Source organism: Microcoleus sp. FACHB-68 (assembly GCF_014695715.1).
In the GTDB taxonomy this organism is placed as follows: domain Bacteria; phylum Cyanobacteriota; class Cyanobacteriia; order Cyanobacteriales; family Oscillatoriaceae; genus FACHB-68.
Genome location: NZ_JACJOT010000016.1, coordinates 173,015 through 228,871, shown reverse-complemented (window position 1 = coordinate 228,871; position 55,857 = coordinate 173,015). Strand labels below are relative to the sequence as shown.

The following is a 55,857-nucleotide window of genomic DNA, read 5'->3' as shown; positions in this document are numbered from 1 at the left end:
CGCACAGCCATGTCTTATCGTTTTGTGGAGTGGCTGACCCAAAATCGAGACGTATTCTCCGCTTATAAAGCGGCTAGGGGCTTCATTTGGGCTTGATTTCTGTTTAAGTCCCGTTAATTGCCTTGCTTATAGTGGTGTGTGTGATTAGTTGATTACATTTTCGGCACTGCTGAAGGAGTAATGATTTAATCAGGGAGAGAAACCGTCCGATAGTTCAAATAGTGCAGCAGTAACCGCAGTGAACACTTCAACATCTTAATCGACTTAGAGTAGCACAAGGTTTTGCGATGTAATCGGGCCAGGTAATGCCTCAGCCTGGTATTTTCTCCTTCGATGCGAGTCATATAGGTCTTGCTGACAATGTGGTTTCCATCCTCTATAAACATTGGGTACACCGACCACCCGTCGGTGACATAAAAGAAACACTCAAAGCATTTGACAATTAGCCACAGAGGTTTGAAAGTCTCTGCCCTGCGTGAACGCAGCGTTGCCTTCGGCGAATCACCCACTGTCCAAGCCAGGATACCTGCCTGAAAGTGATTGAGCGCCGTCCAAATCCACAGCTTGTTACGTTTGTCACCCACAAAGGTTTGAAGTTCATCAAGGTCGGTAATCTCAAGAATCTCCTGAGACTGTGGAGCATCAGGTAGTGGCAAACCTGCTGCTCGAACCCAATGCAAGATGGTCGTGTGATGAATGTCTGTGACTCGCAAGGGTCCCTCGCAGTCCTAAGACAAGAAAGGTACATTTTGAGGCACAGTTGCTTGACATCGTTGGAATACTGCCAGGGTTCGGTAATGCTCTAGGAACTGGCGACCACACTGCTTGCATTTGTAACACTGTCTACTTTTACAATGACCGTTCTAAGAAAAATCGGTGGCGTTACATTTTAGACACTTCATTGAGGAAGTTGGGGTGGAGACGTTAATTCTTCCATTTTGCCTGAAATATCATTACTCTTCCAGCAACGCCCCTTTTTTTACCTTATTTTTTAAAGAGCAAGACCCAACTCGCCCTACAGTAAGGATGCCCATTTTCTCTGAAAAAGCGATCTGCTTAAAAGACATTTTGCCAAGGTGGTTAGGGAGTCAACCAAGCGCGATCATGCTTTCGCTAGTAGCAAGAAATCGACGAGGCAAAGTATCGTTCTCTACAGGATAGATTTTTGGGGAATTCACTACGTTCCTCGCTATATTTTTGAGGAAAAATTCTTGCAATTTTGCTGACCTGGCTTCTCTAACACCCGGATAGAGAGACAGTCCGCCGTTGTCTTCTAAAAAGGTAAATTTTACTAGTTGCAAATATTCATAAAGATACTCCCCATTGTTTAAATTTATTCATAACTGTTTCATCAGTAATCCTTAAAAAAAAACCGTCACTCACTGCTTTTTTTCTACCGTAAATGTCTATGCTATCCAAGCACTACACTTCCCACCATTCTTGAAAGTTGGGCAAAGTTCTGGACCTTTGTTCAGTCCCATTGTGCGCTTTCTACAGCTTAAGTTGTTAACAAGCCTCTAATTTTTTCTAGGTTCTCTTTAGCTTCAAGACAACTCGGATTGAACGACAATGCCTGTTCAAATGCAGCAGCCGCCTCAGTCCAACGCTTTAGGTGAAGGTAAGCAAGCCCTAAACCCACAGATGGATCTGTTGTGATGAAACTTTGCTCAAAAGGCTCTCCTTGATAATAGCTACCCTCCCGCCCTATTTGAATACATTTTTCCAGATAAACACAAGCTCCTAATGGAAATCCTAAAGCCATTAGAGTCATCCCGGCTAGATAGTTTAGAGGTGGATACTGCGGACACCATTCAAGCCCTCGCTGAGAAATTAGCCTCGCCGTTTCATAATCATTCTGATTGAGTGATTGTGCCCCTAAAGTATAAAGCAGGGAAGGAACCATTAGAAAATCTTCTGGGGGATTTCCCTCTAATAAATTTGGAAACAGCCGCTCAAATGCTTCCGCGCAACATTCTTGAGCTTTTTCTGGTTGCTGCATATCGTTATACATTCCAGAAAGGCAATAGAGGAGCATCAGGCTCAAACCTTCTTCCCGTCGAATGCGCTCTAAAATTGGGATATTACGACTGAAGTTTTTTTGCTCTAGCTCCTCTTCTCCGTAGCCATAATGTAAAATGCTAATACTTTCTAAAACAGAAACTTTATAATTACTAATGTATTGATCATTGTATTTTAGTTGCTCGTGAAATTTGCCTTCAAACCTAATCCCTGGTAAATTTCGGAACAATCTCGGAGTGACCAAGGGAGTCATGCTAAGCCTATAACTTTTTTCAGTCCGTGTTAAAAAATAAGCAATAATTTCTGATGGGGAGGAAATTTGCTCTAAAAATTTTTCTGACTCAACAACTAGCTCTTCATCCGCATCAAAAACTAAAATCCAGTCTCCTGATGCTTGGGCAATCGAATAATTGCGAGCGGCAGCAAAATCATCGCACCATTCAAAATAACTAACTTGTGCCCCGTATTTTTCTGCAATTTCAGGCGTGTTATCTTGAGAGCCAGTATCTACGACAATCATTTCATCAACATAAGGTTTAGCACTCGCTAAGCACCGAGGTAAATTCTTGCTTTCATTCTTCACAATCATGCAAAGAGACAAAACAGGTTTTGCAGGTGATTCAGAGTTTAAATTCATTTGAGAAACCTAGTTTTATTACATATGTTATTATCTAGTTTAACAAGTTTGTATTAATTGAATATACTCACCCCGTTATATAAATGTTTTGGTATACCGGCAGCCTGATTGAATCAGGCACATTGGAACTGGCTATTGACGATCCGGGATTTATTTACGGGGCTACAGTCTTTACCACCCTGCGAGTCTATCACGACTCGCTCGATCATCCCTTGACGAACTGGGCCGGCCACTGTGAACGCCTCCAATTCAGCGTGAAAACGTTTGGCTGGCAACCACCAGACTGGCACCGGCTGCGTCAGGGTGCCGAACTGATGAAGGAAAACTGGCCGGTATTGAGAATGGTTATTTTCCCAGATGGGCGAGAACTGATTACAGGACGTATTTTACCGGCAGACTTGGCGAATCGGCAACAGGACGGAATCCGCGCTTGGCTGGCAGACTCCCCCGACTACGCCAGATCCCTACCGGCTCACAAAACCGGCAACTACCTGCCGGCTTGGCTTGCCCTGCAAACTGCCCTAAAACAGGGTACTCAGGAAGCAATTTTAGTAGACTCAACCGGCAACTGGCTAGAAAGCAGCACCGGCAACCTTTGGGGATGGCGGGATCAGCAATGGTGGACACCGCCGACAAACACAGGAATTCTAGCCGGCCTGATGCGCTCACAGATTGTGAACTGGCTAAAACAACATCAAGTGCCGGTGAGAGAAGAACCTTGGTCAACCCAATTGGTAAAAGAATTTGAAGCACTCGCCTATACCAACAGCGTCATGGAAATCATTCCTATCCACACTGTTTTAGCCGGCACCACTCAACTCACCTACAATCTACACCACCCCGCATTCCAGCAAATTCGCTCACTCTGGCATATCTAAACCGCCCAAAATTCCTGCCTATCTCTAAGCACTTCTAGCACGAGAAAGCCCCACACTCGCTTTAATTAGCGCCGGCACAATTCGCTCACTCCCCATCCTCGCACCGTATAGATTCCTCGCCACCGGACCCACTTGCAAAGCCGCTAAACCACCCATCACAAATAACTCGCAACCGGGCCAGCGCAAATGCTCATCCAACACCGGCAAGCCATTCACCATCGGCGTCGGATAAGCATCCAACACATCTGCCAGTAAAGGCTCCGCTGCCACCTCAAATTTCGTGCCGGTGGATAGCCAGATCCGCTCACACTCATACACCTGGCCACCATCACAGCCAACCCGCCAGCAGTTGCCCAGCCACTCAGCCTTAACGACTTGGCATCGTTCATAAAGGGCAAGTTGGCCTTCTCGGTGGGCGCGTCGCAGCCGCAACATCATTGCCGGCGTCATCGATCCCCCATTCCGAGCTAGCTGGATTAACTCCCATCGGCGCTCCCAATCAGTTTCAGCCCAAAATCCCTTCAAATATTTTGGCCCCAACCAACCGGGTTCAGCATCAAATAATTTTTCTTGCAGCTGGCGTCTTGCCATCAACAATACCTTTGCGCCTCGCCGCATGGCACCGATGGCTAGATGTCCCGCCGTTAAGCCACCTCCCACAATCAGCACTCGCTCAGAGGAATTTTGGATTGCGGGAAAGCAGCGCAAATCGATATTCCGAGAATGGCAGAGCCGGTCTTTGGGATAAGGCGTTTGAATTTTACCCACCCAGCTTGGCATTTGGAGTTTGCTCGTGCCGGTGGCCAAAACGACCCGGCGGGCGCTGAGCAACTGGCCATCTTGCAATTCAACGCGAAACCGCTTGTGATAAGGGCTTTCTGTCTGTGGGGGCGGAATAATCCGAGTCACTTTAGCCTGAACGATTTTGTCTTCTAGCCCAAACCTGCGGATTGCGTCTTGGCAAAAATCTGCAAATAGCTGGGTACTCGGTAAATCATAAGGTGCAAACAACTCATCAGGGCGAGATTCCGCAAACCCCCGCAGCGCGTGGGGGTTGGGATCGGGATGGTGAACTGCCGGCGATCTTAGATGAGGAATTTCCAGCGCCGCAAATCGCTCGCGCCACTGGCTCATCCAAGTGCCGGTGCCTTCAAACACCAAGAACTTGCGGCCTATATCCTTGCGCTTTTGCAGCAGATGTGTGGCGATCGTCAAAGCTTGAGGGCCGCCTCCCACAATTGCTATGTCAATTTGGCTTTGTTGTAAAGCCGGGTTGAGTGCCATGCTGGTAAAAAATATTATAATAATAATCATTATCATATCAATGAGCAGGGCGAACCTGCGATTTTTACAAGAGCCGGTGCAACTGGGCCATGTCCTAGAGGATTAAGCTGCCTCTGGATCTCAACAATCGACTCGATTCTATCTACCCGTAAATTTTTCCGTGATAGATAGGCGTCTAGAATCCGCCAACCCCAGCGTTACTAGCCCATTTCAGGAAAATTGACCCGACCTTTCTTGGAAGCGAACACCCAGCACAGAGCATTCTCTAGCTGCCTGACCACTGAGCCGTTATTATTCATCCCTTGTTTTATACAATTCTTAAAGATTAGAAACAAAAATTATCGGCTTTTGTTCAACAGATCGACAATTAGGGAAGGCTGGCCAATTCCTGGACAAGGTGAAACCCGATCGTAAAAATAAAAACGTACTTTTGAAAGCAGCACAGAGTCATGGCAGATTCTTCCGAGTTTTTCTACCCTCGCAGTCGCTACTACGGCCAAGTCAAGCCTGAGAACTTGATATTTAATGCGAATTTACAGGAATTTGCTCAACGAGTGAGCTATATCAGTAATCTAGAAACCGGCGGGAAACTCCCTCCTGAAGTCGCCTACCAGGAAATTAAAGCGCTTTGGAAGCAGCTCAAGCACACGAAAAAACAGCTGGGGATTGGCAAAAATCCCTTTCAGGATGAAGACAGCAGCACTGCATCCTAGGTGAGCGAAGCATTCGGCTGTAGGAAGCCACAATCAAATCTACCTTGAGGAGGATTTAGCCGAGAAGCCGGGTTCATTACATTAAGCTTATCCGCTCAGGGAAAGTGTCTCTGGGCTAGGAAACAGCTCACAGCCTCTTACTCAATTTCTTCTATCCGGGTTTTAACATCAGGCCGCTTCTCAATCTGGAAGGCTGATAAAAAAAACGACCAGCTTCATCCAAAAGCTGGCCCATTAAATTTTTGAATTTTGTTGTCGTACTAACAGGAGGCTTACCGAGCTGCGCGTTCCCAGGCGTGCGGCGGGTATTTGTCTGTTAATTCTTTACTTAAGAACATTGTAACAGAAGACACTAAACTTTTGTAACAAAAGTTTATTACGAAAATTTATCACCGGCCTGCGTAAGATACCGGCTACCTTCTTGGGGACGTCCCCAGAGGATACGCTCGTGCTTGTAAACCACCATACCCGGTTTGGCTCCCTTGGGCTTGTAGACGTGTTTGGGTTCGGTATAAACAACCGGCACCTGTTCGCTTTGCCGAGCGCGGCTGTAATAGGCGCTTAGATCCGCAGCAAACTGCAAATCCGCCTCCTCGGCGACAGATCCAGGCGGTAAACGCAGCAAGACGTGGCTACCGGCAATCTCTTGAGTATGAAACCATACATCGTAATCACCGGCAAGACGAAAACTCAACTGGTCATTCTGCCGGTTATTGCGCCCAATCAATAATTCAAAACCACTCGGACTTTGGTAGCGGTAAAAATTCGTTGCCGGTGTATCACTTTGAGTGCGGTGTTCTGGATCTTCTAGATACCCCTGGCTAATTAGCTCATCCCGAATTTCTTCCAAAGCTTGAAGATCAGCTGGTTCCCGGTAAGCATCTAGCCCGGAAAGCGCAGATTCCACTTGTTCAAGATAGTCAATTTCAGCCTGCACCTCAGCTAATAATGGCTCAACAGCCGCACGGGCGCGTTTGAGCTTTTGGTTGCGGCGGTAGAGAGACTGAGCATTTTGCACCGCATTTTTTTCCGGTTCCAGGGGAATGGAAGTCGGGTTGCCGGTTTCAAAGTCGGCAAGGATAATTTCCTTCATCCCCGGTTGCCACGCGTGTAGGTTGGCCATCATCAAGTCGGCTTGCTGCCGGTACTTGTCGGCTTCATCTGACTGTTGCAGGCGTTCTGAAAAAGTATTGGCTTTGAGTTGCAACTTGGCCAGCAAGTTACTGAGTTTTTGACTGAGTTGATGGCGTAGCTGCTTGAATTCTTGTTGATTTAGTTCGCCGGTGTAATAGACGTTGAGCAACTCATTGACAGAAGCAGGATGGCTCTCCCTCTGGATATCCCCCCACCCCACAACCGAGTATCCCTCTCGTGTCCAGCACGGTTGAAACCGCTCTTGCTCCAAAGCTTGCAGCCATTCTTGCCACCGGCAGAACAATTGCTGCCAATCTGCTTCACTGAGGCTATCGGTTGGTTGAGCCGGTTCAAGACCGGCAGCCTCTACCATTTCCCGCACGAAGGCCGAACTCAAACCCCGGTAGCTTTTCAGCAACTGACGCCCCAGTTGGCCGGGGATTAGCGTGATTCGTTCCAGCCAACGTTCTTGGGGTTCACTTTGGCTGGGTGCCGGATCAGTAAGAGCCGGCGGCATTTCGTAAGGCTGGCCCGTTTGGATGGGACGCACACTCGATTGGCGATCACTGACTTGATGAGCAGCAGTGACAATCAAGTTTTCCTGATTGGCTAAAATCACATTGCTGCGTTTGCCCATAATTTCGACATACAGATGCCAGAGAATAGGATCACCAGGCCGGCGGGCAAATTGCAAGTCTAAAACACGTTCCCAAGGCGCTACCTCAGTAATCGCCACCAGTGCTAAACCACCCAACTGGTGTCGCAGCTGCTGGCTGAAAGTAAAAGTATCAGGAGTGCGGGGAGGCGAATCGCCGGCACACAGGCGGGCGGCTTGGGGATGCCAAGAGATATCCACCCAGCCTCGCCGGTCAATCGTCCGCAGCGACAGCGCCACCGTGTGCCGGTCACGTTGATAGACCTGTTCCAGACGCGCCGGCAGCCAGCCGTGACGCAGTTCAGAACAAGCAGCAGTTAAAGTCGTAAAGTCAGCCGGTTGCACAGCGAAAAGTCTTTCCAGTTAAAACATCGACAGATACTTCCATGCTGGCAGATTGATGTCAAAAGTTGATAAAAACCTGAAAAAAAGAGAAAAAAATCTAAAAACCCTGATTTTCCTTTGTTTTAGCCTTGTTAGTCAAGATTGTAATGGATACCATTAGAAATAAGGTTTTTGTAGGCTCATACGGCTAAGCCGTTAGTGCGTCATGGACATTCAACTTATCAATATCGGTTTTGGTAACATCGTGTCTGCCAACCGAGTCGTTGCCATTGTCAGTCCTGAGTCTGCCCCTATTAAGCGGATCATTAGTGATGCACGGGATAGGGGACAGTTGATTGACGCTACTTACGGTCGTCGAACGCGGGCCGTTATCATTACCGATTCCAGCCACGTCATCCTTTCGGCAATTCAGCCGGAAACCGTCGCCCATCGCTTTGTCATCAGTAAAGACGGTCAGAGTGTCAGTTAATTTACTTCCACGATTTCTATTCCCGCTTGGAGCTGCCGGTTTATCCGTATTTAACCAGTGCATATTCTCCCGCACTTTAGGGTAACTGTAACAATTCTATACAGAATTGGATTCAGAACCTTTATAATCCAGATGAAGATGTGGATAAGGATGTTTCAAGGGATAGCGGGTGTATGCAAAGCGGGAAACTGATTGTGCTGACTGGGCCAAGTGGCGTGGGAAAAGGAACTTTGTTGCGCTCACTGCTAAAGCGTCATCCTGAACTGTATCTGTCGGTATCTGTGACGACTCGCGCCCCTCGCAAGGGCGAGATTCATGGCAAGCATTATTATTTCATTGACCGGCACCAATTTGAGCAACTGGTCGCGGCGGGCGACTTGCTAGAGTGGGCTGAGTTTGCCGGTAATTATTACGGAACCTTGCGCCGGCAAGTAGAGACTCACCTACAGCAAGGTGAGTGGGTAGTCCTAGAAATTGAGTTAGAAGGGGCAAGACAAATCAGGCAGACATTTCCTCAAGCCCTGCAATTATTTATTCTGCCGCCCTCAGTTGATACCCTAGAGACTCGCATTCGCCAGCGGGGACAAGATTCGGAAGAAGCGATTGCAAGGCGTCTCAACCGTGCAGTTGAAGAAATCGCCGCCGCTGATGAATTTGACATCAAGATTGTCAATGACGAGTTAGAAAAAACCTTAGAGTGTATCGAGGCGGAACTGTTTGTCCCCGCTTAGGTAATCGGGTGAACACTCAGGGCTTTTTGATTCTCTTTTAGTCCCGCCTGGTGGATTTCCAGGCGGGTATGAAGAAGTGTACTAACTATCAGTTAGCTTATTGTTTATTTGTTTGCCTTAACCGATGCCGGCCCTTCCTTCAGCCGAACCGTAGTTCACAAAATGTTCAAACCCACTGCGGTATAAACCCTTCGCTACATCTGCCGCCACGTCCTTGTTATTTGCTAGATAAAAAGCCTCGTCATATTGCTCACTAGGCTGGCGTTTTTCTGCTTGTCCGTAGCGGATAAAGTGTTCGTAACCACTGCGATAAGTTCCCTTACTTACTTCTGCCGCCACATCCGCGTTGCTGTCTAAATAAAACTTTTCATCAAATAGCTTTAGACGTGGCGTACGTCCCTCAAATTGACCAAACTTTAAGTAATGGAAAATCCCACTTGTTACTTCACCTGTTGCCGTTGCTGCCGCTAAACCTTCATCTTGATTAAGATACTGGTTGGCGTTAAACAAATTGCTGGGGTTGCGGTTTTTCTCTAACAAGTTAGGCCGGTTTTCCGAGATTCCATGACGCACAAAGTGATTAAAGGCACTCCCACCTCGGCTCACATCTTCTGCCACATCGGGGTTGGTTGCCAAATAATATTGAGTGTTGAATAGAGCACTGGGGTCACGCTTTTCAAACTGTCCATTACGGATAAAGTGTTCAAAACCGTAGCGGTAAACTCCGGCTTCTACATCCCGCTTGACATCAGGATTATTGGCGAGATAGAACGCTTCATCATAAATTAGCAGCCTCGCGTCGCGTTCTTCATATTGCCCATAGCGGGCGAAGTGATCCCAGGCACTGCTATAAACGCCTTTCTGGACTGCATCCTTTACATCTGGGTTTTGTTCGAGATAGAGTATGGGGTCAAACAGAAGGCTGGGTTGCCGATTTTCTATTTGACCGTATTTTTGATAATGTTCCAAAGCGCCACCGGCATAGTTACCTTTTGCGACATCGGCAGCCACATCTGGGTTATTCGCCAGATAATATTTTTCGTCAAAGTACAGGGTGGCTGGTTCTTTTCCTTGGCTTTCTAGTTCGAGTAATTCGGCAAAGGTGAATAGGGGATTGCCGGTGTAGTATTTGGAAACGACAGGACTGGAAAAATTCGCAGTATCGTACTCGCTACCTACTATATAAACACTGCCCACACTGTCAACAGCGATCTCAGCACTTTGAGCTGCATAGATTTCGGATAAGGTATGCTTAGTGCCCAGAGGATTAATCTTGAAAAGATAGGAAGAATGGCCGTCCCCCGTTATATTACCTGAACCAACCGAAAATCTAAATGTTTCATTGATTGTCGCATAGGCATTGCCTGAAGTATCTATCGCAATAGCCTGACCATTGCGATATCGATCATAGGTTGTGCCAAAACCATTTCCCGAGCTAAAACTTCTGGAAAGGTAAGAGGAGTAAACTAAAGCTGTGCCATCAGGATTGAGTTTACTCACAAAGCCGTCTAAGGGAGTTGTCTTCTCGCCTAGGAAAGCGTTTTTAAGGGGGAAGTTGTCAGAATCAGTACTTCCTACTAGATAGGCATTGCCCGAAATATCTACAGCGATGCCATTAACTATCTCATAGCCGCTTGCGCCGAGGTAAGTCGAGTAAACTAAGGCTGTGCCATTAGGATTGAGTTTGCTCACAAAGCCATCTGCACCATCTGCCTTCTGACCTTGTAGGGGGTTTGTGGTGGGAAAATCCACAGAGCCGGTGCTTCCAGCTAAAAACACATTACCCGCGTTGTCTAGAACCATGTCTGTGAACTGATCACCACCAGTCCCACCGAGGTAAGTCGAGTAAACTAAAGCCGTGCCATCAGGATTAAGTTTGCTTACAAAGCCATCCGAATCTCCCGCTAACTGGCCTTGCAAGGGATTTACTGTGGGGAAGTCGGTAGAACTGGTACTTCCCATCACATAGATATTACCAACACCATCTAGGGCTATGCTTTGGGCAGTAGCACCATCACTGCCACCCAAATAAGTCGAGAAGAGCAAAGCATTGCCACTAGCATTCAGTTTGGTAACAAAGCTGTCTGCCAGCTCAGAACTGCTAGCCTTTGCAGGTTGCAGGGGATTGACTGTGGGGAAGTCGGTGGAATTCGTAGTTCCTGTGATGTAGGCGTTGCCGGCACTATCAATTGCAATGTCGTTGCCATAATCTCTATTGCCATTGCCACCCAAGTAAGTCGAGTAGATTAAAGTTGTGCCGGTGGCGTCAAGTTTGGTAACGAAGGCATTTGAGGGTGCAGGAGCAGTGGTTTGGAAAGCATTAACAGTAGTGGGGAACCTATTGAAACTTGTATAGCCCGTAACGTATACATTGCCGACACTGTCTACCGCAATGCCATCGCCTGTGCCGGGGAGTCCAGTATAGAATGTTCTGTTGTGGTAAATCAGCACCGGATCAATCACTAAGGTATGTGCTGAATCGTAAGCACCTAAACTAAACCCGACTGTGCCATCTCCTAACAGTTTATAAGCCGACTCAACTTCTTTGATTTCTCCGTTTATTTCTTGATAAACATAGGGCGCTGAGTCGATTAATTCTCCGGTTGCTGTCTTGATTATTAGCGCTCCATCTTTGCGCAATTCCAGGTCTTCCATTCCTTTGTATTGAATCTTTATTTGTCCCGCATCTGCGCCGGCTGCTACGATAAATTCCCCTTTTAAATGCCCTTCTGTTCCTTTATAAATCCGGTCAATGCCTTCGTATACGTTTCGGTACACTACGCCTTCATAGGTGGAAACGTCGGTTTTCCATTGATTCGGATCGTCTCCATTCAGGAAGTTAGCGACTCCTGGCAATTTTCCCAGGGTTTCAATGGTGGGGTTGAAATTGCCTCCGATTAAGTTGCTTCGCACTACAGAGGAGGTGTTTTCTGTTTCCCCTTCTCCCTGTGATTGTGCGGTGAAGATGATTTCATTGGGGGTGAAATAGAAGGTGTGACCCCTACCTTTTATTTGGTATTTTACTTCGGCATCCACTTGGCCGGCATTTTCTATAAAACTTAACCCTAATTTTCCCCAGTCTTGCTGTTTTTCAATTCCAACATTTGTCAGCGCATCATTATTTTCCCATTGGGCGACTGTTGGGGTATTTTCTGAGATTTCGTTAATTAAATCGTGTTCGCTGTTCGCTGCCGGCAGTCTTCCTTCTTCTCTGCCATGCAATAGCCAATGTTCCCACCCATTTTCATACACTCCGCTGTTAACGGCTACTGCTACATCGAGATTTTCTCGTAAGTAATAATCACTATCAAATCCGGCTGGGGGAGTGTTGGGATTTGAGCCGGTTGATAATATATCTTTGTTTCCCTGATCTGTAGTGGATAAATTCCCTGACACCGGCTCATTGAATGCTTGCACGCCGAGATTATCCATTGCCATCTCTTCCTTTTTGCCACTGAGTTAGCCCAGGCGGCAAGCTATAATTAATTCCCCCTTTATACTCGACTCGCTGGGGTTTGGCTAGTCCCCAGTCGTGTGGTTTTTTCTCGGTTTTTTGAAATAATTATGGGCTTGTGAAGATATATCAATTTACACGAAAATTTGATACACCAAGTAAGCGAAAATCGCGCCCCCTATTCCACCCACTAGAAAACCTGTTGCAAAATTACTCCAACCTTCTTGTGTGCTGAAAGCTTCTGGAGGATGGGGAGTTGTAATTGTGGAAATCGGCTTGTTTTCATTTAGCACAGCCGCATATAAAGACAAAGCAAACGTTAAAATCACGACAATGCTAGCGGCTTCCATTAAACCCAACAAATTCCCAGCTTGAGTGCCACGAAGTGGATTTGTCCAGGCAAAGGGGCCAAATAAAAAATATCCATGCGCCATCCCAATTTCTAAACCACGACGCTGGGGTAACAAACCCTTCCGATAAGCCGGCAAATTATTAATAAAAGCCTTCGTTAAAGTTGAAGCATTAATCGGCGTTGCCAGATTTCCCACTTGCGGATCGCCGGCAGGGTAGACAACTTCACGATCCCTAGGGTCACTTTTCGATTGCACAGATTGGCTCATATTTAAATAAAAAAAAGTTGCAATGTTTTCCCCCATCAATCAGCTTTTATAAGCATCATCTCTGGGAAAAGAGAAACACAATAATTATACCTAAATCTGTTTTCTGCTGTAATAATAAAACTCGCGCTCTGTGCGGCGCACTTGCCCGACACGACCACGAGTTTTGTTTTCTAGATTTGTGTTTTAAACCGGCTATCAGTCGCCACTAACAGATGTACGGGCGGGTTTGGCTGACAACTTAACGTCGAACCCGATATTAAACGACAAAACCCGCCCCTACAAACTGATCGCGAACCTTCTACGGAAGAGGATGGAACAGCAGATCAGGGAAGTAGTAGTTAAACACAATCAGGCCGGCAGCCTGAAGGGAAATCCAAATTGTGGCGAGAACCGGCGCGGAGGAAAGATATCTGGGTAAACCTTGCATGATGGTTGATTCTCCTTAAAAAGTTAAGCAACTGAGAGGGGACTAGCGGGGTGATACCGGGATTTCATTATCTTTGGCATACAGTTCACCACTGATGGCTTCTTTAATAGCTGCTAGCGGCCAGGTAAAGCCGGTTAGCATATACTTAATTGCCGTGGGAACATCGATGATGATTTCTTTTTCTTCAGGGCTATCGGTTTTGCGAACCGCTTGGAGATAAGCGCGGCCCACCCAACCAATCCAGCCGGCAATGTAGAGAAAGAGAATGCCCGGAATAATAAAGTCTCCAGCATGACTCCAGCGGCCATCCGGAATCAAGTGAGGAAGCCCTTCTGGGCCGCATAACGCTTGAGAGTAACGCTCAAAACGTTTTTGTCCAGACTGGGGGTCGCTGGTCGTGTTGCGTGCATTTTGCGCCCGTTGCTGAAAAGCAGGGGATTCGCTGCATGGCACTAGCCCCGCCACATTTGGTTCACCGGCAAAGGCAGTTGGGGCAACACTGATCCAAAGACCAATCGCCAGAATTAAAGCTAACAATCGTCGCATGGAATTGTTTCCTTTTGTTACAAAACACAAAGTTTTTTGGACAAACCGCCCCGCGACTTAATACAGGCCAGTTTGCCCTCAGTTGGATGCAATTTTACTCTCCTGAGTGAACTCAGGAAAGTCTAAGCTACTAGAAGTAGCCAATCCATTTCAAAACATTACCAGCCAATGGCAACGGTTTTAGCAATTGAAACAAGTTGTGACGAAACAGCCGTGGCGATTGTTAAGAATCGTCAAGTTCGCAGCAGTATTATTGCCTCTCAAATTGCCACGCATCGGCAGTATGGAGGCGTTGTGCCTGAGGTGGCATCGCGTCAACACCTAGAAGCAATCAATCAACTGATCGCCGAAGCTTTTCAAGAAGCCAACCTCAACTGGCAAGAAATTGATGGGGTCGCAGCCACCTGTGCTCCGGGCTTGGTGGGGGCGCTTTTGGTGGGGTTAAGCGCCGCTAAAACCCTGGCAATTGTCCACCAAAAGCCTTTTTTAGGCGTTCATCACCTAGAGGGACACATTTACGCTTCCTATCTCAGTGAACCTTCTTTAGAGCCGCCCTTTCTCTGTCTGCTCGTTTCCGGTGGCCACACGAGCTTGATTCATGTGAAAGATTGTGGCAATTATGAAACCTTGGGACAAACGCGTGATGATGCTGCCGGCGAAGCGTTTGATAAAGTGGCGCGGTTGTTGCAATTAGGCTATCCAGGGGGTCCTGCCATTGACCGGCTAGCCGCACAAGGCAACCCTCAAACGTTTCCGCTACCGGAGGGTAATATTTCTTTACCATCCGGCGGCTATCATCCCTATGATTCAAGTTTTAGTGGCTTGAAAACAGCGGTACTGCGCCTGGTACAAAAGCTGCAACAGGAGAAACCAGACGAGTTGCCGGTGAGTGATATCGCCGCAAGCTTTCAGCAATCTGTCGCTAAGAGCTTGACAAAAAGAGCAATTGCCTGTGCGATTAGCAACGGACTGAACACGATTGCCGTGGGTGGGGGTGTGGCGGCAAACAGTGGACTGCGAAAGCATTTACAAATGGCTGCCGGCGAACACAATTTACGGGTACTGTTTCCTCCCCTCAAGTTTTGCACCGATAACGCTGCCATGATTGGCTGTGCCGCATCTGAGCATCTAAATCGGGGTCACACTTCCCCGTTAAGCCTGGGTGTGCAGTCTCGACTGACGCTTTCAGACGTGATGCAGCTTTATCAAACTTGAGATCCCTCACGCTTAGGAGTCCTTACACATAGAAGCCGAAGTTTGCTTTGAAAATCAACAAAGTTAAACTCGGCTTTTTTTAATTAAGTAAAAAAACTAAACTGCCTACTGCAAAAGATTAATAAAGGACTTTGCTCAGGGCAAGTTTCCGACTGCGTTCCGAGAGCCGATCAAGATTCAGTTGATTGTGATTATCTAGGAGATTTTCTTTTTCTAAAAACTCCAAAATCGTAATACTTAAAAGCATTTCTACCTGAGATGCCCGATTGCTGAGCCAGTTATGCGTTTCGGTATCTTCGGGAAAGCGTTCGATACATTCGCTGGTGTAACGGCGAAATTCTCTAACTTCGTGTAATAGACGAACTAAATAGCTGGGGCACTCGCAGGCTATTACATCGGCGGCCTCACAAAGAGCGAGCAACTGTTCATCAGAAAACTCTAATGAAAGTTGAAGATTTTGGCTGGAATCGCTCATATTTCTTGTCAACATTAGGTTAACCTTAGCCTTGCTTAATTCAGGGGTTTCTTTAAAGACTGAGTGATAAATCGTCTTATGAAATAAAAGATATTGGACTAAAAAAATAAAGTGCTGCAACACTTACAGCTAAGATTGTTATAAATTCTTAAAGAAACTTATACAATCTTAATAAATTATTAAATTTTAAGGCATCTATCTTAAGACAGATGTCTAAATGCTGGAATTTATTAAGCGTGGCGGTCAAGTAGGCTGCGGATGGCACCGGCAACTGCATCTGGCTGCTCAAGCATTGCCAGGTGTCCGCAGTCAGGAATTTCAATTACATTGTCACCATCGACTTGAAACAGTGAGTGAAAGCTGGCCAAATGACGCACATATTTAGGTGCCATAATCGAGTCCCGTGCACCGGCAATGAAGTAAACCGGCTGCTCGATTTGTGACACGACTTGGGGTAATTTGTTGACCTCAGCTTCAGTGGTGGAATCGAGTAAGCTTGCTAAAGCCGCCTCTGGGTGGGCCATGACAAAATCTATTAACCGTTGCCGGCACCAAACGCGAGCGATGGGACGTGCCACCTGCGCCCGTGCAAACAACAAATCAATGAAAGGTAGATAAGAAAGCCAGCGCGGGCGTAGTTTCAACATTTGCTGGCCGGCAGAGCGAAAGCGTTCAAATTCTTCTTTGAGATAAATACCACCGCCGGCATTGATGCAAATCGCACCTTTAACGCACTCAGGCATCTGGGAAGCCGCCCACAAGCCAATGCTGCCGCCAAGGGAATGACCGATTACCCAAGCGTTAGAAATATTCAGATGTTGCAGCAAAATGGCCAAATCTTGAGCGTAGGCGGCTGGGGTATAACGGGAAACTGCGACACTGGCGCTCTCAGAACCGGCTAACGCTAAGGTTTTGCCATCGCTTTGCTGGGAATTTTGGCACAGTTGAGAATCACCGAACCCCCGCAGATCGTAAGCAAGGCACTGATAAGCCGGTGCCAACCTTTCAATTAGGGGTTGCCAGTAGCCTCGACTAAGCAGCCAGCCGTGGATGAAGACGAGCACAGGAGTAGATGGAGTGGGAACGGTTAAATCGTAAGCGTGCCGAACTCCCTGGATATCGATAGTTGCCATATTTTTATCCTATCCCGAAGTTCTGCGGGAAAGATCGGCAATTAGAAGACGAGCTTACAGGAAGGCAGGAATCAGCAATAACAGCTGGCATCAAAATCGCCGGCCAAGCAATCTCTGCCGCACACTTTCAGCAATTTTGTGGCCGAGATAATCTGGAATCAAGCTTTCATTTGGGCCTAAAAGGTAAAGAATCAACCGAGTACGCCCTCGCCAAACCAGCAAGTTCGCATTGACAACCAACAGATCCTCTTGCCAAATCGCGTACATCACCTTGTAAAACAATCCAGGTTGGTTATCAGCCTCAATTAACAAAGCCGGCAGGTGGAAGACAGGGTCAACATAAAATTCAGTCTCTACGTCTTCTAAACCGGCATCCAAGTTGAATTCTACTGCCAGCATCTCTTCAACTTCAAAATGGCCGGCTAGCGCCTCTCGCACGGCTCTACAAACGTTTTCTGAAGTCTTATCCGTGAGTGCTTTGCCTCCCCGCGACACTACCAGCTTGATAAAAACCAACATCGGCGGATAAATTTGGCCATACAAACTCAGGCTGTGGATCGTTAGTCCGTAGGCAGCCAAAACGCCAAAAATATCACTCAGTAAAAATGACTGGTTCCGGTAGGCAAAATGCAGCGCACTTTTGTTACCTTCAGGTCTCAGCTCAATCACAGCTTGCTTGGTTTTGTAGAGCTGGTAGGCGAGCTTGAGGTTTTGCAGTTGGATTTCACTGCTGACAAATTGCTCGTAGAACTGAGGAAACGCCCGGTTAAAGCGCTTCAGAAGTTCTAGTGTGGATGATTTCAAACCCGCAGCCATAATTGGGAAAAACTCGCTTGCCCGATCAAATGCACTAGAGAATACAAATCCCAGTGCATCTACTATAGAACTCTCTGTTCTGGTTAATCGGTCTCAACTTTCCAGAAAAAATGATGCACTGGCTTTCTCATCGTATTCTTGAATTGAGGGGTGTGGGAACTTTTGATCACAAAAGTAGAGTTCGGTGTATTAAGCGCAGTTTTTCCACTCGCCTGTCAGGGTGTGCCTTTAAGCTAACGGCGTGAAGGTTACTCCGAGTTGCCGCACCCAGCAATTATTGGTGAAAACCTTTGAGGGATTGGGTTCTGGAGCGCTCGTCCAATCAACCGCAAACACGTTAAACTTGAAACAGCAAATCCACGACGGTGCGGGCGCTGCAGCGGGGTTATCCCAAAATGTTTCGTCTCACCCATGTGCAGATTTAAGGCCACTGTCTGGCGCACAGCAATCACAGCGGCGAACCGACTCTAGATGAACGAAGATTTGGCCTTGGTCTGACCGAACGCCGGTTCGGATGCAGACCGAGTTCTGGCGTCACTGTCAAAATGCTCGGCTAACGGTTCGTGACACCGCTTTGATGCGTAAAATCCGCATAAGTGGTACACTTCCTCCCTGAGAAACCTTTTCCTTTTATAGGGATTAGGCGCGTTAACTTACTTGTACTACCATTACCAAGCCTGCATGGGTTTTTGGAAAAACTTGTTTAGCGGTTCTGACGGCTCTTCGGCTCCTAACAAAGGCCCAAGTGAAGAATATCCTTTTGGTGCCGGCGATTCTTTTACCCAGACGCTGCGCGATTCTTCTCCGGAGATGCTACGCGAACGTGCCGGTTCTAATGTTCGGATTTATTTCAGTACCGACCGGGATCTTGACCTCTACGAACTTGAAGAACTCTGCGATGCCGTCGGTTGGTCTCGACGTCCGCTCCGCAAGGTCAAAAAAGCCATTCAGCACAGTTTTCTCGTCGTTTCGATGTGGGAGCAGCGAGGAACCCAGCGCCGTCTAATAGGCTTTGCCCGCGCCACCTCAGACCATGCCTTTAACGCCACACTCTGGGATGTGGTAGTTCACCCAGATTACCAAGGCAAGGGAATGGGTAAGGCACTGATGAAGTACCTGATTAAAAAACTTCGCAGTGAAGATATCAGCAACATCACCCTCTTCGCTGACCCCCATGTTGTGGATTTTTACCGAAACCTTGGCTTTATGCCCGATCCTGAGGGCATCAAAGGAATGTTTTGGTATCCAGATTAGAGGCTAGAGGAAGTGGGGATGGGATCGGGTGGCTAGTGCTGTCCCTTCTATCCTCCGTCCCTAGTCCCTAGTTCCTAGCTTCTAGCTGGAGGACGCGGCGAGGGAACCTGACGCTGCTGCTGAGGTGCTGGAACTGCATGGGGCGCTGCGGACTCTTGCTGCAGTTGCTGCCGGCCATTTTGGATGACTCGCATCATTTCACCCAGCTGCTGCTCGATGTTTCTCAGGACGCGATCAGCGTAGTCGTCTGCGCCATTGTGAATTTCTTCGCACTCCGCTATGGCGCGATTCCGCATTTCTTCTATTTCCTGTTGAGCTTGCCGGCGTGCCCGTTCAATTTCAGCAAGCGTTTGTTCTTGAGCTAACTCACACTCCTCCTCTACTTGCAGCCGGATTTGCTCAGCTTCTAATTTGGCCTGCCGCACTAGGCCCATTTCATCGAGAATCTGGGTCGCTTCTTGCTCTGCTGCAGCAAGGATTTCCTGAGCGTACCGTTCCGCTTGGGCCAGAATTTCCTCTTTGCGACGGATAACATCTTCGGCTTCGAGATAAGCCGCAGGAAGATTCAGGCGCACGAGATCGAGCTGATCTAGCACCTGTTCTTCATCAATGAGCGTACGTCTAGTGAGCGGAATGCGCGGACTGTCGAGGATCATCTCCTCAAGCCGGTTGAGTTCGCGCTGGATATCTATCCCTCCTGATCCACCCTGGAGTGATTCATCCTGAGGGCTGAGTTCTGTGCGGTCGGTATTGATCCGGGATGTGTCCTGGCGTAGCATCTGGAAATATCTAGGGCGACGTGTTTAGGAACAAGGTGATCGACAGAGCCACCGAACCTGGCGATCTCTTTCACTACACTACTACTTAAAAAACTGTACTCCTTGGAAGTGGCTAGAAAAACTGTTTCAATTTCATCTGAGAGGGTTTTGTTGGTGAGCGCCATTTGCAGTTCCATCTCGAAGTCTGAGAGGACGCGCAACCCCCGAAGCAAGACTTGGGCTTGTCGCATTTTGGCATAGTGCACCGTTAGTCCCTCAAAGCTATCCACTTCAAGGTTAGACAAATGTCCTGTAGAAGCGCGAATCTGGTTGATGCGCTCGTTTGCAGTAAATAGGGGGGTTTTGTTGGGATTGCGTACCACCGCCACGATCACAAGCTCAAAGAGCCTACAGCCTCGCTCGATGATGTCGAGGTGACCCAGAGTTATCGGATCGAAGCTACCAGGATAGATTGCGATCACGGGCGTTGGCATCTAAGTTTGTAATGCTAATGTTACAGTATTCCGAAACTTTGTCTAGCGCCAACCATAGCTTTGTGGGCTGAGGGTTGTTGTGTCATCGCACACCATTCAGCTAAAAATAGCTGCGTGATTGCGCTGAGGCCCAGGCGGAGTGTGTGTTTCAGCTTAACAGTTAAGCCATTACCCCCACAGGTAAGCAAGCTGGTCAGTTGTAGATAGTGGGCACCCTGATTGATCCATAAGTTTTTCTAGCCGCTTAAGTGCTAGAAAATGCTCTGACCACATCATACTTCCTATTGTTCTGCAAACCTAAAATCCAAAATTTAAAGTATAAAATTTACTGTGTTATAACGGGATTGCCGGCTCTTGCCTCTGCATAAAGGCGGGTTATCGGGAAAAAACACTCTAGTAACATAGTTTATGCAGTTTCTACAGCACTTTTTTAAAATTGAAGGCTGGCAGGCTCAAGTTAAAAACGCGCTTTTACGCTGGATAATTATAGGAACCGTTTTTTCTACGCTGTTTTCTCTGACAGGTTATTTGGGCGGCTTCCACAGATATTTAGAACTCACAAGCCATTTTAAACTGCAATACCTGGTTGTTGGGTGTATTGCCTTCATTTTTTTCTCGGTAACGCGTCGCAAATGGTTGAGTCTTGTTAGCCTCTTCTGCGTCGCGCTAAACCTTGCTGTTATCGTTCCTTGGTATATTCCTCAGCCAACAGATGCCACTGTTTCTGCCGGCACTCCGCTGAAGGTTTTGCTGGCAAATGTCTTAACTTCTAACCGGCAATACTCAAAAATTATCTCCCTCGTTGAGAAAAACTCACCTGATATTGCAGTTTTCTTAGAAGTGAATGAAGTTTGGTCAAAACAGCTAGAAGCGATTCAGGATATTTTGCCTTATTCTTTGGTTTATCCCAGAGAAGATAACTTTGGTATCGCCCTATACAGCAAAACAGCCCTTAACGATCCAGCTTATAAGTTTTTTGCAGATGAAGATGTGGTGAGTTTACTGGCAAATGTCAGTATTTCCGACCAAATCGTTTCCATCGTTTCCACACATCCACTACCTCCCAGTAATCAAGAATATTTTAACGGGCGAAACACACAGCTCGAAGAAATTAGTAAATATGTCCAGCAGCTCAAAAATCCACACTTAGTTGTTGGAGATTTGAATGCAACGATGTGGTCGCCCTATTATAAACAGTTTATCCAAAAATCCGGACTTCATAACACAAGGGCCGGCTTTGGCATTTTACCCACTTGGCCGGCTCAATCGCCTCTACTCTATATTCCTTTGGATCATTGTTTAGTTAGCTCAAAAATTAAGGTTAGAGAGACTAAAACGCTTGAAAATATTGGTTCAGATCATCTACCTTTGATTTGTGATCTGGCACTCCCAAGAAAAACCTGATTTTGTGTATTAGAGAAAAAATCGTCCAGTGTTCTTGCAACTCTCAGCAGATATTAAGAAGTTTTTTATAAAATGTTATTTGATAGAACAGAAAATTGATGAGTGCTGCAACAAAAATACCAGCCGATAAATTTTGTAAGCTAAACATTTTACCTATCATTTTTAGGAACCGGCTAGAAGCCGGCCCCACAAATTGATATTCTTTGCTTACCATGCCACCTGCACTCGCTCTTGAACAACCCGCCGGTAGACATCCTCAGTCTGTAACGCCAGCTTTGGCCAATTAAACCGGCGTTCTAAATCCTCGTAAGCATTATCAACCAGCCACTGGGCATAACCTGGGTTCTTCAAAACCTCTAGAATGCCCCAGGCTAAAGAATTATAATTGTTCACCCAAGTCACGATGCCGGTTTTGGTGTGCTGTACTACCTCTGGTAAACCGCCGGTATCTGAAACGACAACCGGCACCCGCGCCGCAAAACTTTCTAACGCCACAATGCCAAACGGTTCGTACAGACTTGGGAAAACCGCACAATTGGCAATTGCCTGGAATTTATGCAAATCGTCTTCAGGCATAAAGCCGGTGAAATAGCAATGATGCCAAATCCCAATATCCCAAGCGGCTTTCTTCAAATGGTCAGTCGGGCCACCGCCAATAATTACAAATTTAACATGACCCCCCATTTCCCAAATCACTTTGGGCGCGGCACTTAGCAGGACAGACACACCCTTTTCATAGCTCATCCGCCCCACATAGTAGACGATTTTCTCATCATCAGCAGCAAAGCGCCGGCGGAAGTTCCAAGCGTCAAACTGGTGCAAGCGCGGTTTCTTCTCTGGACGGATGCCATTGTAAATTACATCCACCTTGTCCCACGGACTGTTTAAAGCCCATGCCACCTCTCGCCGCATATAGTTGCTACAGACAATGACGCGCCACGAATTATAAACCAAGTCTTTTTCTTTGCCGCTAATATAGCGGTGTTCGTCGTTGTAGATGCCGTTATACCGGCCATATTCTGTGGCGTGGATCGTGGCAATCAGCGGCACCTTAAAATTGTGCTTCAGGGCAATTGCTGCATCTCCCACCAGCCAATCATGGGCATGGATTAAATCAAACGGGCCTTCTTCTAACATCAACTTGCCCCCATGATGGCCCATGCTTATATTCATGTTGCCAATCCACTGGAAAAAGTCGTGATTGTGGCCCACCGGCACCCGATGCACCCGAATTCCATCCACCACCTCATACATGGGTGCGTGACCGAACTCTACGGTGATCAAATGAACCTCATGTCCCAACTTCACCAGTTCCGGATATAACTCCGCTACATGGCGAGCAATTCCCCCCACAAGTCTGGGTGGAAATTCCCAACTCAATACAAGAATTTTCATCGTTTTAAATCTCAATCAAGGATTTGTAGAACTTTACATAAACTGATGAATGTTTATTACCTTAATATCCCCAGAATGGCATAAAAAAAATCGTTCCGCATAAACTTTTTTGAGGGGATGACAGGTTACAGGCTAGAGGAAGCAGAGATGAACGATGAGAGATGAGGGGGAGTGGTGCGTTTCTCCCACTTTCCCCCATCCCCCTAGGCAGGTTTCTGCAAGATCGGTTCAATTTCTTTGCGAAAAACTTGCCATGCTGCAACAGCAGCCGGCTCTGAAGCAACACCCTTTTGCATAAAAATGACCCCATCTTTAAAGTCAACAATGCCATATTCTCCGCTCCCTGTGACCTGCTCGATCACCGGCACCGTTTCCTGCAATTTTTGTCGGTCACTTTTAAAGGCGGTTTGGTACTGCTGTAACTGCCACAAGTCAGCAATCGCATAGTCTACTTTCTCAACTTCCCTAGCATCATTGCGTAGCTGTAAATCAGGGAAGCGAAGGATTTCTCGCCGGCTAGACAGATGGGGCACAATATAAGTGCTGGCAGAAACGCTGGCATCCGGTGGAATTTGTTTTAAAAATGAGCGAATGTAACCCACATGATGCCACTGCCTAGGCAGCGACACATACACCCAAGGCTGAATCGAATCTGGGATTAGGAAAGAAAACGTTCGATTCGGGTTGGAAGTTAAGCAAAACAGCAGAGAAAGGCCGATACAAATTGCCCAAAACCGACGAAACGAGGGCTTTTTAAACCATTCTGGATGGTGGTGCCACCAGAGAATTGCGCCGTAAAATAGCCCTGGCACAACTGCCATTGCATAGCGAATGTTAATCGCGATGGCAGACTCGCCGCGCTGCATGAAAATTTGCAACAAGGGAAATCCGGCAATTGCCCAAGAAGCCGGTGAAAGTGCCGGCACAAATGCCAAGGGCAACCATTGACCCAACAAGTATTTAATCGTGCCAAAAAATGGTGAGAATAATTCTGCAATCAAGCGCCACGGTTTACTGATAATAGCCCAAAGAATATCTAGCGTCGTGGCTTTGTCATTATCCACATATTGACCAAACCGTTCTATCATAAACCGGCGAGAAATATCCTGGGAAAATAAGGGCATGATTGCATTCGTGAGAATTACCATATAGGCAAAGCTGAGGGTGCATAAAGCTAAGCCAACGCGGGGAAATCGCTTGCTGACAATTGCATAAAAACCGACGCCAAATAAGATAACTCCGCTATCTTCCCTAACGGCTAAAATCAAAATTGCCAAAAGCCAAAATAGCCACCACCAGCGTTTTTCCATCGCCAGTAGTAGCCCAAAGACGAACAGGGGGATCTGGCAAAGGTCGTGGAAGTTTGATAAAGTTGGGCCAATTATGGCATTGGCTGCATAAAAGCTGACGGCGATCCGTGCTGCTAAGGCCGGCTCTAGATACTCTCTAGCGAGTAAATACAGCACCCCGCCGGCACAAGTGACTAATGTTACCTGCAATACAATCAGGGTGACTGGAGAGGGAAACAGGGCGTATAGAGGCAGCCACAGCAACAAAGCTGGGGTAAAATGCTGCCCTAGCCGGTGGTAAAAAACCTCTGGAACTTGGCCATCGTGAACGACGTTGGTCGATAGGGTAGAAGAGAGAGAACTTTGAAAAAAACGACCATGAATGCCGTTCCAAAAGACCTGGTTAAAAATGCCTTGGTCATAGGAGGCGTAGAAACTAAAGTGCCGGTGTAGTGTGAAGATTAGGCTGAGAACAAAAAACACAACCGCAACACTCACCACCAACCGCCAGGGATCTTTATGCAAGCGCAACAACATCACTCACTCACTTTGACATAATGTTAAGGCTCTCATGTTAAACTTACCGGCTCAAGATATCCCTGCTGTTTCACCTCCCCGTGAAGGGTTGCCGATAACTTTGACGCAATGACCATACCCAAGACAGATGCGTAATATGATGATTTATACACCCAAACAGGCTAATTTAGATATATAAAGAAAAAAGAAAGATATTTTCCTGGCCAAGGGTCGATTAGCCAGCCAATGAAAAATGTATAGCCTCTTTACCAGCGTCGCTCGAAAGGGATTGGATGTTAGCATCTTCTGAAAAGCCTACCAACTCTGATGCACCTTTACAGCTACTGCTGTTTGTAGATAAACGTCCGAACTCCCGGCACCATATCCGCCAAATTCGCCATTATCTGCAGGAAGTCAAGACAGATTACCCCTTTGAGCTGCAGATCGTCGATGTGGGAGAACACCCCTATTTAGCCGAACACTTTAAACTCATCGCCACGCCGGCGTTGATTAAAATCCATCCTGAACCCAGGCAGACGCTAGCCGGCACGAATTTGGTCGCCCAATTAGAGAATTGCTGGGCGCGGTGGCAGCGTTCTGTTGCCGATTACATGGTTCACTTAAAGTCTAAAGCCGAGTCAATCGAACCGGCCACTTCAGAAACCTGCATCAGTTCCGTGACTTATTCAGCGGAAATGATGCGGCTGTCGGACGAAATTTTTTGCTTGAAGCAAGAAAAGGAAGAACTGCTCGATCAACTACAGTTCAAAGACCGGCTAATTGCGATGCTAGCGCACGATCTTCGCAATCCCCTCACGGCAGCTTCGATTGCGCTAGAAACTTTAGAATCTAACTATGCGCCACAGAATGGAAGAAATTTTAGCTTAACGCCGGCCTTAACTGCTCAGTTAATTAAACACGCCCGCACTCAAACGCGTTTTATTAACCGAATGATCACCGATCTTTTGCAAGCGGCGAACGGTTCAAACGCTCAATTACACATTCACCCCAAACCGCTCAATCTTGGAACTCTCTGCGAAGATGCAATTGAACAATTTCAAGAGCGCTTAAGCCAAAAATCCCAGATTTTGAAAACAGATATTCCCAGCGATTTACCCAATGTTTATGCGGATCAAGAGCGGGTACGCCAAGTAATCGTTAATCTTTTGGATAATGCGATTAAATATACGCTTGAAGGCGGCATTATTCAAGTCTCTGTGCTTCACCGCACAACTCAAAAAGTTCAGGTGAGTATTTGTGATAATGGGTTGGGAATTCCTAAGGAAAATCAAAAGCACATTTTTGAAGATCATTTTCGCCTGAAACGCGATGAAAATCAAGATGGCTATGGAATTGGTCTTTCTTTATGTCAGCGGATCATTCGGGCGCATCACGGCCAAATTTGGGTAGATTCCGCTCCCGATCAAGGCAGTTGTTTTCATTTCACGCTGCCGGTTTATCGGAAATAAACATCAATTTTAAAGAATTTGAACTGTTTAATAGATTTGAAGTTACAAGTTAAAAATAAGGGAAAAATTCTGAAGACGTGAATTTTGATTTAGATTCCTAAATTCAAATTTACGAATTCAAAATTTTCTTCCCCTTGCTGTAATTTGTTAAAATTTAATCAATCAGTTTCAGCGTTCCCCGACGCACGCAGTAGAGTATCCGGGTAATAATTGCTTGATGGTCTTCACTAAGCGAATTACAGAACATCGCTTCTTGCAGGAGAAAGCAATCTTTACGAGTGATACTGCCTGTACTCAAGCTGCGAGCAAATAATTCTTCGAGCGTAACTGAACTAAAGCTGATTCTATATGTGCTTTCCAGCAAACCCTGAGATTTCATCGTTCTACGCAAACTCGATGCGTTAAATATGCTTGATTGCTTGGGCGTAGTAGGTGATGTATTCCATGAATGTTTGTGAAAAGATTTTGCTGTGCCGGTGACGAAAGTCATTGACAGATATAGAATAATCTAGTATATAAAGTCTCAATTTGCTACCTACACCCATCAAAACCTTCAGGGCAAGCGGACGACTTAAGTTAAGGTTGCCATTAAGCAGAGAAGCCGGCGCTGTAACCCTTAGCCGTGTGTGTGGGTCATTAGATTATTGGTCCTTGGCAACGAAGCGCCGATTTCTGCCCCCCCATGTTGATATATTTTTGTTGGCAAGACTATTCAGTAGTTAATCGCACAAATAATGTTTACCGCACGCTATCGTTCAATCCTGGCCGGCATTCTGGCAATTCTGACTGTGTTTGTGGTCAGCTGTAGCAGTCCGACAGCAACCAAGCCTCCCACCTACACCACGGCTCAAATTGAGCAAATTCACAAATACGTCCCAAAAATCACTGATTTGCGCGACCGTATGGGAGCACTCCCAAGCCTGCTCAAAAACCGCGACTGGGTAAATGTGCAGACGTTTATTCATGGGCCTTTGGGCAGCCTGCGTCAAGACATGGCCTACCTCAGCCAAAATCTCCTTCCCAAAGAACAGTCGGCAGCGCGTCAAGCAGCTAAAGACATTTTTGTTCATCTAGAGGCGCTTGATAAAGCCGCTCAAGAGAGCAACTATGAAGTAGCTGTGGAAAATTTTGGGGAAGCGATGAAGGATTTCAACGCCTTCTTGCAGGCAATTCCCCAAGTGTGATCGAGTTTAAAGTTTAAAGTTTGGAGTTTAGATTGAGCTTTTAAATCTAAACTCTAAACTTCTTTGTGAAATGAACTCACAACTGTAGAGCAAATCTTCCACATTTAAAGTTTGATCGCTTTAGTGCAGATAGATACAAGTAAACCGCCACTCTCCCACTCTCCTCCACTCGCCTGCTAGATTAAATTAATGAGTCATGTTGCAGTTATCGGGTGCGGTGTCGTTGGGGCGATGATCGCCTATGAACTTAGCCGGCTTGAGGGGTTAAAAATTACGGTACTCGACCGGCAACCCCCGGCTGAGGCGGCTACGGGCGCAGCCCTCGGTGTTTTAATGGGCGCGATTTCTCAGAAAGTGAAGGGCAGGGCGTGGCAAATGCGCCTTGCGAGTCTGCAGCGCTATGAAACGTTAATTCCAGAGTTAGAAAGGCTGACGGGTCGCCAAATTCCTTACAACCGGCAGGGCATTCTGATGCTATGTTTTGCGGATGAGGAGATGGCTAAGTGGCAAATATTGGCGGATATTCGCCGATCACAAGGCTTGGCGTTAAAAATTTTAGATAAAGCTGCGGTTAAGTCTAACTTTCCTCAACTTGGTTGCCAGCAGCTAGCCGGCGCAATTTATTCACCCCAAGACCGGCAAGTTGATCCGGTGGCGCTAACGCAAGCTTTGGTTGACGCTGCGAGGCGCAATGGTGTGATATTTAAGTTTGGCGTAGCGGCAGAAGAATTTAATCGGGCCACAAACCCTGATGCTCAGCAGGTTTGCCGGCACATTTACACAACAGCCGGATCGATGCCGGTGGACTGGGTTGTGCTGGCTGCTGGTTTGGGTTCCACCCAGCTAAGTTCAGCATTAAAGCAGCCGGTTGAGATTAAACCTGTGCTGGGGCAAGCCTTGCACCTGCGCTTACGGCATCCTCTAGGGCGTAGGGATTTGCAGCCGGTGATCACCGGCGATGATGTGCATATCGTGCCTTGTGGCGCAGGATCGCAAGCTGCGGGAGATTATTGGGTGGGGGCGACGGTTGAGTTTAGCGAAAATGGAAATGAGCCGGTGGCCGATGCCACACAGCTTGAGGCAGTTTTGCAGCAAGCGATCGCACTTTGCCCAGCTTTAGCCGAGGCTGCTGTGATTAGAAAGTGGTCGGGTTTGCGCCCACGCCCAGAAGGACGCCCCGCGCCGGTGATCGGTCATTTAACCGGCTATTCTAATGTTTTACTCGCCACCGGCCACTATCGCAACGGTATTTTACTCGCGCCGGCAACTGCACAAGCTATCTGTCAACTGATTGCCCCCAACCCTGCCTAGCCGGCCAATACCTCCTTTGCGGGCAAGATTTTTGGCGTATTTTTAAATACATTTGCCCCCACTTTTATTTGTAGCTGAGGGCCAGAACGCGCCAAGCGCAAAAGCATTCCATCCACAACCGGCGCTTGGGTGATAAGATTTTCATCCGAATAAGTTCCATTCCCGCCTAAATTTAGAATCTTCCATTTGCAACCTCTGCGCTGCAATTCAACGTGGTAGCGGGAAACCACAGCGCTATGAATAATCACATGATTATCAGACGATCGCCCGATACGAATCACTGATTCGTCTTCAAAAGTCCAACTTTGAGTCGGTAGATTAGGAATTCGATGCACCAAGATCAGAGTAATCACGATCCACCCCGGATAATTAAGTGAGTATACTCATCAAGTGGCGACGAAATTATCAAATCAAATGTTTCGCAAAATTTGTTAATTTTAGTATCAATAGCTGTTAAATATTTTCGATTTTTTTCCGTAGAAATGCGGATATTTAAATTCCATACTTTCTATATTTTTTGGGGAAATACTGAAAAATTGATGGGAGTCGTAGCTACATCTGCAAACCTTTGTTGTATATTACGAAATGTTAATACCTTCAAGAAATAGTTATTTCCTCATCTTATGAGTATGTCTGCCAAGCCTTTCGGTAAACCGCGTCCCCTATGGCGAGTTGTTTTCCTCTCTGGATTTAGCCTGCTGCTGTACTATGGCTGGTACAAGTGGATTATTCAAGAAGAGTTGCGCCGGTATAACGGTTACGGTTGGTCTGGTACAAAATGTTTATTGCCGTTTGTATTAGGTGTTACAGTTCCTCAATTGCTGCGAATTTTTGATCCTGATGTTCCGGGATGGTTCGGATGGTTTTCTTTACTGGGAATAGTCTGGATTTATATTGTGCAATTTAAGCTTTATAACACAGTGAATCAACTGTATCGGCAAGCAGGAATGAAAGAACCGCTTGTCGTTTGGTGGATGTTTATCCCTGGATTAAATTTAATTGTTGGATTACGACAAATTCACTTTTTAAGTGAGTTTTGGGCAAAAGAACAAGGGCTGACAGTCAAAGATTCAATCGCAGAAACTTTACCTTTTCTGTCAGCCAATGTTTAGCAAGTAAGTTGGAGAATTCCTGCCTTACTAAAGAAAATTAGTTAACAGCGATATCGAGTGTTCGCACTAAAAAAGCCCACTTGTCGGCAAGTTCTTCAATAATTTTAGCAGTGGGTTTACCGGCACCGTGTCCAGCTTTGGTTTCAATGCGAATTAACACCGGCTTTTCGCTTTGATGCGCTTCTTGTAAGGCAGCGGCAAACTTGAAACTGTGTGCCGGTACGACGCGATCATCATGATCTGCTGTAATAATTAGGGTTGCTGGGTAAGCCGTTTCAGGCTTAAGATTGTGGAGCGGTGAATATTGATGCAGCACTTGAAATTCTTCCGGGTTTTCTGGGGAACCATATTCAGAACACCAAGCCCAACCGATGGTAAATTTATGGAAGCGGAGCATATCCATCACCCCGACTGCCGGCAATGCAGCACCAAATAAATCGGGGCGCTGAGTCATGCAAGCACCCACTAATAATCCCCCATTACTGCCGCCACCAATTGCAAGTTTTTCTGGGCGAGTGTACTTGTTATCAATCAGCCATTCTGCTGCCGTAATGAAATCATCGAAAACATTTTGTTTGTTTAATTTCATGCCGGCTTGATGCCAATCTTCGCCATATTCCCCGCCGCCGCGCAGATTAGGAATTGCCAAAACTCCGCCGAGTTCTAACCACACCACTTGTCCGACTGAAAAGCTAGGTGTCAGCGATATATTAAAGCCACCGTAGCCATAGAGATAGGTGGGATTATTCCCGTCTAGTTTTATTCCCTTTCTGTGGGTAATAAACATCGGCACTTGGGTGCCATCTTTGCTGCTATAGAAAACCTGTTTGGTTTCGTAATCATCGGGATTGAAATCAACGTTTGGCTGACGGAAAAGGGTACTTTTCCCGCTGATCATGTCGTAACGGTAAATCGTTGCCGGCGTTGTGAAGCTAGTGAAGCTATAGAAGGTTTCTGTGTCGTAGCGCTTGCCGTCAAAGCCGCCGGCTGAACCAATTCCGGGTAATTCAACTTCGCGCACAAACGCGCCGTCTAAGTTAAAGATTTTAACGACAGTTTGGGCGTCTTTTAAATAATCAGCGACAAACTGATTATTAAGCAAACCAACCCCTTCCAGAACATCATCAGATTGAGGAATAATTTCTTGCCAGTTTTCCTTCGCCGGCTTGTTGATATCAATGGCAATTACTCGTCCACGAGACGCATCTAAATCTGTGCGAAACCAGAAAAGTGAGCCATCGTTATCCATCATGTTATAACTGGCTTCAAACTCGCTGATCAGTTCGATGATTTGAGCATCTGGATTGGTTAAATCTTTGTAGAAAACCAGATTTTTGGGATCTGTTCCCCGCCAAACAGAAATGACTAGATATTTGCCATCTTCGGTAACACCGCCGGCAAACCCCCATTCTTTTTCGTCGGGACGCTCATAAATTAACACGTCTTCAGTTTGAGAAGTGCCGAGCCGGTGATAGAATAGTTTTTGGTAATAATTGACATCTTCTAATTGGGTCTTTTCGTTCGGCTCATCATACCGGCTGTAAAAAAAGCCTTGAGCATCATGAGTCCAAGAAGCGCCAGAGAATTTAATCCATTTCAAATGATCGGAAAGATCGTTGCCGGTTTCAATCTCCCGCACTTTCCACTCTTGCCAATCCGATCCAGAAGAAGATAAACCATACGCTAAAAATTGCCCATCTTCACTGATAGATAAACCCGAAAGCGCAACGGTGCCATCTTCAGAAAGTTTATTCGGATCTAACAATAATCTCGGTTCGCCATCAAGAGATGTTAAAGTGTACAGCACACTTTGGTTTTGCAATCCATCATTTTTAAAATAAAAATATCGATTGTTTTTTTTGAAAGGAATGCTGTATTTTTCGTAATCCCAAAGTTGGGTAAGGCGTTGTTTGATTTTTTCTCGTGCGGGAATTTGCTCAAGGTAGCCAAATGTAACTTGATTTTGTGCATCAACCCAAGTTTTTGTTTCTTCTGAATCGGGATCTTCTAGCCATCTGTAAAAGTCGGCAACCGGCGTTCCGTGATAATCATCAATTTGATCGGCTTTGCGGGTTTTTGGATATTCTAGAGCTTGATTGGAATCTGACATGGTGAGGAATTTTAATCAACACTGTCCAGTTTAGCGTTAGAAAGACATGGCAATTGATGATGACCGGATGGCAGAATAGAAACAACCCCCACAGCCTTTCGCCTCTGCCATGCCTTATTGCCTCAATCCCTCGTGTCAGAAACCACAAAACCCAGATGGCACAAAATTCTGTGTTAATTGCGGCACAAAATTGGTGCCATTGCTCAGAGGGAGATACAGCATAATTTCTGCACTGGGTCAAGGGGGTTTTGGCAAAACTTATTTAGCAGAAGACGAAGACCGGCGCAAAGCGATTTGTGTGGTTAAACAGTTTTCACCCTCGCCGGCAATTCAAACCTCTGCGCCGGCACTGCAAAAGGCAATTGAACTGTTTCATCAAGAAGCCGAACGATTGTTGCACTTAGAAGATCATCCCCAAATTCCGACGTTATTTGCCTATTTTGAGCAGGATACTTATCTATATTTGGTGCAGCAGTTCATCAAAGGGCAAACTTTAATTGAAGAACTGGAACAGCAAGGAACATTCAGCGAAGCAAAAATTAGAGAATTATTAAATGATTTGTTACCGATTCTTCAGTATGTACACAATCGGCCAGTCATTCACCGAGATATTAAACCCGAAAATATCATTCGCCGTCAAAGTGATGGCAAATTAATCTTAATTGACTTTGGAGTGGCTAAACAAATGTCTGGCACTTCATTAAGTCAACAGGGAACACTGTTAGGAACTCCCGGCTATGCGCCAATAGAACAAGCAATGCGAGGGGTGGCGTATCCGGCGAGTGATTTGTACAGTTTAGCGGTAACTTGCATTCGGTTAATGACCGGCATTTTCCCAGATTTAGACGGCTCAGATGAGCTTTACGATCCTTTAGAAGCTTGTTGGTTATGGCGAGAAAAACTCCCACGTGGTACAACTGTTAGCGCTGGATTAGGAGAAGTTTTAGATAAGCTGCTCCAAGATTATGTTAAAGATCGCTATCAATCAGCAACCGAAGTGTTAGAAGCTTTGAATGCTCAGCCGGTTGCTCCCAGAAATCTTACAATTCCACCAACCTCAACCGCCACTACATTTGTCCAAGGTGGTAGAGGGAAAGTCAATTTACAATCTTTTAACTTTGAAGTGGTGACAGTGGATGCGTGGGGAAATCCAATTAACCTACAGCGCCACCATGCCGAATACTTTGCCGAAAGTCTAGGAGGCGGGGTAATTTTGGAAATGGTTTCTATTCCGGGGGGGGCTTTCTGGATGGGTTCACCCACTATTGAAAAAGAGCGTGACTCCAGCGAAAGTCCGCAGCACAAAGTAAATATAGCGCCCTTTTTTATGGGAAAATATGCCGTCACTCAGGCGCAATGGAAAGCGGTTGCGTCTTTACCTAAAGTTAAACAATATTTGAGTCCAGAACCCTCCCATTTTAAAGGAGCAGACGCGCCGGTTGAATACGTCACCTGGCACGATGCTGTAGAGTTTTGTGCGCGACTTACTAAAAAAACAGGGCGATTTTATCGCTTACCCAGCGAAGCTGAATGGGAATATGCCTGTCGCGGGAGAACAATTACACCCTTTCACTTTGGCGAGACAATTACCCCAGATTTAGCCAATTATGACGGGAATCATACCTATGCTTCTGGGCCAGAAGGTAAGTCTCGCCACATAACAACGTTGGTGGAGACTTTTCCACCCAATGCCTTTGGACTTTATGATATGCACGGGAATGTTGGGGAATGGTGCGCCGATCCTGGGCATGAAAACTATGTTGGTGCGCCGGTTGATGGCAGTGTGTGGGATGCCGGTGGAAACAAACAATACCGGATGCTGCGTGGTGGTGCTTTGACTGAGTCCCCTGGGAATTGTCGCAGTGCGAGTCGCGCTAGGGAGGAGCCTAATAGCAGTTGGAAGAATTGCGGTTTTCGCGTAGCTGTTTCTTTGGCGTAGTTTCCCGAATCATTGTGCCGTTTTCTCTAGGTAGAAATGTAGCGCTATGCAAACAAAATTTACTGAAGCCGGCTAATTGTTTCTGAGGCTTTTAAATACTTTATTGGAAATTAGCCGACCTTTTTTGAAGAACTATATATGGCCGCACTTTTTCTATTATGTTTATCTTAGCACAAATTTCAAATTTTCTATATTTTTTTCAAAAATTTTTATGCCAATATCCTCTACAAATAAATTGGGATATCCTGCGTATGTCTGCGGCACCCTGCGCTATCATCTGCGTTCATCTGCGTTTATCTGCGGTTAAAAATTCCTCAAACCTCTTCCATATCTCCATGCAAATCTTCCATATTTTGGTTCTGAAACCGGCGAGAAGACCGACGATATTTCTTACTTTCTAACTTCGGTTCATACTGCTGCTCACCGGCACGCTTACTCTTCATCTTCATATTAGATTCAGCATCCGCCTGCTGCTGCAAACTCTCATGCAGTGTAACCGCCTCTGCCAGAAACTCTAAATAATGCTCGTAACGCTCCCAATTGCCCCGCACCGCACAATTCGGCTCATCTGCGTGTAGGCAATCATTAAACTGACACCTTCCCTCAGCTAACCGCTGCTGCACCTCTGGGAAATACAGGGCTAAATCTTCCGGTTCGCAATCCAAATCGGGTTGATTAAATCCGGGAGTATCTGCTAACAAACCACCCGCCGGCAGCTTAAACAATTCAACGTGTCGCGTCGTATGCCGGCCTCGATTAAGTTTTCCCGAAACTTCTCCCACTCGCAGGTTAATATCGGGAATCAAATAGTTAATTAAACTCGATTTTCCCACCCCAGAAGGGCCAGAAACAATCGTAATCTTCTCATTAAGCTGTGTGTACAATTCATCTAAAGCAATGCCGGCTTCAACGCTGATACACACCGGCTCATATCCCCAGCCGGCTAAGCGTTCTTTCCACTGCTGCAACTGCTCTGGAGAAATTAAATCGCTCTTATTCAAACAAAGACAAATCTTCAAGCCGGTGGTTTCAGCTTTCACTAAAAACCGGCTTAATTGATGGGTATCAAGCGGCGGTTCTTCTAGGGCAAAAACTAGCAAAATTTGATTCGCATTCGCCACCGGAGGCCGATCCAGTTCACTTTCACGGGGTAAAACTTGAGAGATCGCCCCCCGTCCGCCGGCCCAGTCCGGTTCCTCCACCACGACCCGATCTCCCACCATCACCTGCTGGCCAAGTTTCTTCAAGCGGGCGCGGCGGGTGCAGAGGAGATTGGGGGAGGGGGGGATTGTATTCCCGTTTTCTGGTGCCGGCAAATCAAGCTGAACTTGGTAGTAATTTGCCTGAACTGCGACGACGGTGCCGGTGAGCAGAACGTCCGCCCCGTTTGGGCTACTATCTGGTGCCGGTGAACTCATGCAGACGTTACGGGACGGCGCACTTTCACTGCAAAAAAGCCGGTGCGCTCCTCAATTTGCTCAATTTTATAGCCTTCCATCGCTAAGCTGTCGGGAACTTGCTCTATCGGTTCACCGGCATCAAGCCACACTTCTAGCAGTTCACCGGCTGCCATTTTCTCCAAGCGGAGTTTGGTGCGAACAAAATTGAGCGGGCAAGGGGTGCCCCGCAAATCCATCTCAGCATCGGGTTGTGAGCCGGTTGGATGGTTCATCACTTGTTGAACAGCCCTCCCAAGAAGCCCTGGCCCCCTTTACCAACGTTCAGCCCTTTCGTTTTGGCTAAATTCTCCAACACGGTGCGCTCATCGGCACCCAAGCGCGTGGGAATTTCAATCAACACGGTAATCAAATGATCCCCGCGACTGACCGGGTTGCCCAGCCTCGGCACGCCCTTATTTTCTAAGGTTAAGACGGTACTCGGTTGCGTTCCAGGGGGAATCACCAATTCTGCCGGCCCATCAACGGTATTAACCTCTAGCCGGCACCCCAAAATCGCTTGCAAGTAGCTAATCTTAATGTCCGAGAGGATGTTAATGCCTTCACGATGAAATTCGGCATCTTCATTAACAAACAAGTAAACGTACAGATCCCCCGGCGTGCCGTTGCGTTGACCGGCATCTCCTTCGCCGGAAACCCGCAAACGCGTTCCACTGTCAACGCCGGCGGGAACGGTAATTTTCAGCTTCTTCGTTTCTTGTTTTTGACCCTTGCCGGTGCAAGATTCGCATTTATCTTCAATCACCTGGGCCGTGCCGTTACAAGTCGGGCAGACAGAAACTTGCGTGAAGCTGCCAAAGGGAGTGCGAGTGGCACGTCTCACCTGACCGGAACCCGTACAAGTCGGGCAGGTACGGGGGCGAGTTCCTGGCTTCGCGCCGGTGCCGCTGCAAACCTCACAGCTTTCCAGATGGCTGATGCGGATTTCCTTTTCCCCACCAAAGACGGCTTCCCGGAAGTCTAACCGCAGATCCAGGCGCAAATCGTCGCCTCGGACTGGCCCACCCCGCCGACGAGCCTGCTGGCCCGCCCCTGCGCCGGCGAAGCCACTGAAGAAGCTTTCAAAGATATCTGCAAAGCCTTCACTAAAGTCGCTGTAGCCGGCCCCGCCGGCTCCGGAAACTCCCTGCTCACCAAAGCGGTCATAGCGACCCCGCATTTCTGGTTCCGAGAGGACTTCGTAGGCGCGATTGATTTCTTTAAAGCGCTCTTCAGCCCCTTCTTCTTTGTTAACGTCCGGGTGATACTTCCGAGCTAAACGCCGGTAAGCGCGTTTAATTTCCTCTTTGTCCGCATCGCGGGAGACACCAAGAATTTCATAGTAGTCGCCGGCCATAGAGCGCTGTAGGTAGGTATAAAAAACAAAAAGTACGCAAATCTTAGGACTTTGGGTTGGATCGCTTTCCAGCTTGCTAATTAGCCGTCACAGCAACAGTCCCGTCCTACCTGTAGTATAGGAGCAACTGCGATCCAGCGCTGCTATTTAACGATTGTGAGCGGTTTATTTTCCAGGCTTTGGTGCTGCTGCCGCGCTATCGAAATCGCCGGCAGAACTGGCAGATCCTTGATAGACAGCAGTTCCGATAGAGAACAAGGTCTGCTGAAATGCCTCAATTTGCTGCTTCATTTCATCCAAGTCAATGGACTCATCTGCGATGATGGCCCGGAACTCGTCTGCTTTTTGGCTGAGTTCGGCTTTGAGGTCATCATCAAGAATGTTGCCGTGATCTTGGAGCGTCGCTTCATAATTATAGAATAAGCTATCGGCTTGATTTTTCAGTTCAGCCAGCAGCTTGCGTCGCCTGTCTTCTTCGGCATACAGTTCGGCTTCTTGCCGCATCCGCTCCACTTCGCTTTCTGTCAGGCCGCCAGTATTCGTAATTTGAATACTTTGCTCGCGCCCGGTGCCTTTGTCTTGTGCAGAGACTTCGAGAATGCCGTTGGCATCGATATCATAAGACACTTCAATTTGAGGCACACCGCGCGGCGCTGGGGGAATGCCGGTGAGCAAAAACTTGCCCAGGCTTTTGTTATCCTTTGCCATCGCCCGTTCGCCCTGCAGGACGTGAATTTCCACTGAGCGCTGTCCATCAGTTGCCGTCGAGAACATCTGGGACTTACTGGTGGGAATTGTAGTATTGCGATCAATAATTTTGGTGAAAACTTCTCCTAAGGTTTCAATACCCAAAGAGAGGGGGGTTACATCCAGCAGCAGCAAGTCTTGCACTTCCCCGCCCAAGACGCCCCCTTGAATAGCCGCACCAAGGGCAACGGCTTCATCTGGGTTCACTGAGCGATCCGGTGTTTTGCCACCAAAATATTTGCTGATGGCTGTTTGCACTGCCGGTATGCGAGTAGAACCCCCCACCAAAATAATCCGGTCGATGTCGTCCGGTGATAGGGCGCAGTCTTTAAGTGCCTGACTCACCGGCTCGATTGTACTATCTACCAAATGTTTTACCAGCTCTTCAAACTGGGAGCGGCTCAGCTCCATTTCCAGATGTTTTGGGCCGGTTTCATCTGCTGTAATGAACGGCAGGTTTATGGTGGTGGTGGCCATATTGGACAATTCTATCTTGGCCTTTTCCGCTGCTTCCCGGATGCGCTGAAGGGCCATTTTGTCTGCCGAAATGTCCGTGCCTTCTTGGGCTTCAAATTGCTCAACAATCCAGCGAGACAGACAGGTATCAAAGTCATCGCCCCCTAGGTGGTTGTTGCCGGCGGTGGCTTTCACTTCAAACACCCCATCGCCTAGCTGCAAGACGGATACATCAAAGGTGCCACCGCCCAAGTCAAACACTAAGACGGTCTGCTCTTGGTCTTGCTTGTCCAACCCGTAAGATAAAGCGGCTGCTGTCGGTTCATTGATGATCCGCAGCACTTCTAAACCGGCAATCGTGCCGGCGTCTTTAGTAGCTTGCCGTTGGGCGTCTGTAAAGTAGGCCGGCACTGTGATTACTGCTTGATGCACAGGTTCGCCCAGATAAGTTTCCGCATCCTGCTTTAGTTTTTGCAGGATCATTGCCGAAATTTCCTGAGGGGTGTAGTTGCGCTTGCGAATTTGGACATCAACCGTTTCGTCCCTGCCCTTGACGCAATTGTAGGGAACCCGCGACCGTTCTTCTTCCGTGTCTTCCCAGCGCCGGCCAATAAATCGTTTGATGCTGAATACTGTATTTTCAGCATTAGTCACCGCCTGCCGCTTCGCCAGTTGACCGACTAGGCGCTCATCACCCTTGCCAAACCCCACCATACTCGGAGTTGTGCGTCCCCCCTCCGAGTTGGAAATAACGATAGGTTGGCCACCCTCTAAAACAGCGACACAACTGTTGGTTGTGCCTAAGTCAATACCAATGACTTTTCCCATAGAATTTGGACAAAATGTGAGTGTCGGTGAAATCCGTTTTTTGGCAGTATTCCGCAATTTTGCAGAAATCCCATCACCTTGAGGCTAAATCTTTACAAATTTGCAGCCTCTCAGAGTAGCCTCCGTCAGCTTTCTGTCGATTCCTCCGGCCTGGTTTCTTCAGACTGCGCTCCTGGCTCTGGAGCGGCGGCCACCTTGACCATAGCATGACGCAAGACGCGCTCACCTAGGAGATACCCACGCATCAACTCTTCCATCACTGTTCCTTCTGGAAACTGGTCGGTTGACTCGCGCATCACTGCTTCATGGAGATTGGGGTCAAATTCTTGGCCTTCCGGACGCATGGGGGCCACCCCAGTCCGTTTTAAGCAGTCTACCATCTGCTTGTATACGCTTTGGTAGCTTTTGTGTATATTCATTTCCGAGTCGGTTTGCGGCTTAATTTGCGAACGCGCCCGCTCGAAATTATCTACAACCGGCAGCAGTTCCTTGAGTGTGGAACACTTGATTTGAACCTCTAAGTCTTCTTTTTCTTTCTGAGTGCGCTTGCGAAAATTGTCAAAATCTGCTGCAAGCCGTGCGTAAACACTTCTCAATTCTTCCTGCTGGGATTTCAGCGACTCATTTTCTTGCAACAAGCTTTGCAGGAAGGCGGGATCTATACCCCCTGATGCCTCATCTTCTTGGCCTGTCGAATCATCAGCAGGCCCATCCGTTTCTGCATAGGCTTGTGCGTACACTTCCAGGTCTGGCGACCCAGAGGCATCTTCCTGAGAGGAATTTGCACTTCCTTGAGCTGCGGTTGTTTCGCCGGCCATTGACTCTGAACCCTCTACAATGTCATTTGTTGGGCTTTGGGTGTTCTCTAGCTGCTTTTCTTCGTCCATCATTGTCCACTAACCCCACTCAAAAAATTGCCAACTTAGCTACAGACTTTATGCCTATATATAAGCAAAATCTCCTTATTGACTCACTGTAGCCAAAGGTTAAGCTTATCTGGTTCCAGGCATTTTTACGCGATGTGTCCTTCAACATTTTGACATTCTCCTACTGGCAATGGCAAAACCTGACAGAGAGGTTAAGCCATGCCATCGGTGTTCCATGAAGTCAACAGCCGGTTTCAAAAACGCTTTCGGTCAAAACCTTAAGTACAGAAGCCGCTCTTTACCCTACCCAAAGACGGGCGCTCTACTCAAAGGTGTTTAACGCGGTTACACTAAGGTTGAGGTCACTCATTCTCCCTAACCTTCTGTATCAAGACTGGTGACGAGCCGACTCGACGTTAAAATTGCGAGTGAACTTAGACATTGCAGCGTTTGCTGCCTCAATTAACAACTTGCCCGACGAACTGACAGGCAACCCTAGTAATTATGCTGGTGCCAGTGCTGTTTTCACTGCCCTCAATTAACGAGTCGGTGAGCTTCAGGTATCCAGTACAGTCGTGATATCTAAACCAAAAATATATTACAGCCAATCCGCCCAATCGGTTAATAACAGCTATTATTTGGGAACAATAAGTGCATCTTCTATACACCAGCAACGACCCAGCCCATCAGGCTCATGGCCCGCCGGTTCAACTGATCGGCTTCCCAAACAAGAGATGACCTTGACGAGAAGCCTTTCGCCGCACAAAATCGGTAGCCTTGACCCGCATAACCCCAAGGGGAAGCATTAAGCGCCAGGTATTTTCCCGTAAGGGTGCCCCGCTTGCCTCGGACGTTGAAAATGAAAACTTCAACAAAAGTGTTGCGGTCGGCTGACATAGATTCAGACAAAGCGGGTGTCATCTTTATAAATTCTGCTTGCAGACTTTTGCAAATCCAAGGGAAAGGAGTTCTGATTCATCAGCCATGACTAACACTTCATCGCAGCGGCGTGCGCTCATTACTGTCCAGAGTAATTTTTCTCCCTTCGGGAATAAACTGATTCAGGCCGGCTTCGCAGACACAGCACAGTTGCAGCAAGCCATGAAGCAGAGCCGCGAAGAGGGTAAGCCCCTAATCTCGGCACTCGAAGCAATCACCGGCAAGCAACTGCCGCCAGAATTACTGCGCCAGTATAAAAAACTACAGCTATTTGAACTCAAAATTCTCTACGGCGTTGAAGCGTTCGATCCAGAACTTACTCAGATAGCCAGCGAACAAATCGGTTCCCTGATTGAAACCCTGATTTCCAAAGACACCTGCCGTCGCCATCGGTTAATCCCACTACAACAACATGAAACTGAGCCACCCTCAGTCTTGGTGGCAATGGTCGATCCAGACAATTTAAACGCTCTGGACGATCTCAACCGAATTCTGCAACCCCAAAGATTGGGGCTGCAAAAAAGGGTAATTACCGCAGAAGACTACGAGCAGCTCATCTCTCAGTATTTAGATGAGCAGATGAAGCAGCAAGCGGCTCAGCAAGCAAAAGCCCAAGTGCTCGATCTGAACTTCCAACCAGATGCCTTCGAGGGCGATGGAGAGATAGAAGATGCAGCCGTTGACGAGGATATGAACCTCGACGCGGCTTTAGGAGACGCAGAATCCGGGCCGGTGATTGCCATCGTTAATAAAATTTTGGCCAAGGCACTCACCGATGGGGCGTCTGACATCCACGTTGAACCCCAAGAAGAGTATCTTCAGGTTCGGATGCGGAAGGATGGGGTGCTGCATGAGCCGTTTCCGCGCTTACCAAAAAAGGTGATTCCTGCGATTACCTCTCGTTTCAAAATCATCGCCCAAATGGATATCGCCGAAAGACGGGTGGCTCAGGATGGCCGTATCCGCCGGGTGTTTCAGGGACGCACAGTGGACTTTCGGGTGAATTGTTTGCCCAGCCGGTATGGCGAAAAGATCGTGTTGCGGATCTTGGATAACTCGTCCACCCAGCTGGGTTTGGATAAATTAATCAGCGATCCAGAAACGCTTGCTCAAGTTAGAGAAGTGGCTGCTCGGCCTTTCGGGCTGATTTTGGTGACAGGGCCAACCGGCTCTGGTAAATCAACTTCTCTGTACTCAGTCCTCTCAGAACGGAACGATCCGGGGATTAATATCAGTACCGCAGAAGATCCGATTGAATATGCCTTGCCTGGAATCACCCAGGTGCAGGTCATTCGAGCCAAGGGTCTGGACTTTTCTAATATCCTGCGGGCGTTTTTACGGCAAGACCCCGACGTGATTCTGGTGGGGGAAACGCGGGACAAAGAAACGGCTAAAACGGCCATTGAAGCGGCGTTAACCGGCCACTTAGTGCTGACAACGCTGCACACTAACGACGCGGCTGGGGCAATTGCGCGTTTAGACGAAATGGGCGTTGAGCCATTCATGGTGTCCGGTGCCTTGCTAGGTGTGCTGGCCCAACGTTTGATGCGACGGGTTTGCAGCCAGTGCCGGCTTGAATATAAACCGACCCCAGAAGAACTGGGTCGGTATGCTTTATCGGCTTCTCAGGAAGTCAACGTTACCTTCTTTAAAGCCAATACCATCGCGCCGGCAGAACGGAAAGCCGCAAGCGATCGCGGAGAACTGTGCCCCAAATGCGCCGGCGTTGGTTACAAGGGACGGGTGGGTGTTTATGAGTTCCTGAAGACAACTGAACGGCTAGCCGGTTTAATCTCTCAAGGCGCTCCAACTGAGCGAATCAAAGAAGCGGCAATAGAAGAGGGAATGAAGACTTTGCTAGCTTACAGCTTACAGCTCGTGCGCGAGGGCCATACAACCTTTGAAGAGGTGGAGCGGGTAACATTCACGGACACCGGCCTAGAAGCAGAACTGAAAGCCAAACGCAAACAGGGACTCACCTGTAAAACCTGCATTGCTGAATTACAGCCAGAAATGCTGGATTGCCCCTACTGCATGACCCCGCGATTTCAAGACTAAGGATTGAGCGGAACTAGGGATGAGGGGTTAGATTTGCCCTACTGATTCCCTAGTTTCCGACTTTCTCTAAAGAACGAAAAGGTTTAATGTCACTGAACCTTCGCCAAATTTACCAACAACAACTGAACACAATTTGGAGACGCATCTATGGCAGAGTACATGATTGAAGACGTGATGGAGTCCCTTGTAGAACAAGGCGGCTCAGATATGCACATCCAAGCCGGTGCACCCATCTACTTCCGCGTCAGCGGCAAACTAGGCCCCCAACCGCAATTTGGAGAAAGTCTGGATTCTCAGGAATGTCAAAAGCTAATCTTCAGTATGCTCAATAACAATCAACGTAAAGATTTGGAGCAGAACTGGGAATTAGATTGCGCCTATGGGGTCAAGGGTTTGTGCCGGTTCCGGGTTAATGTCTACCGAGAACGCGGTTGCTGGGCCGCTTGTTTGCGGGCACTGTCTTCTAAAATTCCCAACTTTGAGAAGTTGGGGGTGCCAGAAATTATGCGGGAAATGGCTGAAAGGCCCAGAGGAATGGTGCTGGTAACCGGCCAGACAGGTTCCGGGAAGACGACAACCTTAGCTGCAATCTTGGATTTAATCAATCGAACCCGTGCAGAACACGTTCTGACGGTGGAGGACCCGATTGAATATGTCTACCCGAATATCAAGAGTTTATTTCACCAGCGCCAAAAGGGTGAAGATACCAAGAGCTTTGGTAATGCCCTGAAGGCAGCATTGCGGGAAGACCCTGATATTATTCTGGTTGGAGAAATGCGGGACTTAGAAACGATTGGTCTAGCAATTTCCGCTGCAGAAACCGGCCACTTAGTTTTCGGAACCCTACACACGAACTCTGCGGCGGGAACAGTTGACCGGCTGCTGGATGTATTCCCCCCCATTCAACAACCCCAGATTCGGGCACAGATGTCTATTTCCTTGGTGGGGATTTGCAGCCAAAACCTTGTGCCGACAATTGGTGGGGGTCGGGTAGCCGCCCAGGAAATCATGGTCAATACGCCGGCTATTGCTAACTTAATCCGAGAAGGGAAAAGCGCTCAAATTTACTCGGCTATCCAAACCGGCGCTAAAGTCGGGATGCAGACGATGGAAATGTGTTTGGCCAGAATCTTCCAAGAGGGCAAAGTCACTTGGGAAGCTGCGATGGCCAAGTCTTCTAAACCTGATGAACTAGCACGCTTGATTGGGCCGGCACCCAAAGGGGCAGGGACACCCGCTAAAGCAGCTCATTAACTCTGTGCCTCAGTACGGTTGAATGCTGTTAAAGAAGTGGCGATGAGCGGCCAGTTATAAAAGCGGGCCGGCAAATATTTAATTTCTTTGTTTTTGGTCTTTGAATGGATGGAATTTTGCTCATTTCATCCATTCAAATTGACTTCCTAGTGTCTTTTTCAGGAGTTTAATCATGCCTAGTGATGTTGCCGCTGCTCAGGGTTTTAAAAAGAAAGCGACTAAAGCCAAAGGCTTTGACTTTAAGCAATTAGAAGAGAAGCTCAATTTCGCAATGGCCTCTGTCACGGTCAAGGACAAGGCTATTTTTTCGCGTCAATTGGCTGTTTTGATTAATGCCGGTGTGCCATTGGTCAAAGGGATCGGCGTATTGCGCGAGCAATGTGATAATGCCAAGATGAAAAAAGCGCTGTCAGTCATTGATGGAGATGTGCAAGAGGGTGTGGCGCTTGCCGAGGCTATGCGGAAACATGATTACTGCTTTGATAATCTCTTCGTTGCGATGGTACAGGCAGGAGAACTCGGTGGTGTTCTTGATGAAGTGCTGAACCGGGTTGCCAAGCTGCTAGAAGATTCCGCTCGATTGCAGAACCACATCAAATCGGCAAGCGCTTATCCAAAGGCCGTGGGAACGATTGCTATCCTTGTGTTTTTCGGGATGACGACATTTCTGTTGCCCACCTTTGCTAAGATTTTCGTAGAACTTGGGACACCATTGCCGGCCTTGACCGTATTTATGCTGGCGTGCAGCGAATTTTTCCGAACTCCCATAAAATTAGGCTCACTCATCGCTACGATCTTTGCGATCACAACGGCCTACAAGATGTACTACAAAACGCCGTTCGGTAAGCTGCAAATTGACGGCATCATGCTGAAGTTGCCTTTGTTTGGAGATTTGATCAAAAAAACGGCTGTGGCTCGTTTCTGCCGCACGTTCGGGATGCTGACCCGCTCTGGGGTGCCGATGCTGACTTCCCTAGAAATTGTTAAAGAAACGGCAGGGAATCAAGTCATTTCAAATGCAGTGGAAGCCGCAAGGCAAGAAATCCAACAAGGTGGCATGATTAGCCTTGCATTAAAAGAAGCGGATGTGTTTCCTGCGATGGCTATTCACATGATGAGCATTGGGGAAGAAACCGGCGAAATCGACAAAATGTTGATGAAGGTGGCTGACTTCTATGAAGATGAAGTTGAGCAAGCCGTTAAAGGTCTTACCAGTACCCTGGAGCCAATTATGATGGTAGGCATCGCGGCATTGGTGGGTGCAATTCTGCTATCCATGTATTTGCCGATGTTCGCAGTGTTTGACAAATTAGGCTAAAAAGTTTTGGATTTTGGATTTTGAATCACTTCTAAAATCTAAAATTCAAACTGTAAAATCTAAAACAATCATGCGTATTAAATCATCTCATTACGAAGCATTACTGGCAAAGTACAGTGATGCTTATTCTCTAATCACCTTACTCAAGCAATATCGGCCTTATTTGGAAATGGTGCCAAGTATGCGCCGGCCTGAAGACAGTTTGATTGCAATTCCTTTGCCGATTGTCCGTGTTCGAGATGCGGTTTCTCAACCCGGACACAGTGGCATTAGTGTAGCTGCGGGGGAAGCTGTTTGTCTTCCTTGTGATGTGGCGATTTTGATGTGCGATCCCGAATGGAAAGTGAAAACCGGCATCGAGATTTTTATCTTCATTCATCGTCCCGAAGAAGACTTTTCCAGCCTGCTGCGGCGCTGGCGTCAGACACAAGTCTGGCTCGATAAAGGTTACGAGTGGCTGATGCCTCACCGCTACCGCTATATTATCAGCGAAGAGGCGGAAAATATTTACCCCTTGTTTGTTTTATTTGAACAAACACCAGAACGAATTAAACGCGGCTTAAACGGCGCTTCTTTACCCTTTGTCATCCAAACTTTAGATGCCGATGTAGAGGAGGAGGAAGAGGAAGAAGAATCTTTTTCCACCGGCAACTCACAGGCATGAAGGGAAATGGGGCATGGGGCATGGGGCATGGGGCATGGGGTGCATTTCTCCCCTTCTCCCCTAGCCCCATGCCTCTAGTGCCTACCGGACAAATTGGGGCATGACTTCAGCGGCTGTAAATAAACCGTAAATGCCGCGCCGGTGTAACATGATTCCGGCTTTGAGATAGCCAAAGGCCGGCCCACAAACGTTTGCGGCCATACTGGTTTCATCGCCTAGGGTGAAGGTGTGAGTGGAAATTTTCCCTTCAAACGTGCGACCTGTAATTTGAACATTTGTGCTGAGGGGCTTTTTAGCGTTGCGTGTATCGACAACGCCTCCCACCGTGACTTGATCGCGCGAACAAATGCCGGCAAGTTCCAGCATGATGTCGTCAGCGTGTTCCATATTTTCCAGGGTGAGTAAGCCGCCGGTTTCATCGAGCAACGCTTGCACCTGGGCATCCGTCATGGCCATCGCCCGCTCTACATTGTAACCGGGCATATGGGCAATATCCTCGCGGATCGTGGCGCGATAGGCTTCCCAGTTGGCAATGCCGACCCCAAAGGTAATTTTTACGCTGTGTATTTCAGCATAGCTTTGAGCGGCTAAAGCGGCTGCGGCTGTTAGTAAACCGGGCGTTGCCCCACAGCCGGTCATGTAGGTAATACCGGCCTGCTGTAACTCGTCTTGTAACTCCAGCATCTGCTCAACCGCACTGGTACGTTTCATGGCGTCTACCAGCACCCCCCGCCATCCAGATTGAATAAACTGCCGCGCCACAGAAGCCATAAAGGTATTGGGCAAATTCGGCAGTGCTAGAAAGTAGCCCTCAACTGAGGCGTTTTCTATTAAGTCCGCAATACTGTTGTTGCTGAGACGGCCTGCCGGCTCCAGATAGCCCAAAGAACCTTGAGACTGGTAAACCTTGATGCAGGCATCGGGATTTAACCCTTCCGCGTTGCAAGCGTAGCCTTTTTGATCGGCGGCTGCCACGCAGCGCATCTCGTGCTTAGGCGCAAGAACCCTAGCTGCGGCTTGGCCCAATCCGCCAAAACCCAACACCCCCACGCGTACCGCACCAGAGTTGCCGGCACTCGTATTATTTTGATTTGTAAATTGTTGTGTACTCATCTTGGCTCAAATTTAGACAAATTCTATTATCCCCTGCTGTCATCCTTGCGTTAGATCCGCCATGACAACTCATCGCTTAAAGCTCTATCCCTAGGGAGAGTTTGGTGATCCCAATCCTCGCAGGCTCTTGACGGCTGAGGTAAAATTAAGCGAAACTTACCAAAGACTGACGTATACTCACAATCAAATAAAGATTTTTGTTAAGTTTTGACTTGTTGTTAAACGATTCGTCAAAACAAACTTAACGACCAACCAGCCAAGTTATCAAAAGCATCTTCAGACGGCACCCCCTCCTTCTCCCCTGGTAGGAGAGATGTCAGAGGACTCAGAGGGTTTCCACCTCCGTCCGTGGCCGGGTGATTTCGTCTACTCAGGAACTTAGAGGGTCACCCAAACGCATGGAAACGCTAGAGTTTGTGATTTATCCGGATGGCCGAGTGCAGGAAAAAGTAACCGGCATTGTGGGCGCATCTTGCGCGGAGGTCACTGCCGCAATTGAAGCCCAACTCGGACAAGTGCTCTCTACAGAGCAAACCTCTGAATTTTTTGCCCAAACAGTTCACCAGTCGGCGACGGCAACGGCCCAGACGACTTTTAGCGAGTGGTGAAATTTTTCCGTTTAGCTCAGGTTGATTTACTTATTTACTTAGGAAAAAACAATGTCACACTTTAGCCAAATTAAAACCCAAATCCGCAATCTGACCTCCTTGGAAGCCGCTTTAACCGATTTAGGAATTGACTGGAAAGCCGGCCCTAAAGAAGTGCGAGGCTATAAGGGACAAACCTACAACGCTGAAATTGCCATCGAACAAAACAATGGTTACGATGTGGGCTTCAGCTGGAATGGCCAAGAATATGAACTGGTTGCTGATCTACAGTTTTGGCAGCAAGCTTGGTCTGTTGATGGCTTCATCAATAAGGTGTCACAGCGTTACGCGTACCATACCGTAGTAAATGAAACCGCAAAGCAAGGCTTCCAAGTGTCTGAACAGCAAAAAAATGAAGATGGTTCTATCCGCCTAGTGCTGCAACGCTGGAGTGCCTGATGTCAGACTTTTCTCCACCGGCACACACCCAAGAACCTGAAAGGTCGGGGCTGGAACCGGAGTTAGGAGGTGCTTTACGCAATGGCCCGGAACGTTCCGGTTTAGAACCGGAACTTGGCGGTATCTTGCGGCAAAAGGGCGTCTATGTCGATGAAATTACTTGCATCGGCTGTAAGCATTGCGCTCACGTCGCCCGTAACACTTTCTACATTGAACCCGACTATGGACGCTCTCGCGTGGTTCGCCAAGATGGTGATTCCGAAGAGTTAATTCAAGAAGCCATCGACACCTGTCCGGTTGATTGCATTCATTGGACTGATTATACGGAAATCAAAAAACTTGAAGAAGAGCGGAAATATCAAGTTATCCCCGTTGTGGGATTTCCCATTGACCATGCTGTTATTGCGGCTAACCGACGCCGGCAAAAGCTGGATAAACGGCGCAAATCTCGGGAATAGAAGCCGCAATTATACACACAAAGCCCGCTTGTGCGGGCTTTCAATATTTATATAGACCTTTTACGAGTAAACCCTTCCGGGCTAAGCAAGTAGAGGTGTTATTTTAAAGGATGATGTTCTACAAGTAATTTCTCAACTCTGGCTTCATCGATTCGAGCGGCAAGTCGTTTCGTTTCATGCTCGTCTCGCACTGTTTTCGCTAAGCTGAGGGTAGAACCAACGGTAAACACTAAACCCATGCCCATGTAGCTTTTTACCCAGCCATCAACAGGTAAGTAGAGAATGCCGGCACCTGTCGCTCCAACGGATATAACAAATGATGCCCACGCCTGAATTACCCAAGCGGCACTATGTGCTTGATGAGAACCCGTATTTAATGGTTGCATAGCCCTGTCGCCTCCAGCGAAACTTAAATTTCCAGCGCAAATTTATTTGAATCAAATATAGGATTTGAGAATCAGGAAACTTTTTGTTTCAAGGACAGTTTTGATAATTGGCACTGTTTATACATCCCTTTGAAGAAGATTAGGTGCGTTTAACTTGCATCAAGCTTGTGGCGGTTGAATAAGTGGCACAATGGCAGAGGAATTGTATAAAAATTAGATTAATCGCAAAAAGATAATTGCTATTTTTTCCACAACTGTTGACGTTGGAAGCCCCAACTTTAGTCTAGCAAGTTGGTGTCCTTCACTTTGTTTGTTTACCGTGAATCACAGAGGCGCTTTAGAGGCGAAAAAGCGTATGCGCCCAAATCAACTCAGGGGGGAGTAATTAAGCTTTTTAACCAGTTGCCCCGGAGCGAATAAGATATACGCTAGCTTATCAAAGAAAGGATTGAGGCAAATTATTTGCATGAACCCTAGCTCAGACGAACCCCTGCATCGCTTTCAACTGAGTATTCGCCACCGATTGAGCCTGCTGTTTGGCACACTTGTAACCCTTAACTTGATGGCTGTGGGGATTGGGGCAATGGCACTCAACCAGGCAGTCAGTGCCAGCTCTTTAAGCACGCGGATCGCCTCACAGCGGGGAAACGTGTTTAAACTGGCTTATTTAGCCAATACTCGCAGCACTCAAACCAACCCCCAGAATCGAGCTGCCCTGAGTCGGGAAATGAAAGACGAAATTGAGCAGTTTGAGGCGTTGCTCAGTGCATTGCATCAGGGTTCAACTGAATTGAACGTCCCTGCCATCACCGATGAAACTGTGCTAGTTCAGTTAGGCAAAGTTGAAGACACATGGGAAATTTACCGGCCTAACTTAGAAGAATATCTGGCTGCTACCCCAGATGCAGAAGAGGGCTATCTTCAAGCCATTAATAATCTGGGCACTTTCTTAGCGAACCAGTTAGATACTGTGGCACATTCTCTGAACCGGCAGTCAGCTGGCAGCGCTGTTCGGGATCAGTCTTTATTATTACTGGGGCTGATCGTGAGTTTGCTGGCAAGCGGAATCGCCTTTTTCATGGTGTCTCAAATTTCTCGCGCCCTTAGCCGGTTGACTCATACCGCCCGACGCATGGGGTCCGGTGATTTGAAAGTGCAGGCGCTGGTGGCATCCCATGATGAGGTTGGCATCCTGGCAAACACCCTCAATGTAATGGCAGCACAGATCGACAGCCTGCTGAAGGGAATGGAAGCACGAAGCAGTGAATTAGCAGATACCTTGGCGAATTTAGGCGCGATTATTGACAACTTAGCCGATGGTTTGCTCGTGATCGATCCTGCCGGCAAAATAGGCCGGTTTAATCCCGCCTTACTGGCGATGTTTGGTTTGCCAGCGGTTGATCTGAGGGGTAAACACTGCTTGGAGTTGTCGAGAACGGAGGTGGTAGAACTGGTCGAACAAACTAGGGGACGCCCCAGAGAAGTGTTTACGGCAGAGTTGGAACTGGCGGAAGGCCGGTTGGGCCAAGCTTTGGCAACGGGTATCTATAAGGATTCCCCCGATCCTGCTAAGGAAAACCAGTCGGCAGCCAACGAGAGTTTAAAGTCGGACGCTCATTTTATCGGTTCGGTGATTCTGATCCGTGATATCACCACTGAGAAAGAAATCGACCGCATGAAAACGGATTTTATTTCCACAGTTTCTCACGAGCTGCGGACGCCTTTAACATCCGTGTTGGGATTTGCCAAAATTATTAAGAAAAAACTGGAGGAAGGCTTATTTCCTTTAATTCAATCTGAGAATGGGAAAACTCAAAAAACCATTAGGCAGGTCAGAGAAAATATCAACATTATTGTGTTAGAAGGGGAGCGTCTGACTTCGCTCATCAATGATGTTTTGGATATTGCGAAGATGGAAGCCGGCAAAATAGAGTGGCAAATGCAGCCGGTTTCCATAGCGGAAATTATCGAACGTGCTTTTTCGGCGACATCTTCCCTATTTCAGCAGAAAAACCTAGAAAAAGTTTTAAAGGTAGAAGATGAACTGCCAGAAGTAATAGGAGATCGTGATCGGCTGATTCAGGTAATGATTAATTTAATTTCCAATGCTGTAAAGTTTACCGAAGCCGGCTCGATAACTTGCAGAGCTAGACGGCATAATCATCAGATTATTATTAATATCATTGATACCGGCATCGGCATCGAACCCAATGATTTAGAGAAAGTTTTTGAGCGATTTAAGCAGGTAGGAGACACCCTGACTGACAAACCTAAAGGAACGGGTTTAGGGTTGCCGATTTCCAAGCAGATCGTCGAACATCATGGCGGGAAAATTTGGGTAGAAAGTCAGTTGGGTGTGGGAAGTCAATTTTCATTTTCTTTACCCATCGCTTCTCGCACGAATGCCGAGATAGAAAAAATTAATATCGACACCCTCGTTAGGCAATTAAAACATAGCCTTATCCAAACAGAACCTTTGCCGGCAGAACATCATAAAACTATTCTCGTTGTTGATGATGAATCCCACATTCGCCAACTACTGAGACAGGAACTAGAAGCGGAAGGTTACGAAGTTTGGGAAGCTACAGATGGAATGGATGCCATTTCCCAGGTGAAGGTAAAAAAACCTGATCTAATTATTTTAGATGTCATGATGCCTCAAATCAACGGATTTGAGGTGGCGGCTGTTCTGAAAAACGATCCACAAACGATGGGAATTCCGATAGTAATTTTATCAATTATTGAGGATAAAGATCGCGGCTATCGGCTCGGAATTGATCGCTATTTTACAAAGCCGGTGAATACAGAAGACTTGCTCAAAGAAATTAGCTTACTAATTTCTCAAGGAATGTCTAAAAAGAAAGTTCTCGTGGTAGATGAAGATGCCTCAACCGTGAGAATTTTAGCGGATATGTTGCAAACCAAAGGATACAGCGTCGTCGAAGCCTTTAATGGCCCTGAGTGCATTGAAAAAGCATTATCCACCAAACCTGATATGATTATTGTAGATTCCCTGTTCTCACAACAACACGACCTAGTTAAAACCTTGCGATTTAAAAACGGACTAGAAAACGTTTTCTTCCTTTTACTAGCCAATGGAGAAGCAGAAAAAGACATCCAGAATAACCCACCGCAAGATCATCCATAACCCATCATCCCTGCATCTGACTATCAATTTCATCTGCGTTTATCTACGCTGCGGTTAAAAAATCTTAACCCTTGCAACAACAGATTTAACAAATTAGCTAAAATCAACTCGCACTTCCTCAAGAACAAAATATATGACAAAAAAAATATTAATCGTAGATGATGAGCCTCATATCCGAATTCTCCTAGAACAAACCTTAGAAGAACTCGAAGATGAAGGTGTAGAATTGCTGACAGCAACCAATGGAGAAGAAGCCCTTGAAACCATCCAAAGCGAAAAACCTGAACTTGTTTTTCTCGATGTGATGATGCCTAAAATGAACGGTTTTGAAGTGTGCGACGCAGTTAAAAACAAACTGGGAATGCTGAATATTTATATTATTATGCTAACTGCAAAAGGTCAAGAATTTGACAAACAAAAGGGCAAAGAAGTTGGATCTGATCTATACATGACAAAACCATTCGATCCCGATGAAGTCCTTGAAAAATCTAAAACAATTTTAGAATTATAAATCTTTAAATTATTTATTCATTACAAATTTTAATCTTCTTCAACTCTTAAATAACCAGCTTCTTGAAGCTTATTAAAAGCCTTTTTGCCTGATAAGAATTGGATAAAATCTTGAGCATAAGGGATGTTCTTACTACTTTTGATTACCATTATCTGATAGACAAAGGAAGAATGAGAATCTTCAGGTGCGACTGCCACAATTTTAATTTTATCTGATGTTCGTGTATCTGAACGATAGACAATACCGGCATCGGCGTTTCCCGCTGCAACATCTTTAACAAGCTGAAGCGAATATTCGCCAAAAACCGCTTTCTTTTTTACCTGATCGAATATTTTAAAGAAGGTTAAAACTTCTTTGCCATATATTCCAGTTTGTGTGTTTTCTGGTTCTCCCATCGCCACCTTTTTGACTCGATTACTGACTAAGTCTTGGAATTTTGAGATGCCGGTGGAATCTTTCGGCGTAATCAAGACAACTTGATTTTTTATAAAAGGTTGAGGGTAATTATCAAGTACCAACCCTTGGGATTTTAAAGTCTTGATTACTTTTGGATTGTTTGTAACAAAAAGATCGACGGGTGCGCCTTGTTGAATTTGTTCTTGCAGGAAAGTGGCACCGCCAGTGTTATAAGTAATTGTAACATTTGGTTTTTTTTGGGTGTAAAGTTCGCTAACTTCGAGGATGGTTTCTTTTAAACTTGGGTTGGCAGAAATCGTGAGTGCTACAGGTTTAGCTTGTTCAGTACAACCGGCTAACCACAGACAGAAGATAGCGATCCAGCTAATTAAAGTAAGAATTGGTGTTTTTTTCAAGGCAACTCCGTAAAGTTATCTATCTGTGACGCAGTAAAGCTGTAGAAGCAAAGTATTAGACATCTAGCAAAAATAAAGTGGGACGAGTAAAGCGTGAAATTTAAAACCGGCACCCGTGAATTTCAGACCAAACTCGCCCCGACATCTCTGATTTTGCTGTTTATTCACGTCTAAATACAGAATTTTTCAACACATCGCACAAAGATTTCTACCCCCATTCCTAGGGCAGCTTCATCAAAATCAAAACGGGGATGGTGGTGAGGGTAAGCTAAGTTTTTCGACAAATTTGCAGAACCAAGAAAGAAATAGCAACCGGGTAATTCTTGCAGGAAGAAAGACATATCTTCACCGCCCATTGTTTGACATTCTGGAACGATGCCGGCAGGCGTTTCTACTACCGAAGCTGCTACAAAACGCACCAATTCTGCAATCGCAGCATCATTAATCACCGGCGGATACAGCCGCACATATTTGAGTTCATAAGTCGCGCCGTGACTATTACAAACACCGGCAATGATTTGCTCAAGTCGCTGGGGAAGGTATTCGCCCAACGCTGGGTTAAAATAGCGCACGGTTCCGCTTAATTGGGCGCTATCAGCAATCACGTTGAGTGCAGTGCCGGCCTGAAATTTTCCAACCGTAACCACTGCGGATTCTAACGGATTTACATTCCGCGCCACAATCGTTTGCAAGGCATTTACAACTTGGGAAGCGACTAAAATCGAATCTACCGTTTGATGCGGCATCGCCCCGTGTCCGCCTTTGCCCTGAATCGTGCAGTAAAAACATTCGGTTGCCGCCATCAACGCGCCGGTACGAACGCCTACTGTACCGAGGGGGAGGTTGTTCCACAAGTGCAAGCCAATGATGGCGTCTGCATCCGGATTTTTTAGCACACCGGCTTCAATCATCGGCTTTGCGCCCCCCGGCCCTTCTTCTGCCGGCTGGAAGATAATCTTAACTGCGCCGGCGAAATCTTGCCGGTGTTGGGAGAGATAGTAGGCTGTGCCGAGGGCAATTGCCGTGTGACCATCGTGACCGCAGGCGTGCATCCTGCCATCATGCTGCGATTTATAGGGAACTTCATTTTCCTCTTGAATCGGCAGTGCATCCATATCCGCCCGAATAGCCAGCACTTGACCCGGTTTGCCACTATCTATCGTGGCGACAATGCCGGTGTTTGCGATGCCGGTTTCATGATCTATTCCCCATTCCCGCAATTTTTGCGAGACAAACTCCGCTGTTAGCTTTTCTTTGAAAGCAAGTTCAGGCTGTTGATGCAGCCGGCGACGCCACTCGACTAATTGTGGTTGCAGTTCATAAATAGCCGGTCGCAGTTGGGAGAGATTAACGGAAGTTGGGGTAATAGAGGAAGCAATCATTGTGTCACTTGTTACAAAACTCTTTCTATTTTACCAATATTTACATTTTAAGAGGTGTGGGTTTATTAACACAGGTCACAGCACATTCTGGGCTTATTCTGGTTAATTCAAATTATATTTTAAACATCACCACCAAGAGAGAAGCTATGGCATCCAACTTACAGCCTAAAGAATTGAGAAAAAGCCTAGAGAAGTGGACACAAGCAGAAAATGAAGGGAAAGAATTTAATCTAACCGATGAGCAGCTACATTGGGAAATTTACGATTTGCTGGGTGTTGAAGGATTAACGCCAGAAATTGTGAAAGATATGAGAGTGTGGCTAGATGCGAGTGACGAATCTCGACCCGTGCAGCTATTCAATCGTCTAAATAATTTTTATCTGCGCTGGTGTGATGGGGAATTTATTGACGCGCCGGCAGAAAATTTACCGCAGAAAAAAATGCGGTTACTCAAAGAGCAAGTGCAACCGCAACAGTTAGGACAGCGGCAGGTAGACATTTATGCCGGCTTAAATGTCATGATTTTGCTCTTAGAGTTAAATCGCTACGCCTTATCAAAAGCTCGCCTAAAAGATGAAATCGCCTTCTATCCCTGCGGTAAAAAAGACACTGAAGGTTTTGATAATCAGCGATTGCTTCGCATCATCAGCTACAGCAATTGTTTTAGCGTGGGAGTATTCAACACAATAGTTGGTAAATTCCTCTCTAAGGCAAATCTCATTGGCGCAGACCTCCATAGCACAGACCTCAGTGAGGCAAACCTCAGAGACGCAAATCTCATTCGCGCAAACCTCAGTGAGGCAAATCTCATTGGCGCAGACCTCTATAGCGCAGACCTCATGGGCGCAAACTTTAGTCGCGCAAACTTTAGTCGCGCAAACTTTAGTTGCCCAAACCTCAGTCGCGTAAACCTCAGTCGCGCAAATCTCTACTTCGCAGACCTCAGTGGCGCAAACCTTAGTGAGGCAAACCTCATTGGCGTAAACCTCATTTACGCCAACCTCAGTGGTGCAAACTTCAGTCGCGCAAACCTCAATCGCGCACAACTCATTCGCGCAAAACTCTATCACAACGCAAACCTCAGTGGCGCAAACCTCAGTGGCGCAAACCTCAGAAGCGCACAACTCATTGCCGCAAACCTCGAAAACATTTCCTGGAATGAGGATACGAAGTGGGATGATGTGCAATGGTTGGAGACAGCAAAGAATACACCGGCGGCCTTAAAGCAACAGTTAGGACTGGAGTGAAAGTAAAAAGTGAAAAGCTCTATTTGTAGGATGGGCTTCGCTATC

The 55,857-nt window shown here is 47.0% G+C and carries 49 protein-coding genes and 1 pseudogene; 22 read left to right on the top strand and 28 right to left on the bottom strand.

The genetic code is table 11. The features are described 5' to 3' along the window. Positions 1–185: 185 nt before the first annotated feature. Both H6F73_RS22390 and H6F73_RS22385 read right to left on the bottom strand, forming a co-directional pair. Positions 186–902, bottom strand: a pseudogene (locus H6F73_RS22390) (IS1 family transposase). Between the two features lie 596 nt (positions 903–1,498). Further along, positions 1,499–2,656 carry a glycosyltransferase family 2 protein gene (locus H6F73_RS22385; protein ID WP_190760970.1) on the bottom strand — a complete coding sequence of 386 codons (1,158 nt, stop codon included), beginning with the start codon at positions 2,654–2,656 and terminating at the stop codon, positions 1,499–1,501. A gap of 83 nt (positions 2,657–2,739) precedes the next feature. Here H6F73_RS22385 and H6F73_RS22380 point away from each other — a divergent pair, with 83 nt between their 5' ends. Continuing rightward, complete coding sequence (locus H6F73_RS22380) at positions 2,740–3,534, top strand: aminotransferase class IV (protein WP_190760969.1); 795 nt, start codon at positions 2,740–2,742, stop codon at positions 3,532–3,534. 24 nt (positions 3,535–3,558) lie between these two features. On the opposite strand, the gene H6F73_RS22375 is transcribed toward H6F73_RS22380, so the two are convergent. Next, positions 3,559–4,848, bottom strand: coding sequence for an FAD/NAD(P)-binding protein (locus tag H6F73_RS22375; RefSeq protein ID WP_347239599.1), 1,290 nt, complete (start codon positions 4,846–4,848; stop codon positions 3,559–3,561). Positions 4,849–5,267: 419 nt separating this feature from the next. Between H6F73_RS22375 and H6F73_RS22370 the strand changes: the two genes are divergently transcribed. Continuing rightward, positions 5,268–5,531: a hypothetical protein gene (locus H6F73_RS22370; RefSeq protein WP_190760968.1), complete on the top strand. Its 264-nt coding sequence runs from the start codon at positions 5,268–5,270 to the stop codon at positions 5,529–5,531. A gap of 376 nt (positions 5,532–5,907) precedes the next feature. On the opposite strand, the gene H6F73_RS22365 is transcribed toward H6F73_RS22370, so the two are convergent. After that, a complete protein-coding gene (locus H6F73_RS22365) occupies positions 5,908–7,665 on the bottom strand; it encodes an NFACT RNA binding domain-containing protein (protein ID WP_190760967.1) in 1,758 nt (585 codons plus the stop codon). 205 nt (positions 7,666–7,870) lie between these two features. Here H6F73_RS22365 and H6F73_RS22360 point away from each other — a divergent pair, with 205 nt between their 5' ends. Together H6F73_RS22360 and gmk are read left to right on the top strand one after the other, a co-directional pair. Next, on the top strand, positions 7,871–8,134 hold the full coding sequence (locus tag H6F73_RS22360) for a DUF370 domain-containing protein (protein WP_190666130.1): 264 nt from the start codon (positions 7,871–7,873) through the stop codon (positions 8,132–8,134). Between the two features lie 173 nt (positions 8,135–8,307). After that, positions 8,308–8,865: a guanylate kinase gene (gene gmk, locus H6F73_RS22355; protein WP_190760966.1), complete on the top strand. Its 558-nt coding sequence runs from the start codon at positions 8,308–8,310 to the stop codon at positions 8,863–8,865. Positions 8,866–8,982: 117 nt separating this feature from the next. Here gmk and H6F73_RS22350 read toward each other — a convergent pair whose 3' ends face one another. The 4 genes from H6F73_RS22350 to H6F73_RS22335 form a co-directional block, all read right to left on the bottom strand. Continuing rightward, positions 8,983–12,297 carry an SBBP repeat-containing protein gene (locus H6F73_RS22350; RefSeq protein WP_190760965.1) on the bottom strand — a complete coding sequence of 1,105 codons (3,315 nt, stop codon included), beginning with the start codon at positions 12,295–12,297 and terminating at the stop codon, positions 8,983–8,985. 156 nt (positions 12,298–12,453) lie between these two features. After that, complete coding sequence (locus H6F73_RS22345) at positions 12,454–12,927, bottom strand: photosystem I reaction center subunit XI (protein WP_347239598.1); 474 nt, start codon at positions 12,925–12,927, stop codon at positions 12,454–12,456. A gap of 310 nt (positions 12,928–13,237) precedes the next feature. After that, positions 13,238–13,366, bottom strand: a complete 129-nt coding sequence (locus tag H6F73_RS22340; protein WP_190669853.1) for a photosystem I reaction center subunit IX — start codon at positions 13,364–13,366, stop codon at positions 13,238–13,240. Between the two features lie 42 nt (positions 13,367–13,408). Beyond that, positions 13,409–13,912, bottom strand: coding sequence for a Photosystem I reaction center subunit III (locus H6F73_RS22335; protein ID WP_190760964.1), 504 nt, complete (start codon positions 13,910–13,912; stop codon positions 13,409–13,411). Between the two features lie 168 nt (positions 13,913–14,080). Here H6F73_RS22335 and tsaD point away from each other — a divergent pair, with 168 nt between their 5' ends. Further along, the gene (gene tsaD / locus H6F73_RS22330) at positions 14,081–15,127 is read left to right on the top strand and encodes a tRNA (adenosine(37)-N6)-threonylcarbamoyltransferase complex transferase subunit TsaD (RefSeq protein WP_190760963.1); all 1,047 of its coding nucleotides are present in this window, start codon (positions 14,081–14,083) and stop codon (positions 15,125–15,127) included. Positions 15,128–15,245: 118 nt separating this feature from the next. Here the strand turns inward: tsaD and H6F73_RS22325 are convergent, their stop codons facing one another. The 3 genes from H6F73_RS22325 to H6F73_RS22315 form a co-directional block, all read right to left on the bottom strand. Beyond that, positions 15,246–15,602: a hypothetical protein gene (locus H6F73_RS22325; protein ID WP_190760962.1), complete on the bottom strand. Its 357-nt coding sequence runs from the start codon at positions 15,600–15,602 to the stop codon at positions 15,246–15,248. 230 nt (positions 15,603–15,832) lie between these two features. Next, on the bottom strand, positions 15,833–16,735 hold the full coding sequence (locus H6F73_RS22320) for an alpha/beta hydrolase (protein ID WP_190760961.1): 903 nt from the start codon (positions 16,733–16,735) through the stop codon (positions 15,833–15,835). A gap of 90 nt (positions 16,736–16,825) precedes the next feature. Next, positions 16,826–17,551: a hypothetical protein gene (locus tag H6F73_RS22315; protein WP_190760960.1), complete on the bottom strand. Its 726-nt coding sequence runs from the start codon at positions 17,549–17,551 to the stop codon at positions 16,826–16,828. A 681-nt stretch (positions 17,552–18,232) separates the two neighbouring features. Between H6F73_RS22315 and H6F73_RS22310 the strand changes: the two genes are divergently transcribed. Further along, complete coding sequence (locus tag H6F73_RS22310) at positions 18,233–18,805, top strand: GNAT family N-acetyltransferase (RefSeq protein WP_190760959.1); 573 nt, start codon at positions 18,233–18,235, stop codon at positions 18,803–18,805. Between the two features lie 74 nt (positions 18,806–18,879). Here H6F73_RS22310 and H6F73_RS22305 read toward each other — a convergent pair whose 3' ends face one another. Beyond that, positions 18,880–19,584: a hypothetical protein gene (locus tag H6F73_RS22305; protein WP_242072602.1), complete on the bottom strand. Its 705-nt coding sequence runs from the start codon at positions 19,582–19,584 to the stop codon at positions 18,880–18,882. Continuing rightward, positions 19,494–20,045, bottom strand: a complete 552-nt coding sequence (coaD, locus tag H6F73_RS22300; protein ID WP_347239601.1) for a pantetheine-phosphate adenylyltransferase — start codon at positions 20,043–20,045, stop codon at positions 19,494–19,496. Before coaD ends, H6F73_RS22305 begins: the two co-directional genes overlap by 91 nt. Positions 20,046–20,465: 420 nt before the next feature. On the opposite strand from coaD, the gene H6F73_RS22295 reads away from it, so the two are divergent. Then, positions 20,466–21,461, top strand: coding sequence for an endonuclease/exonuclease/phosphatase family protein (locus tag H6F73_RS22295; protein ID WP_190760957.1), 996 nt, complete (start codon positions 20,466–20,468; stop codon positions 21,459–21,461). 207 nt (positions 21,462–21,668) lie between these two features. Here H6F73_RS22295 and H6F73_RS22290 read toward each other — a convergent pair whose 3' ends face one another. Together H6F73_RS22290 and H6F73_RS22285 are read right to left on the bottom strand one after the other, a co-directional pair. Beyond that, on the bottom strand, positions 21,669–22,856 hold the full coding sequence (locus H6F73_RS22290) for a glycosyltransferase family 4 protein (protein ID WP_190760956.1): 1,188 nt from the start codon (positions 22,854–22,856) through the stop codon (positions 21,669–21,671). A 203-nt stretch (positions 22,857–23,059) separates the two neighbouring features. Further along, on the bottom strand, positions 23,060–24,682 hold the full coding sequence (locus H6F73_RS22285; RefSeq protein WP_190760955.1) for a DUF2079 domain-containing protein: 1,623 nt from the start codon (positions 24,680–24,682) through the stop codon (positions 23,060–23,062). A 272-nt stretch (positions 24,683–24,954) separates the two neighbouring features. Here H6F73_RS22285 and H6F73_RS22280 point away from each other — a divergent pair, with 272 nt between their 5' ends. After that, positions 24,955–26,130, top strand: a complete 1,176-nt coding sequence (locus H6F73_RS22280) for a histidine kinase (protein WP_190760954.1) — start codon at positions 24,955–24,957, stop codon at positions 26,128–26,130. Between the two features lie 154 nt (positions 26,131–26,284). Here H6F73_RS22280 and H6F73_RS22275 read toward each other — a convergent pair whose 3' ends face one another. Continuing rightward, positions 26,285–26,509 (bottom strand): hypothetical protein, encoded by a 225-nt coding sequence (locus tag H6F73_RS22275; RefSeq protein ID WP_190760953.1) that lies wholly within the window; start codon positions 26,507–26,509, stop codon positions 26,285–26,287. Between the two features lie 355 nt (positions 26,510–26,864). On the opposite strand from H6F73_RS22275, the gene psbQ reads away from it, so the two are divergent. Together psbQ and H6F73_RS22265 are read left to right on the top strand one after the other, a co-directional pair. After that, a complete protein-coding gene (gene psbQ / locus H6F73_RS22270; RefSeq protein WP_190760952.1) occupies positions 26,865–27,314 on the top strand; it encodes a photosystem II protein PsbQ in 450 nt (149 codons plus the stop codon). A gap of 189 nt (positions 27,315–27,503) precedes the next feature. Continuing rightward, positions 27,504–28,625 (top strand): FAD-dependent oxidoreductase, encoded by a 1,122-nt coding sequence (locus H6F73_RS22265; RefSeq protein WP_190760951.1) that lies wholly within the window; start codon positions 27,504–27,506, stop codon positions 28,623–28,625. Here H6F73_RS22265 and H6F73_RS22260 read toward each other — a convergent pair. Next, positions 28,622–28,978: an FHA domain-containing protein gene (locus H6F73_RS22260; RefSeq protein ID WP_190760950.1), complete on the bottom strand. Its 357-nt coding sequence runs from the start codon at positions 28,976–28,978 to the stop codon at positions 28,622–28,624. The two genes, H6F73_RS22265 and H6F73_RS22260, sit on opposite strands and share 4 nt — an antisense overlap. A 276-nt stretch (positions 28,979–29,254) precedes the next feature. Between H6F73_RS22260 and H6F73_RS22255 the strand changes: the two genes are divergently transcribed. Then, positions 29,255–29,737: a hypothetical protein gene (locus H6F73_RS22255; protein ID WP_190760949.1), complete on the top strand. Its 483-nt coding sequence runs from the start codon at positions 29,255–29,257 to the stop codon at positions 29,735–29,737. Positions 29,738–29,774: 37 nt separating this feature from the next. Here H6F73_RS22255 and H6F73_RS22250 read toward each other — a convergent pair whose 3' ends face one another. Further along, the gene (locus H6F73_RS22250) at positions 29,775–31,847 is read right to left on the bottom strand and encodes a prolyl oligopeptidase family serine peptidase (protein ID WP_190760948.1); all 2,073 of its coding nucleotides are present in this window, start codon (positions 31,845–31,847) and stop codon (positions 29,775–29,777) included. 109 nt (positions 31,848–31,956) lie between these two features. Here H6F73_RS22250 and H6F73_RS22245 point away from each other — a divergent pair, with 109 nt between their 5' ends. Next, complete coding sequence (locus H6F73_RS22245; protein WP_190760947.1) at positions 31,957–33,786, top strand: SUMF1/EgtB/PvdO family nonheme iron enzyme; 1,830 nt, start codon at positions 31,957–31,959, stop codon at positions 33,784–33,786. Between the two features lie 314 nt (positions 33,787–34,100). Here the strand turns inward: H6F73_RS22245 and rsgA are convergent, their stop codons facing one another. The 6 genes from rsgA to H6F73_RS22215 form a co-directional block, all read right to left on the bottom strand. Then, positions 34,101–35,204: a small ribosomal subunit biogenesis GTPase RsgA gene (gene rsgA, locus H6F73_RS22240; RefSeq protein ID WP_190760946.1), complete on the bottom strand. Its 1,104-nt coding sequence runs from the start codon at positions 35,202–35,204 to the stop codon at positions 34,101–34,103. Continuing rightward, on the bottom strand, positions 35,201–35,458 hold the full coding sequence (locus H6F73_RS22235) for a sulfurtransferase TusA family protein (RefSeq protein ID WP_190669817.1): 258 nt from the start codon (positions 35,456–35,458) through the stop codon (positions 35,201–35,203). Before H6F73_RS22235 ends, rsgA begins: the two co-directional genes overlap by 4 nt. After that, positions 35,458–36,579 carry a molecular chaperone DnaJ gene (gene dnaJ / locus H6F73_RS22230; RefSeq protein WP_190760945.1) on the bottom strand — a complete coding sequence of 374 codons (1,122 nt, stop codon included), beginning with the start codon at positions 36,577–36,579 and terminating at the stop codon, positions 35,458–35,460. Before dnaJ ends, H6F73_RS22235 begins: the two co-directional genes overlap by 1 nt. Positions 36,580–36,744: 165 nt before the next feature. Beyond that, positions 36,745–38,643: a molecular chaperone DnaK gene (gene dnaK, locus H6F73_RS22225; protein WP_347239600.1), complete on the bottom strand. Its 1,899-nt coding sequence runs from the start codon at positions 38,641–38,643 to the stop codon at positions 36,745–36,747. Between the two features lie 92 nt (positions 38,644–38,735). After that, complete coding sequence (gene grpE / locus H6F73_RS22220; protein WP_199330738.1) at positions 38,736–39,497, bottom strand: nucleotide exchange factor GrpE; 762 nt, start codon at positions 39,495–39,497, stop codon at positions 38,736–38,738. Between the two features lie 639 nt (positions 39,498–40,136). Further along, a complete protein-coding gene (locus tag H6F73_RS22215) occupies positions 40,137–40,397 on the bottom strand; it encodes a hypothetical protein (protein WP_190760942.1) in 261 nt (86 codons plus the stop codon). 63 nt (positions 40,398–40,460) lie between these two features. Here H6F73_RS22215 and H6F73_RS22210 point away from each other — a divergent pair, with 63 nt between their 5' ends. The 4 genes from H6F73_RS22210 (at position 40,461) to H6F73_RS22195 (ending at position 45,709) form a co-directional block, all read left to right on the top strand. After that, complete coding sequence (locus tag H6F73_RS22210; RefSeq protein ID WP_190760941.1) at positions 40,461–42,473, top strand: GspE/PulE family protein; 2,013 nt, start codon at positions 40,461–40,463, stop codon at positions 42,471–42,473. A gap of 147 nt (positions 42,474–42,620) precedes the next feature. After that, on the top strand, positions 42,621–43,727 hold the full coding sequence (locus H6F73_RS22205; protein WP_190760940.1) for a type IV pilus twitching motility protein PilT: 1,107 nt from the start codon (positions 42,621–42,623) through the stop codon (positions 43,725–43,727). Between the two features lie 172 nt (positions 43,728–43,899). Next, on the top strand, positions 43,900–45,045 hold the full coding sequence (locus H6F73_RS22200; protein ID WP_190760939.1) for a type II secretion system F family protein: 1,146 nt from the start codon (positions 43,900–43,902) through the stop codon (positions 45,043–45,045). A 70-nt stretch (positions 45,046–45,115) separates the two neighbouring features. Then, positions 45,116–45,709 carry a hypothetical protein gene (locus tag H6F73_RS22195; protein WP_190760938.1) on the top strand — a complete coding sequence of 198 codons (594 nt, stop codon included), beginning with the start codon at positions 45,116–45,118 and terminating at the stop codon, positions 45,707–45,709. 81 nt (positions 45,710–45,790) lie between these two features. On the opposite strand, the gene H6F73_RS22190 is transcribed toward H6F73_RS22195, so the two are convergent. Next, positions 45,791–46,822 (bottom strand): saccharopine dehydrogenase-like oxidoreductase, encoded by a 1,032-nt coding sequence (locus tag H6F73_RS22190; RefSeq protein ID WP_190760937.1) that lies wholly within the window; start codon positions 46,820–46,822, stop codon positions 45,791–45,793. A 398-nt stretch (positions 46,823–47,220) separates the two neighbouring features. On the opposite strand from H6F73_RS22190, the gene H6F73_RS22185 reads away from it, so the two are divergent. The 3 genes from H6F73_RS22185 to H6F73_RS22175 are packed head-to-tail and all read left to right on the top strand — an operon-like array spanning position 47,221 to position 48,326. Then, on the top strand, positions 47,221–47,430 hold the full coding sequence (locus tag H6F73_RS22185; protein ID WP_190760936.1) for a DUF2997 domain-containing protein: 210 nt from the start codon (positions 47,221–47,223) through the stop codon (positions 47,428–47,430). Between the two features lie 51 nt (positions 47,431–47,481). Further along, positions 47,482–47,868: a DUF1257 domain-containing protein gene (locus H6F73_RS22180; RefSeq protein ID WP_190760935.1), complete on the top strand. Its 387-nt coding sequence runs from the start codon at positions 47,482–47,484 to the stop codon at positions 47,866–47,868. Beyond that, a complete protein-coding gene (locus H6F73_RS22175) occupies positions 47,868–48,326 on the top strand; it encodes a ferredoxin (protein WP_190760934.1) in 459 nt (152 codons plus the stop codon). The genes H6F73_RS22180 and H6F73_RS22175 overlap by 1 nt, the downstream gene beginning before the upstream one ends. A gap of 98 nt (positions 48,327–48,424) precedes the next feature. On the opposite strand, the gene H6F73_RS22170 is transcribed toward H6F73_RS22175, so the two are convergent. Then, complete coding sequence (locus H6F73_RS22170; protein ID WP_190669789.1) at positions 48,425–48,712, bottom strand: YiaA/YiaB family inner membrane protein; 288 nt, start codon at positions 48,710–48,712, stop codon at positions 48,425–48,427. Positions 48,713–49,178: 466 nt separating this feature from the next. Between H6F73_RS22170 and H6F73_RS22165 the strand changes: the two genes are divergently transcribed. Together H6F73_RS22165 and H6F73_RS22160 are read left to right on the top strand one after the other, a co-directional pair. Further along, positions 49,179–51,860 (top strand): response regulator, encoded by a 2,682-nt coding sequence (locus tag H6F73_RS22165; protein WP_190760933.1) that lies wholly within the window; start codon positions 49,179–49,181, stop codon positions 51,858–51,860. Positions 51,861–51,993: 133 nt separating this feature from the next. After that, positions 51,994–52,371, top strand: a complete 378-nt coding sequence (locus tag H6F73_RS22160; RefSeq protein ID WP_190760932.1) for a response regulator — start codon at positions 51,994–51,996, stop codon at positions 52,369–52,371. A 29-nt stretch (positions 52,372–52,400) separates the two neighbouring features. Here H6F73_RS22160 and modA read toward each other — a convergent pair whose 3' ends face one another. Next, positions 52,401–53,183, bottom strand: coding sequence for a molybdate ABC transporter substrate-binding protein (gene modA, locus H6F73_RS22155; protein ID WP_190760931.1), 783 nt, complete (start codon positions 53,181–53,183; stop codon positions 52,401–52,403). A gap of 170 nt (positions 53,184–53,353) precedes the next feature. Continuing rightward, complete coding sequence (locus H6F73_RS22150; protein WP_190760930.1) at positions 53,354–54,565, bottom strand: M20 family metallopeptidase; 1,212 nt, start codon at positions 54,563–54,565, stop codon at positions 53,354–53,356. 146 nt (positions 54,566–54,711) lie between these two features. Here H6F73_RS22150 and H6F73_RS22145 point away from each other — a divergent pair, with 146 nt between their 5' ends. Next, complete coding sequence (locus H6F73_RS22145; RefSeq protein WP_190760929.1) at positions 54,712–55,812, top strand: pentapeptide repeat-containing protein; 1,101 nt, start codon at positions 54,712–54,714, stop codon at positions 55,810–55,812. Positions 55,813–55,857 lie beyond the last annotated feature (45 nt).

Bases quoted from the DNA above. Each gene is read 5' to 3' on its own strand.
- H6F73_RS22280 (WP_190760954.1), top strand. From the start codon at position 24,955: ATGTTAGCATCTTCTGAAAAGCCTACCAACTCTGATGCACCTTTACAG.
- H6F73_RS22290 (WP_190760956.1), bottom strand. From the start codon at position 22,856: ATGAAAATTCTTGTATTGAGTTGGGAATTTCCACCCAGACTTGTGGGG.
- H6F73_RS22295 (WP_190760957.1), top strand. From the start codon at position 20,466: ATGCAGTTTCTACAGCACTTTTTTAAAATTGAAGGCTGGCAGGCTCAA.
- H6F73_RS22320 (WP_190760961.1), bottom strand. From the start codon at position 16,735: ATGGCAACTATCGATATCCAGGGAGTTCGGCACGCTTACGATTTAACC.
- H6F73_RS22380 (WP_190760969.1), top strand. From the start codon at position 2,740: ATGTTTTGGTATACCGGCAGCCTGATTGAATCAGGCACATTGGAACTG.
- H6F73_RS22350 (WP_190760965.1), bottom strand. From the start codon at position 12,297: ATGGATAATCTCGGCGTGCAAGCATTCAATGAGCCGGTGTCAGGGAAT.
- H6F73_RS22360 (WP_190666130.1), top strand. From the start codon at position 7,871: ATGGACATTCAACTTATCAATATCGGTTTTGGTAACATCGTGTCTGCC.
- H6F73_RS22255 (WP_190760949.1), top strand. From the start codon at position 29,255: ATGTCTGCCAAGCCTTTCGGTAAACCGCGTCCCCTATGGCGAGTTGTT.
- H6F73_RS22315 (WP_190760960.1), bottom strand. From the start codon at position 17,551: ATGGCTGCGGGTTTGAAATCATCCACACTAGAACTTCTGAAGCGCTTT.
- grpE (WP_199330738.1), bottom strand. From the start codon at position 39,497: ATGGACGAAGAAAAGCAGCTAGAGAACACCCAAAGCCCAACAAATGAC.
- H6F73_RS22235 (WP_190669817.1), bottom strand. From the start codon at position 35,458: ATGAACCATCCAACCGGCTCACAACCCGATGCTGAGATGGATTTGCGG.
- H6F73_RS22340 (WP_190669853.1), bottom strand. From the start codon at position 13,366: ATGCAAGGTTTACCCAGATATCTTTCCTCCGCGCCGGTTCTCGCCACA.
- H6F73_RS22165 (WP_190760933.1), top strand. From the start codon at position 49,179: ATGAACCCTAGCTCAGACGAACCCCTGCATCGCTTTCAACTGAGTATT.
- H6F73_RS22305 (WP_242072602.1), bottom strand. From the start codon at position 19,584: ATGCTACGCCAGGACACATCCCGGATCAATACCGACCGCACAGAACTC.
- H6F73_RS22370 (WP_190760968.1), top strand. From the start codon at position 5,268: ATGGCAGATTCTTCCGAGTTTTTCTACCCTCGCAGTCGCTACTACGGC.
- H6F73_RS22160 (WP_190760932.1), top strand. From the start codon at position 51,994: ATGACAAAAAAAATATTAATCGTAGATGATGAGCCTCATATCCGAATT.
- H6F73_RS22245 (WP_190760947.1), top strand. From the start codon at position 31,957: ATGCCTTATTGCCTCAATCCCTCGTGTCAGAAACCACAAAACCCAGAT.
- H6F73_RS22385 (WP_190760970.1), bottom strand. From the start codon at position 2,656: ATGAATTTAAACTCTGAATCACCTGCAAAACCTGTTTTGTCTCTTTGC.
- H6F73_RS22285 (WP_190760955.1), bottom strand. From the start codon at position 24,682: ATGTTGTTGCGCTTGCATAAAGATCCCTGGCGGTTGGTGGTGAGTGTT.
- H6F73_RS22205 (WP_190760940.1), top strand. From the start codon at position 42,621: ATGGCAGAGTACATGATTGAAGACGTGATGGAGTCCCTTGTAGAACAA.
- H6F73_RS22190 (WP_190760937.1), bottom strand. From the start codon at position 46,822: ATGAGTACACAACAATTTACAAATCAAAATAATACGAGTGCCGGCAAC.
- psbQ (WP_190760952.1), top strand. From the start codon at position 26,865: ATGTTTACCGCACGCTATCGTTCAATCCTGGCCGGCATTCTGGCAATT.
- H6F73_RS22215 (WP_190760942.1), bottom strand. From the start codon at position 40,397: ATGACACCCGCTTTGTCTGAATCTATGTCAGCCGACCGCAACACTTTT.
- H6F73_RS22375 (WP_347239599.1), bottom strand. From the start codon at position 4,848: ATGATTATTATTATAATATTTTTTACCAGCATGGCACTCAACCCGGCT.
- H6F73_RS22275 (WP_190760953.1), bottom strand. From the start codon at position 26,509: ATGAAATCTCAGGGTTTGCTGGAAAGCACATATAGAATCAGCTTTAGT.
- H6F73_RS22180 (WP_190760935.1), top strand. From the start codon at position 47,482: ATGTCACACTTTAGCCAAATTAAAACCCAAATCCGCAATCTGACCTCC.
- gmk (WP_190760966.1), top strand. From the start codon at position 8,308: ATGCAAAGCGGGAAACTGATTGTGCTGACTGGGCCAAGTGGCGTGGGA.
- H6F73_RS22195 (WP_190760938.1), top strand. From the start codon at position 45,116: ATGCGTATTAAATCATCTCATTACGAAGCATTACTGGCAAAGTACAGT.
- H6F73_RS22325 (WP_190760962.1), bottom strand. From the start codon at position 15,602: ATGAGCGATTCCAGCCAAAATCTTCAACTTTCATTAGAGTTTTCTGAT.
- H6F73_RS22145 (WP_190760929.1), top strand. From the start codon at position 54,712: ATGGCATCCAACTTACAGCCTAAAGAATTGAGAAAAAGCCTAGAGAAG.
- H6F73_RS22200 (WP_190760939.1), top strand. From the start codon at position 43,900: ATGCCTAGTGATGTTGCCGCTGCTCAGGGTTTTAAAAAGAAAGCGACT.
- H6F73_RS22185 (WP_190760936.1), top strand. From the start codon at position 47,221: ATGGAAACGCTAGAGTTTGTGATTTATCCGGATGGCCGAGTGCAGGAA.
- H6F73_RS22150 (WP_190760930.1), bottom strand. From the start codon at position 54,565: ATGATTGCTTCCTCTATTACCCCAACTTCCGTTAATCTCTCCCAACTG.
- H6F73_RS22250 (WP_190760948.1), bottom strand. From the start codon at position 31,847: ATGTCAGATTCCAATCAAGCTCTAGAATATCCAAAAACCCGCAAAGCC.
- tsaD (WP_190760963.1), top strand. From the start codon at position 14,081: ATGGCAACGGTTTTAGCAATTGAAACAAGTTGTGACGAAACAGCCGTG.
- H6F73_RS22175 (WP_190760934.1), top strand. From the start codon at position 47,868: ATGTCAGACTTTTCTCCACCGGCACACACCCAAGAACCTGAAAGGTCG.
- rsgA (WP_190760946.1), bottom strand. From the start codon at position 35,204: ATGAGTTCACCGGCACCAGATAGTAGCCCAAACGGGGCGGACGTTCTG.
- H6F73_RS22335 (WP_190760964.1), bottom strand. From the start codon at position 13,912: ATGCGACGATTGTTAGCTTTAATTCTGGCGATTGGTCTTTGGATCAGT.
- H6F73_RS22310 (WP_190760959.1), top strand. From the start codon at position 18,233: ATGGGTTTTTGGAAAAACTTGTTTAGCGGTTCTGACGGCTCTTCGGCT.
- H6F73_RS22265 (WP_190760951.1), top strand. From the start codon at position 27,504: ATGAGTCATGTTGCAGTTATCGGGTGCGGTGTCGTTGGGGCGATGATC.
- H6F73_RS22170 (WP_190669789.1), bottom strand. From the start codon at position 48,712: ATGCAACCATTAAATACGGGTTCTCATCAAGCACATAGTGCCGCTTGG.
- dnaJ (WP_190760945.1), bottom strand. From the start codon at position 36,579: ATGGCCGGCGACTACTATGAAATTCTTGGTGTCTCCCGCGATGCGGAC.
- H6F73_RS22210 (WP_190760941.1), top strand. From the start codon at position 40,461: ATGACTAACACTTCATCGCAGCGGCGTGCGCTCATTACTGTCCAGAGT.